At 73.9% G+C, this 57179-nt stretch carries 53 protein-coding genes (2 of these 53 cut by a window edge); 24 read left to right on the top strand and 29 right to left on the bottom strand.

Translation table 11 applies throughout. The features are described 5' to 3' along the window. The 6 genes from ACH4OA_RS29675 to ACH4OA_RS29650 form a co-directional block, all read right to left on the bottom strand. Positions 1–69, bottom strand: partial view of a zinc-dependent alcohol dehydrogenase family protein gene (locus ACH4OA_RS29675; protein ID WP_397941749.1) — the 5' end (the start) only. 921 nt of this gene lie to the left of the window's left edge; 69 of the gene's 990 nt are visible here — the first part of the coding sequence; the start codon lies at positions 67–69; its stop codon lies off the left edge, out of view. Next, positions 66–890 carry a carbohydrate ABC transporter permease gene (locus ACH4OA_RS29670; RefSeq protein ID WP_365882459.1) on the bottom strand — a complete coding sequence of 275 codons (825 nt, stop codon included), beginning with the start codon at positions 888–890 and terminating at the stop codon, positions 66–68. The genes ACH4OA_RS29675 and ACH4OA_RS29670 overlap by 4 nt, the downstream gene beginning before the upstream one ends. Continuing rightward, positions 887–1822, bottom strand: a complete 936-nt coding sequence (locus ACH4OA_RS29665) for a carbohydrate ABC transporter permease (RefSeq protein WP_397941751.1) — start codon at positions 1820–1822, stop codon at positions 887–889. The genes ACH4OA_RS29670 and ACH4OA_RS29665 overlap by 4 nt, the downstream gene beginning before the upstream one ends. Further along, entirely contained in the window at positions 1819–3189 is a 1371-nt protein-coding gene (locus tag ACH4OA_RS29660) for an ABC transporter substrate-binding protein (protein ID WP_397948251.1), read from the bottom strand. Before ACH4OA_RS29660 ends, ACH4OA_RS29665 begins: the two co-directional genes overlap by 4 nt. Before the next feature lie 127 nt (positions 3190–3316). Continuing rightward, complete coding sequence (locus ACH4OA_RS29655; protein ID WP_365882453.1) at positions 3317–4087, bottom strand: DeoR/GlpR family DNA-binding transcription regulator; 771 nt, start codon at positions 4085–4087, stop codon at positions 3317–3319. A 265-nt stretch (positions 4088–4352) separates the two neighbouring features. Next, positions 4353–5162 (bottom strand): NAD-dependent epimerase/dehydratase family protein, encoded by an 810-nt coding sequence (locus ACH4OA_RS29650; protein WP_397972208.1) that lies wholly within the window; start codon positions 5160–5162, stop codon positions 4353–4355. A gap of 256 nt (positions 5163–5418) precedes the next feature. On the opposite strand from ACH4OA_RS29650, the gene ACH4OA_RS29645 reads away from it, so the two are divergent. The 15 genes from ACH4OA_RS29645 (at position 5419) to ACH4OA_RS29575 (ending at position 22545) form a co-directional block, all read left to right on the top strand. Continuing rightward, positions 5419–6360, top strand: a complete 942-nt coding sequence (locus ACH4OA_RS29645; protein WP_397941758.1) for a 5-dehydro-4-deoxyglucarate dehydratase — start codon at positions 5419–5421, stop codon at positions 6358–6360. Continuing rightward, positions 6357–7520 (top strand): hypothetical protein, encoded by a 1164-nt coding sequence (locus ACH4OA_RS29640; RefSeq protein WP_397941760.1) that lies wholly within the window; start codon positions 6357–6359, stop codon positions 7518–7520. Before ACH4OA_RS29645 ends, ACH4OA_RS29640 begins: the two co-directional genes overlap by 4 nt. Before the next feature lie 587 nt (positions 7521–8107). Beyond that, a complete protein-coding gene (locus tag ACH4OA_RS29635; protein ID WP_397972205.1) occupies positions 8108–8764 on the top strand; it encodes a GntR family transcriptional regulator in 657 nt (218 codons plus the stop codon). Continuing rightward, positions 8761–9672, top strand: coding sequence for a dihydrodipicolinate synthase family protein (locus tag ACH4OA_RS29630; RefSeq protein WP_397941764.1), 912 nt, complete (start codon positions 8761–8763; stop codon positions 9670–9672). Before ACH4OA_RS29635 ends, ACH4OA_RS29630 begins: the two co-directional genes overlap by 4 nt. Then, on the top strand, positions 9669–11402 hold the full coding sequence (gene araD, locus ACH4OA_RS29625; protein WP_397972202.1) for an L-arabinonate dehydratase: 1734 nt from the start codon (positions 9669–9671) through the stop codon (positions 11400–11402). Before ACH4OA_RS29630 ends, araD begins: the two co-directional genes overlap by 4 nt. Before the next feature lie 80 nt (positions 11403–11482). After that, positions 11483–12418 carry a carbohydrate ABC transporter permease gene (locus tag ACH4OA_RS29620; protein WP_397972199.1) on the top strand — a complete coding sequence of 312 codons (936 nt, stop codon included), beginning with the start codon at positions 11483–11485 and terminating at the stop codon, positions 12416–12418. Continuing rightward, positions 12415–13299 (top strand): carbohydrate ABC transporter permease, encoded by an 885-nt coding sequence (locus ACH4OA_RS29615; protein ID WP_397972195.1) that lies wholly within the window; start codon positions 12415–12417, stop codon positions 13297–13299. Before ACH4OA_RS29620 ends, ACH4OA_RS29615 begins: the two co-directional genes overlap by 4 nt. A gap of 40 nt (positions 13300–13339) precedes the next feature. Continuing rightward, positions 13340–14479: a Gfo/Idh/MocA family protein gene (locus ACH4OA_RS29610; RefSeq protein ID WP_397941770.1), complete on the top strand. Its 1140-nt coding sequence runs from the start codon at positions 13340–13342 to the stop codon at positions 14477–14479. Beyond that, positions 14479–15324 carry a PmoA family protein gene (locus ACH4OA_RS29605; RefSeq protein WP_397941772.1) on the top strand — a complete coding sequence of 282 codons (846 nt, stop codon included), beginning with the start codon at positions 14479–14481 and terminating at the stop codon, positions 15322–15324. The genes ACH4OA_RS29610 and ACH4OA_RS29605 overlap by 1 nt, the downstream gene beginning before the upstream one ends. Continuing rightward, a complete protein-coding gene (locus ACH4OA_RS29600; protein WP_397972193.1) occupies positions 15321–16826 on the top strand; it encodes a family 43 glycosylhydrolase in 1506 nt (501 codons plus the stop codon). Before ACH4OA_RS29605 ends, ACH4OA_RS29600 begins: the two co-directional genes overlap by 4 nt. A 110-nt stretch (positions 16827–16936) precedes the next feature. Beyond that, on the top strand, positions 16937–18277 hold the full coding sequence (locus tag ACH4OA_RS29595) for an ABC transporter substrate-binding protein (RefSeq protein ID WP_397972190.1): 1341 nt from the start codon (positions 16937–16939) through the stop codon (positions 18275–18277). Between the two features lie 104 nt (positions 18278–18381). Continuing rightward, positions 18382–19152 carry a rhamnogalacturonan acetylesterase gene (locus tag ACH4OA_RS29590; protein WP_397972187.1) on the top strand — a complete coding sequence of 257 codons (771 nt, stop codon included), beginning with the start codon at positions 18382–18384 and terminating at the stop codon, positions 19150–19152. An 18-nt stretch (positions 19153–19170) separates the two neighbouring features. Then, positions 19171–20487, top strand: a complete 1317-nt coding sequence (locus tag ACH4OA_RS29585) for a polysaccharide lyase family 1 protein (protein ID WP_397972184.1) — start codon at positions 19171–19173, stop codon at positions 20485–20487. Positions 20488–20556: 69 nt separating this feature from the next. Beyond that, positions 20557–21666, top strand: a complete 1110-nt coding sequence (locus ACH4OA_RS29580) for a pectinesterase family protein (protein ID WP_397972181.1) — start codon at positions 20557–20559, stop codon at positions 21664–21666. Between the two features lie 81 nt (positions 21667–21747). Beyond that, positions 21748–22545: an HAD family acid phosphatase gene (locus ACH4OA_RS29575; protein ID WP_397972179.1), complete on the top strand. Its 798-nt coding sequence runs from the start codon at positions 21748–21750 to the stop codon at positions 22543–22545. 71 nt (positions 22546–22616) lie between these two features. On the opposite strand, the gene ACH4OA_RS29570 is transcribed toward ACH4OA_RS29575, so the two are convergent. From ACH4OA_RS29570 to ACH4OA_RS29550, 5 genes are all read right to left on the bottom strand, one after another. Continuing rightward, positions 22617–23498 carry a hypothetical protein gene (locus tag ACH4OA_RS29570; protein WP_397972177.1) on the bottom strand — a complete coding sequence of 294 codons (882 nt, stop codon included), beginning with the start codon at positions 23496–23498 and terminating at the stop codon, positions 22617–22619. After that, positions 23495–24064 (bottom strand): SigE family RNA polymerase sigma factor, encoded by a 570-nt coding sequence (locus ACH4OA_RS29565; RefSeq protein ID WP_365874199.1) that lies wholly within the window; start codon positions 24062–24064, stop codon positions 23495–23497. Before ACH4OA_RS29565 ends, ACH4OA_RS29570 begins: the two co-directional genes overlap by 4 nt. A gap of 200 nt (positions 24065–24264) precedes the next feature. Continuing rightward, positions 24265–25719 (bottom strand): peptidoglycan D,D-transpeptidase FtsI family protein, encoded by a 1455-nt coding sequence (locus ACH4OA_RS29560; protein ID WP_397972174.1) that lies wholly within the window; start codon positions 25717–25719, stop codon positions 24265–24267. Between the two features lie 65 nt (positions 25720–25784). Next, positions 25785–26276 (bottom strand): GNAT family N-acetyltransferase, encoded by a 492-nt coding sequence (locus ACH4OA_RS29555; RefSeq protein ID WP_397972171.1) that lies wholly within the window; start codon positions 26274–26276, stop codon positions 25785–25787. 144 nt (positions 26277–26420) lie between these two features. After that, positions 26421–27194, bottom strand: a complete 774-nt coding sequence (locus ACH4OA_RS29550) for an IclR family transcriptional regulator (protein WP_397948228.1) — start codon at positions 27192–27194, stop codon at positions 26421–26423. Positions 27195–27339: 145 nt separating this feature from the next. On the opposite strand from ACH4OA_RS29550, the gene ACH4OA_RS29545 reads away from it, so the two are divergent. From ACH4OA_RS29545 to ACH4OA_RS29535, 3 genes are all read left to right on the top strand, one after another. Next, on the top strand, positions 27340–28869 hold the full coding sequence (locus ACH4OA_RS29545; protein ID WP_397948227.1) for an aldehyde dehydrogenase (NADP(+)): 1530 nt from the start codon (positions 27340–27342) through the stop codon (positions 28867–28869). A gap of 203 nt (positions 28870–29072) precedes the next feature. Further along, positions 29073–29792, top strand: coding sequence for a DsbA family oxidoreductase (locus ACH4OA_RS29540; protein WP_397948225.1), 720 nt, complete (start codon positions 29073–29075; stop codon positions 29790–29792). Between the two features lie 95 nt (positions 29793–29887). Next, positions 29888–30949: an aminotransferase class V-fold PLP-dependent enzyme gene (locus ACH4OA_RS29535; RefSeq protein ID WP_365874211.1), complete on the top strand. Its 1062-nt coding sequence runs from the start codon at positions 29888–29890 to the stop codon at positions 30947–30949. Positions 30950–31043: 94 nt separating this feature from the next. Here ACH4OA_RS29535 and thpD read toward each other — a convergent pair whose 3' ends face one another. The 6 genes from thpD to ACH4OA_RS29505 all read right to left on the bottom strand — a co-directional run bounded on the left by thpD (position 31044) and on the right by ACH4OA_RS29505 (position 36173). Then, positions 31044–31937, bottom strand: coding sequence for an ectoine hydroxylase (thpD, locus tag ACH4OA_RS29530; protein ID WP_397972167.1), 894 nt, complete (start codon positions 31935–31937; stop codon positions 31044–31046). A gap of 4 nt (positions 31938–31941) precedes the next feature. Further along, positions 31942–32346: an ectoine synthase gene (locus ACH4OA_RS29525; protein WP_397972165.1), complete on the bottom strand. Its 405-nt coding sequence runs from the start codon at positions 32344–32346 to the stop codon at positions 31942–31944. Between the two features lie 30 nt (positions 32347–32376). Continuing rightward, a complete protein-coding gene (gene ectB / locus ACH4OA_RS29520; protein WP_365874217.1) occupies positions 32377–33648 on the bottom strand; it encodes a diaminobutyrate--2-oxoglutarate transaminase in 1272 nt (423 codons plus the stop codon). A gap of 12 nt (positions 33649–33660) precedes the next feature. After that, the gene (ectA, locus tag ACH4OA_RS29515) at positions 33661–34179 is read right to left on the bottom strand and encodes a diaminobutyrate acetyltransferase (protein WP_397941797.1); all 519 of its coding nucleotides are present in this window, start codon (positions 34177–34179) and stop codon (positions 33661–33663) included. A gap of 255 nt (positions 34180–34434) precedes the next feature. Continuing rightward, positions 34435–34965 (bottom strand): DinB family protein, encoded by a 531-nt coding sequence (locus ACH4OA_RS29510; protein WP_397972162.1) that lies wholly within the window; start codon positions 34963–34965, stop codon positions 34435–34437. Positions 34966–35072: 107 nt separating this feature from the next. Continuing rightward, positions 35073–36173, bottom strand: a complete 1101-nt coding sequence (locus tag ACH4OA_RS29505) for a pyridoxal-phosphate-dependent aminotransferase family protein (protein WP_397972160.1) — start codon at positions 36171–36173, stop codon at positions 35073–35075. A gap of 140 nt (positions 36174–36313) precedes the next feature. Between ACH4OA_RS29505 and ACH4OA_RS29500 the strand changes: the two genes are divergently transcribed. The 5 genes from ACH4OA_RS29500 (at position 36314) to ACH4OA_RS29480 (ending at position 40938) form a co-directional block, all read left to right on the top strand. Further along, complete coding sequence (locus ACH4OA_RS29500) at positions 36314–37162, top strand: transporter substrate-binding domain-containing protein (RefSeq protein ID WP_397948215.1); 849 nt, start codon at positions 36314–36316, stop codon at positions 37160–37162. Beyond that, the gene (locus tag ACH4OA_RS29495; protein ID WP_365883532.1) at positions 37159–37992 is read left to right on the top strand and encodes an amino acid ABC transporter permease; all 834 of its coding nucleotides are present in this window, start codon (positions 37159–37161) and stop codon (positions 37990–37992) included. Before ACH4OA_RS29500 ends, ACH4OA_RS29495 begins: the two co-directional genes overlap by 4 nt. Further along, the gene (locus ACH4OA_RS29490; RefSeq protein ID WP_397948213.1) at positions 37989–38783 is read left to right on the top strand and encodes an amino acid ABC transporter ATP-binding protein; all 795 of its coding nucleotides are present in this window, start codon (positions 37989–37991) and stop codon (positions 38781–38783) included. The genes ACH4OA_RS29495 and ACH4OA_RS29490 overlap by 4 nt, the downstream gene beginning before the upstream one ends. Positions 38784–38801: 18 nt before the next feature. Beyond that, positions 38802–39893 (top strand): amidohydrolase family protein, encoded by a 1092-nt coding sequence (locus ACH4OA_RS29485; protein WP_365883530.1) that lies wholly within the window; start codon positions 38802–38804, stop codon positions 39891–39893. 136 nt (positions 39894–40029) lie between these two features. Beyond that, entirely contained in the window at positions 40030–40938 is a 909-nt protein-coding gene (locus ACH4OA_RS29480; protein ID WP_397972157.1) for an SCO1860 family LAETG-anchored protein, read from the top strand. Between the two features lie 69 nt (positions 40939–41007). Here ACH4OA_RS29480 and cobC read toward each other — a convergent pair whose 3' ends face one another. The 6 genes from cobC to cobM are packed head-to-tail and all read right to left on the bottom strand — an operon-like array spanning position 41008 to position 47304. Next, the gene (cobC, locus tag ACH4OA_RS29475) at positions 41008–42084 is read right to left on the bottom strand and encodes an Rv2231c family pyridoxal phosphate-dependent protein CobC (RefSeq protein WP_397941810.1); all 1077 of its coding nucleotides are present in this window, start codon (positions 42082–42084) and stop codon (positions 41008–41010) included. Further along, positions 42074–42982, bottom strand: a complete 909-nt coding sequence (locus ACH4OA_RS29470; protein ID WP_365876804.1) for a sirohydrochlorin chelatase — start codon at positions 42980–42982, stop codon at positions 42074–42076. The genes cobC and ACH4OA_RS29470 overlap by 11 nt, the downstream gene beginning before the upstream one ends. Continuing rightward, on the bottom strand, positions 42979–43569 hold the full coding sequence (locus ACH4OA_RS29465) for a precorrin-8X methylmutase (protein ID WP_397972154.1): 591 nt from the start codon (positions 43567–43569) through the stop codon (positions 42979–42981). The genes ACH4OA_RS29470 and ACH4OA_RS29465 overlap by 4 nt, the downstream gene beginning before the upstream one ends. Further along, complete coding sequence (gene cobJ, locus ACH4OA_RS29460) at positions 43566–45257, bottom strand: precorrin-3B C(17)-methyltransferase (protein WP_397941813.1); 1692 nt, start codon at positions 45255–45257, stop codon at positions 43566–43568. Before cobJ ends, ACH4OA_RS29465 begins: the two co-directional genes overlap by 4 nt. Further along, positions 45254–46489, bottom strand: a complete 1236-nt coding sequence (cbiE, locus tag ACH4OA_RS29455; RefSeq protein ID WP_397941815.1) for a precorrin-6y C5,15-methyltransferase (decarboxylating) subunit CbiE — start codon at positions 46487–46489, stop codon at positions 45254–45256. Before cbiE ends, cobJ begins: the two co-directional genes overlap by 4 nt. Next, entirely contained in the window at positions 46486–47304 is an 819-nt protein-coding gene (gene cobM / locus ACH4OA_RS29450) for a precorrin-4 C(11)-methyltransferase (RefSeq protein WP_397941817.1), read from the bottom strand. Before cobM ends, cbiE begins: the two co-directional genes overlap by 4 nt. Before the next feature lie 83 nt (positions 47305–47387). Here cobM and ACH4OA_RS29445 point away from each other — a divergent pair, with 83 nt between their 5' ends. Next, positions 47388–48119 carry a ZIP family metal transporter gene (locus tag ACH4OA_RS29445; protein WP_397941818.1) on the top strand — a complete coding sequence of 244 codons (732 nt, stop codon included), beginning with the start codon at positions 47388–47390 and terminating at the stop codon, positions 48117–48119. 23 nt (positions 48120–48142) lie between these two features. Here the strand turns inward: ACH4OA_RS29445 and cobI are convergent, their stop codons facing one another. The 6 genes in view from cobI to ACH4OA_RS29415 are tightly spaced (each overlapping or abutting the next) and all read right to left on the bottom strand, a layout consistent with a single transcriptional unit that may run on beyond the window. Continuing rightward, positions 48143–48874, bottom strand: coding sequence for a precorrin-2 C(20)-methyltransferase (cobI, locus tag ACH4OA_RS29440; RefSeq protein WP_397972152.1), 732 nt, complete (start codon positions 48872–48874; stop codon positions 48143–48145). Then, the gene (locus tag ACH4OA_RS29435) at positions 48871–50220 is read right to left on the bottom strand and encodes a cobyrinate a,c-diamide synthase (protein ID WP_397972238.1); all 1350 of its coding nucleotides are present in this window, start codon (positions 50218–50220) and stop codon (positions 48871–48873) included. The genes cobI and ACH4OA_RS29435 overlap by 4 nt, the downstream gene beginning before the upstream one ends. Then, positions 50217–50825, bottom strand: coding sequence for a cob(I)yrinic acid a,c-diamide adenosyltransferase (cobO, locus tag ACH4OA_RS29430; protein WP_397941820.1), 609 nt, complete (start codon positions 50823–50825; stop codon positions 50217–50219). The genes ACH4OA_RS29435 and cobO overlap by 4 nt, the downstream gene beginning before the upstream one ends. Beyond that, the gene (locus ACH4OA_RS29425; protein ID WP_397941822.1) at positions 50825–52828 is read right to left on the bottom strand and encodes a putative cobaltochelatase; all 2004 of its coding nucleotides are present in this window, start codon (positions 52826–52828) and stop codon (positions 50825–50827) included. The genes cobO and ACH4OA_RS29425 overlap by 1 nt, the downstream gene beginning before the upstream one ends. Further along, entirely contained in the window at positions 52825–56475 is a 3651-nt protein-coding gene (gene cobN, locus ACH4OA_RS29420; protein WP_397972149.1) for a cobaltochelatase subunit CobN, read from the bottom strand. The genes ACH4OA_RS29425 and cobN overlap by 4 nt, the downstream gene beginning before the upstream one ends. Continuing rightward, on the bottom strand, positions 56472–57179 hold the end of the coding sequence (locus ACH4OA_RS29415; protein ID WP_397941825.1) for a cobyric acid synthase. The gene runs 837 nt beyond the window's last position; only the last 708 of its 1545 coding nucleotides appear in the window; its start codon lies off the right edge, out of view; it ends in the stop codon at positions 56472–56474. Before ACH4OA_RS29415 ends, cobN begins: the two co-directional genes overlap by 4 nt.

Raw genomic sequence — 57179 nt, 5'->3', positions numbered from 1 at the left:
TCCGGGCGTCGGGTCGGGGACCTCGGTGACGACGGCGCGGCCCACGGCCTCGATGACGGCGGCCTTCATTTCACGGCTCCCAACGACAGGCCCTGGACCAGTTTGTCCTGGGCGGCGAACCCCGCGGCGAGCACCGGCAGGGAGATGACGAGCGACGCGGCGCACACCTTCGCCAGGAACAGGCCCTGGCTGGTGATGAAGCCGGTCAGGAAGACGGGGGCGGTCTCGGCGACCACGCCCGTCAGCACCCGGGCGAAGAGCAGTTCGTTCCAGCTGAAGATGCAGCAGATCAGGGCGGTGGCGGCGATGCCGGGCAGGGCGATCGGGGCCACCACGCGGGCGAGGACCGTGGGCAGCCGGGCGCCGTCGATCCGCGCGGCCTCGATCACCGCGACCGGGATCTCGGCGAGGAAGGACTGCATCATCCACACCGCGATCGGCAGGTTCATCGAGGTGTGCAGCAGTACCAGCAGCCAGATGTCGTCCAGCGTCCCGGTGTGCTTCGCGAACAGGTAGACCGGCAGCAGACCGGCCACCACCGGCAGCATCTTCGTGGACAGGAAGAAGAACAGCACGTCGGTCCACTTGCGCACCCGGCGGATCGACAGCGCGTAGGCCGCGGGCAGGGCCAGCAGCAGGACGCAGAGCGTGGAGGCGGCCGAGGCCACCGTGGAGTTGACCAGCGCCGGCCAGGGACCGGGCCCGCCGTCGCCGCCGAAGAACGCGCGGTAGCCGTCCAGGGTGAGGGCGGCGCCGAAGGACGGCGGACTGGTCGCCGCGTCGGCCTCCGAGTGGAACGACGTCAGCGCCATCCACGCGATCGGCAGGAAGAACACGATCCCGGCCAGCCAGGCCAGCAGCGCCGGCCCGTGGCGTCGTACGGCCTTCATGCGGGGGACACCTCCTCGCGGAACAGGGACGACACCACGCGCAGCGCGAAGGTCGCGAGGGCGAGGGAGCCGATGACCACCAGGACGCCGGCGGCCGAGGCGAGCCCGTTCTCGTGGGCCTGGTAGAAGCTCTGGTAGACGGTGTAGGGCAGGTTGGCGGTGCCCAGCCCGCCGGAGGTGATCGTGAAGACCGCGTCGAAGTTCTGCACGATGTAGACCGAGCCCAGCAGGGCGCCCAGCTCCAGATAGCGGCGCAGGTGCGGGAGCGTCAGATGGCGGAAGACCTGCCAGTCGTTCGCGCCGTCCACCCGGGCGGCCTCGATCTGCTCGTGGTCGCGGCTCTGCAGGCCGGCGAGCAGGATCAGCATCATGAACGGCGTCCACTGCCAGACCAGGGAGGCCTCGACCGCGAGCAGCGGGGTGTGCGAGATCCAGTCGGGCTGGGGCCCGCCCACATAGTGGAGCAACCCGTTGAACAAGCCGTACTCAGGGTTGTAGAGCACATGTTTCCAGAGCAGGGCCGCGGCCACCGGGACGACCAGGAACGGCGCGATGAGCAGGGTGCGGACCAGGCCCCGGCCGCGGAACCTGCGGTCCAGCAGCAGCGCCAGGACCAGGCCGAGCACCAGGCTGACCAGGACCACCGTCACCGTCAGCAGCACGGTGGTCCACACCGAGTGGCGCAGCTCGGCGTCGGTCAGGACCCGGCGGTAGTTGTCGAGGCCGGCGAAGCGGCGGGCCTTCGGGTAAAGGGCGTTCCAGTCGAAGAAGGAGATCACCAGCGTGGCCACGAACGGCAGCTGGGTGACGACGATCATGAAGATAAGGGCGGGCAGCAGCGGGGCCCGGGTGGCCCAGGCGCGCAGCCGGGCGGAGGGCCGGCGGGCGGCGCGTACCGGCGTGGCGGCAACGGGTGCGGTGGTCGCGGTCATCGTCCCTCGTACTCCTCGGAGATGTGCTCGGCGAGCCGCTGGGACTTCTCCAGGGCCGCGTCCACGGACTGGCGTCCGGCGATGGCCGCGCTGATCTCCTGGGAGACCCTGGTGCCCAGATCGGTGAACTCGGGGATGCCGACGAACTGGATGCCGGGCGCGGGGCGCGGCTGGACGCCGGGGTCGTCCGGGCGGCTGTTCTCGATGGACCGCCTGGTCATCTCCTGGAACGCGGCGGCGGACGCGCGGTAGCCGGCGTCGGCGTAGGTGGAGGCGCGCTTGCCCGCCGGGACGTTCGACCAGCCGCTGGTCTCGCCGACCAGCCGCTCGTAGCCCTTGCCGGACGCCCAGGACACGAACTTCCACGCCTTGTCCGGGTTGCGGGAGGCATGCTGGATGCCCCAGGCCCAGGTGTAGAGCCAGCCGGAGGACTGCGTCTTCTCCACCGGCGCCGGGGCGTAGCCCAGCTTGCCCCGGACCGGGGAGTCGTCCGCCTCCAGCAGACCGGCCGCGGAGGTGGCGTCGTACCACATGGCGGTCTTGCCCTGTGTCATGTTGTTCAGGCACTCGGCGAAACCGGACTGGGCGGCTCCGGACTCGCCGTGCCGGCGGACCAGGCCGACGTAGAACTTCGTCGCCTTCTCGAAGGCGGGCGAGTCGAGCCGGGCCCTCCAGTCCTTGTCGAACCAGGTGCCGCCGAAGGTGTTCACGACGGTGGTCAGCGGCGCCGTCAGCTCGCCCCAGCCGGGCAGTCCGCGCAGGCAGATGCCGCGCATCCCGGGCCGGGCGCCGTCCGCCTCGGCGGCCAGCTCGGCGACCTGGTGCCAGGTGGGGCGGGCGGGCATGGTCAGGCCCTTGGCCGCGAACACGTCCTTGCGGTACATCAGGAAGGACGACTCGCCGTAGAAGGGCTGTCCGTACAGCTTGCCGTCGGCGCCGGTGAGGGCCTCGCGCATCGGCTTCAGGACGTCCTTCTCGTCGTACGACGGGTCCTTCGCGACGTACGCGTCCAGCGGGCGCAGCCAGCCGTTGCGGGCGTAGATCGGGATCTCGTAGTTGGACAGGGTGGCCACGTCGTACTGCCCGGCCTGGTTGGCGAAGTCCTGGCTGATCTTGTCGCGGACGTCGTTCTCGGGCAGCACCGTGAAGTTGACCTTGATGCCGGTGTCCTGGGTGAAGTGGGCGGCGGTCAGTTTCCGCAACTCGGTCATCTGCGGGTTGTTGACCATCAGGACGTTGATGGCGTCGCCGCCGGAACCGGTCCCGCCCGCGCCGGCCCAGCAGCCGGTGAGCAGCGGGGCGAGCAGCGTCCCTGCGGCGGCCGCGGCGAGCGTGGCTCGCGGCCTCCGTCGGCTCGGGGTGCGCATGGATCGCTCCTGGGGATAGCTGGAGAAGGAGGATGGAAGGGGATGTACAGGGAGATAAAGGGTGGTGTGCGGGCGGGGGAGGCCGGCCTCGGGGCGGGGAGGTCCCCGAGGACGGGCGGGCGGAGGCTCAGACCCGGATGACCTGCGGGCCCAGCAGGGAGTAGCGGTGGGCCTCGGCGGCCGGCAGGAGGGTGCTGGTCACGATCGTCTCCAGCGTGCCGACCTCCGCGAACCGGCAGAAGCCGACCGCGCCGAACTTGGTGTGCACGCCCGCGAAGACCGTGCGGCGGGCGGCCCGGACGGCCTGCGCCTTCACCTCGCCGACCGCCGGGTCGGGCGTGGTCAGACCGTACTCGCGGGAGATGCCGTTGGCCCCGATGTAGGCGAGGTCGAGCACGAAGCCGGCCAGCATCTTCGTCGTCCAGTGGTCGACGGTGGCCAGGGTGCCCCGGCGGACCCGGCCGCCGAGCAGCAGCACGGAGACGTTCTCCGCCTCCGCGAGGGCGCCCGCGACCGGCAGCGACGCGGTGACCACGGTCAGCGGCCGTCCCCCGGGCAGCGCCTCGGCGATGAGCCGCGGCGTGAAGCCCTCGTCGACGAAGACCGTCTCGGCGTCGCCGAGGAGACCGGCCGCGGCGGCGGCGATCCGGCGTTTCTCGGGCACGTGGCTGGTGGCGCGGAAGGCGAGCGTCGTCTCGAAGCCCGCGCGCTCCACCGGGTAGGCGCCGCCGTGGGTGCGGCGGACCAGACCGTGGTCCTCCAGCGCGCGCAGGTCGCGCCGGATGGTCTCCCTGGCCACGCCGAGCGCGGCGGCGAGGGCGGTGACGTCCACCGAGCCGGTGGCGCGCGCGGTCCGCACGATCTCCCGCCGGCGCTCCTCGGCGGTCCCTGTGCGCATGTCGTCACCCACTTCCCTGTGGCACTGCCCGTTCGGGCCCATGGGGGAAGTTCTACCGTCGGTGCGCGGCGCTGACCAGGTCTGTTGCGGGCCCGATCGGGCCCGCTTCGGCCCGTTCGGCACGGGCCGGGCCCGCGGCGGACCTGCGCGGCTGTCCGGGGCGGAGCGGGAACGGGCACACCGGATGCCCGGACACGGCCGCGGACGGGCCCGTTCGGTGCCCGCCCGCGCGTGGGGACGGCTGATTCCGGCCGCCGTGCGCGGCTCAGTAGGGCCAGATCGGCGGGTCGTTCACGAAGTGGCCGCCCAGGCAGGTGTGGGCCGGGTTGTCCGGGTCCGGCTCGCCCTGCTCGGCGAGGAGCTTCGCGGCGTACGGCTCGGAGTCGTCCCGGGGCGTGTAGCCGAGCGCCCGCGCGCTGCCGAGGTCCCACCACAGACGGGTGTTGGCGGAGGAGCCGTAGACGACCGTGTGGCCGACCCCCTCGGCGGTCAGGGCCGCGTGGAACAGGCGCGCGCCGTCGGCCGGGCTCATCCACACCGAGAGCATGCGGACGCTGGTGGGCTCCGGGAAGCAGGAGCCGATGCGCACGGAGACGGTCTCCAGACCGTGCTTGTCCCAGTAGAGCTGGGCCAGGTCCTCGCCGAAGGACTTGGACAGGCCGTAGAAGGTGTCCGGGCGGCGCGGGGTGTCGACCGGGATCAGCGGTTCGCCCGGGCGGGGGGCCGGCGTGAAGCCGACGGCGTGGTTGGAGGAGGCGAACACGATCCGCGGCACCCCGGCCTCGCGGGCGGCCTCGTAGAGGTGGTAGGTGCCCTGGATGTTCGAGCGGAGGATCTTCTCGAAGGGCGCCTCCAGCGAGATGCCCGCGAGGTGCAGGATCGCGTCCACGCCCCGCACCGCCTCGCGCAGCGCGTCCCGGTCGGCGAGGTCCGCGGTGATCGCGTCCGGCTCGCCCTCGACGGGACGGACGTCGAGCAGGCGCAGCGTGTAGCCGTACTCCGGCAGCAGGGACCGCATCAGGGTGCCGAGCCCGCCGGCGGCGCCGGTGAGCAGGACGGTGCGGGGAGCGGGCATCCTTCGATCTCCTTGGTGTCCTAGAGCCGGCGGGCGACGGCAGCCGGGAGGGCAACGCGCGCATGTGTGGACCCTGTTCACATCCATGGACACGCTAGGGAGGTGTGCCATGCCCCGTCAAGTGTGCCCCGGCGGCAGGAGATCCGCACCGGTGTTGCCTGTTCGGGCGCTTGACCCGCTCGGATGACGGACCGTAGCGTGCTGTCGTTCAGGAATATAGACGACGATCAGAAGCATGCACCGACAGGGAGCGCCTGTGACGCCAGCCCCTCTCGCCGCCCGGCTCCGCGAACCCACCGGGCCGCTCTTCTTCCCCGTCACGGCCTACGGCCCCGGCGGCTCACCCGACCTGGACGTCTACCGCGCCCATGTGCGCGCCGGTGTCGAGGCCGGTGCCGCCGCCGTCTTCGCCTGCTGCGGCACCGGCGAGTTCCACGCGCTGCTGCCGGAGGAGTTCGCGGACTGCGTCCGGGCCGCCGTCGAGGCGGCCGACGGGCGCGTCCCGGTAGTCGCGGGCGCCGGGTACGGCACCGCGCTCGCCGTCCGCTACGCCCGCCTCGCCGCCGACGCGGGCGCCGACGGCCTCCTCGCCATGCCGCCGTACCTGGTGCTCGCCGGTCAGGAGGGGCTGCTGCGGCACTACCGGGAGGTCGCCGCCGCCACCGACCTGCCGGTCGTCGTCTACCAGCGCGACAACGCCGTCTTCACCCCGCCGACCGTGGTCGCGCTGGCCCGCACCGACGGCGTCATCGGCCTCAAGGACGGCCTGGGCGACCTCGATCTGATGCAGCGCGTCATCAGCGCCGTCCGCACCGAGGTCCCCGGCGACTTCCTGTACTTCAACGGACTGCCCACCGCCGAACAGACCCAGCTCGCCTACCGCGCGCTCGGCGTCACCCTGTACTCCTCCGCCGTGTTCTGCTTCGCGCCGGAGATCGCCCTCGCCTTCCACCGCGCCCTGGAGAGCGGCGACCTGCCCACCGCGCACCGCCTCCTGGACGGCTTCTACCGCCCGTTCGTGGAACTGCGCGCCCAGGGCCGCGGATACGCGGTCTCGCTGGTCAAGGCGGGCGTCCGGCTGCGCGGCCTGGACGTCGGCGAGGTCCGGCCGCCGCTGCACGAGCCGGCCGGGGAGCACGTCAAGCAGCTCGCCCGGCTGATCGAGCGCGGGCAGGCGCTGCTGGAGGGGGCCGCGTGAAGACGTCCGCGTTCGTCTACCCCTGGGACGTCGTCGGCGACCCCGAGGCACCCGAGCGCCTCGCCGGGCTCGGCGTCGAGCAGGTCACCCTCGCCGCCGCCTACCACTCCACCCGGGCGCTGACCCCGCGCCATCCTCGCCACCGCGTCGTCACCGCCGAGTACGCGGCCGTCCTCTACCCGCCGGGCACCCGCTGGGCGGGCCGCGGCCTGCGGCCCTACCCCGCCGGCCGCTGGGCCCCCGGCGACGCCTACGGCACGGCGGCCGGCGCCCTCGCCGCGGCCGGCCTGGAGGTGCACACCTGGGTCGTCCTCGCGCACAACTCCCGCATGGGCGCCGAGCATCCCGACACCAGCGTCGTCAACGCCTACGGCGACCGCTATCCGTGGGCGCCCTGCATCGCCCAGCCCGCCACGCGCGCGTACCTGACCGACCTGGCCGCCGAGGCCGCCGTACGCCCCGGTGCCCGGGGCACCGAACTGGAGTCCCTCGGCTGGTACGGGCTCCAGCACCTGCACGCCCACGACAAGACGGCCGGCGTGGCCCTCGGGGAGGCCGGCCAGTACCTGATGTCCCTGTGCTTCTGCCCCTCCTGCCAGGCCGGCTACGGCGCACTCGGCCTGGACGCGGGCGCGCTGGCCGCGGCCGTGCGCGAGGCCCTGGAACCGCTGTGGCGGGGCGCGGCCGGAGACGAGGGCTGGCCGACGGTGGGCAAGCTGCTCGGCGAGGAGACAGCGGCCGTCACGCGCGCCTGGCGCGACACCACCGCCCGCACCCTCCAGGAGGAGGCCGTCGCCGCCGTGCGCGCCGCCGCGCCCCACGGCTTCCAGGTCCTGCTGCACGCCGACCCGGTCTCCTACCACTGCGGGGCCAACGCGGGCGTCGACCCGGCGCACATCCTGTCCGTGGCCGACGGCGTGGTGGTGCCCTGCACGGGTGGTACGGCCCTGCTGGCGCCGTTCGCCGCACGGGCCCGGGAGGGGACGGTGCTGGCCGCCAACCTCACCGTCGTCACCGGCATGGGCGGCAGCCCCGGCACCCTCGCGGCGGACGCGTCCCGCGCACGGGCCGACGGCGCGACCGAACTACGGCTCTACCACGCCGGCCTGGCCTCGGACGACGACCTGGCGGCAGTCCGCACAGCCCTGTCCACCCCCTGAACCGGCAGAACGCCCCCAACCAACCCCAGAGCCCCCGGCGACGGCGTGCCCGGGCGGGCCACCGGCCCGGCCCCGACGGCGAGCCCGCTCGCGGCGCCCGCGGCCAGCGGCACGCCCGCGCTCGCCGCAGCCCGGCCGAGCGGCGGTCCCCGCGTCCCGCGTCGCACGGGCGGCGATCGGCCCACAGGGCGGCCCCGCCGGCCCCGCCGGCCCCGCCGGACGGCGTCGGCCGCCGCGCCACCGGCTCCCACACCCCGGCCGGACCCGCCAGCGCGCCCGCCGCCAGCGCGATCCCGCCCGCCGCGAACCGACGTGCCCCCGCCCGCCGCCGGCGCGATCCCGGCCACCGTGACCCGCGATCCGGGCCACCGTGAATCGTCGCAAACCGCCGCCCTCCCGCCCGCCGCCGGCGCGATCCCGCCCACCACGGACCGTCGTCGCGCCCCGCCCGTCACCCGCCCGAACTCCCTTCACTCGCACGTTCTTTGTCGGAAGCATTGACGAAACCCGTGGCCCCTCCTACCTTCGACGCGTCGTACTTCGTACGTCATATATGAGACGCCATATGTGAGATCCGAGAGGGCCGCATGACCTCTGTGCCCACGCCGATCCCGTCCCGCACGCAGTACGTGCTGGACGCGATCAAACACCGCATCCTCACCGGGCAGCTGACGCCCGGTCAGGCCCTGGTCGAGACGGAGCTGGCCGCGCAGTTCGGGGTGTCCAAGACCCCGGTGCGCGAGGCGCTGAAGACCCTCGCCGGCACCGGCCTGGTCGTGATGAGCCAGTACAAGGGCGTCACGGTGCGCATGGTGGACGCGGACATGGCGCGCGAGGTGTACGACGTACGGCTGCTGCTGGAGCCGGAGGCCCTGCGCCGGTCCGTCCGGGGCGGCGCCTCCCTCGACGCCGCCCGCTCCGCGCTGACCCGCGCCGACGACGCCACCGACACCGCCGAACGCTCCCTCGCCAACCGGGAGTTCCACCGCGCCCTGTACCTGCCGTGCGGCAACCCGCTGCTCGCCCGGATGCTGGACGAGGTCCGCGACCAGGCCGCCCTGGTCTCCACCGTCGCCTGGGCCGCCGACCCGTCCTGGGAGCGGGAGGCCGCCGAGCACCGGGACATCCTGCGGCGCGCGCTGGACGGCGACGCCGACGGGGCCGCCGAGGCCCTGCACGCGCACATCGCGTCCTTCGTGCGCCGGGCGTTCCCCGAGCCCCTCGCGACGGACGGCGAGCGATGAGCAGCGTGACCTTCGAGACCCAGCGGGCGGCCCTGGCCGACGTGGTGGCCATCCCGGTGACCCCGTTCGCCGCGGACGGCTCCGTCGACACCGCCGCCCACCGGGCCCTGCTGCGCCGCCTGCTCGACGGCGGGATCACCACCCTCACCCCGAACGGCAACACCGGCGAGTTCTACGCCCTCACCCCCGAGGAGCGCCGGCTGGTCGCCGAGACCACCGCGGCGGAGGCCGGCGGCCGCGCCGCGATCCTGGCCGGCGTGGGCCACGACCTGCCCACCGCCATCGCCTCCGCCCGGCACGCCCGCGACCTGGGCGCCGGGATGGTCATGGTGCACCAGCCGGTGCACCCGTACGTCTCGGCGGCCGGCTGGGTCGACTACCACCGCGCGATCGCCGAGGCCGTCCCCGAGCTGGGCGTGGTGCCGTACATCCGCAACGCGCAGCTGCCCGGCGCCCGGCTCGGCGAACTCGCCGGCCACTGCCCGAACGTGATCGGCGTGAAGTACGCCGTCCCGGACGCCGCCCGGTTCGCGGCCTTCGCCCGGGACGCGGGCCTGGACCGCTTCGTCTGGGTGGCCGGACTCGCCGAGCCGTACGCGCCCTCCTACTTCTCCGCGGGCGCCACCGGCTTCACCTCCGGACTCGTCAACGTGGCCCCGGCCCTCTCCCGGACCATGCTGGCGGCGCTGCGCCGCGGCGACTACCCGGCCGCCATGAAGGTCTGGGAGCGGATCCGCCGCTTCGAGGAGCTGCGCGCCGCGCACGGCAACGCCGACAACGTCACCGTCGTCAAGGAGGCCCTGGCCGCGCTCGGCCTGTGCCGGCGGGACGTCCGGCCGCCCAGCAGGGCGCTGCCCGAGGACCAGCGCGCCGAGGTCGCCGCGATCGCCGCCGGATGGTCCATATGAGCGCGCCCCGCAAGCGGCCCGGGGAACTGCGCAGCCACCAGTGGTACGGCACCGACGGCCTGCGGTCCTTCAGCCACCGCGCCCGCACCCGCCAGCTCGGCTACCTGCCCGAGGAACACCTCGGCAAGCCGGTCATCGCCATCCTCAACACCTGGTCCGACATCAACCCCTGCCACGTCCACCTGCGCGAGCGCGCCCAGGCCGTCAAGCGCGGGGTGTGGCAGGCGGGCGGCTTCCCGCTGGAGTTCCCGGTCGCCACGCTCAGCGAGACCTTCCAGAAGCCGACCCCCATGCTCTACCGCAACCTGCTCGCCATGGAGACCGAGGAGCTGCTGCGCTCCTACCCGGTCGACGGGGCGGTGCTCATGGGCGGCTGCGACAAGTCCACGCCCGCGCTGCTGATGGGCGCCGCCTCCGCCGGCCTGCCCGCGGTCTTCGTGCCCGCCGGCCCCATGCTCCCGGGCCACTGGCGCGGTGAGGTCCTCGGCTCCGGCACCGACATGTGGAAGTACTGGGACGACAAGCGCGCCGGGCTCATCGGCGACTGCGAACTGACCGAGCTGGAGAGCGGCCTGGCCCGCTCGCCGGGCCACTGCATGACGATGGGCACCGCGTCCACGCTCACCGCGGCGGCCGAGGCCCTCGGGGTGACCGTGCCGGGCGCCTCCAGCATCCCGGCGGTGGACTCCGGGCACGACCGGATGGCGGCGCGGGCCGGCCTGACCGCGGTGGAACTGGTCCACCGGGACCGCACACTGGCCGACATCCTCACCCGGGAGGCGTTCGAGGACGCCGTCACCACCGTGCTGGGCCTCGGCGGCTCCACCAACGCGGTGATCCACCTGATCGCCATGGCCGGCCGGGCGGGCGTCCGCCTCACCCTGGACGACTTCGACCGCATCGCCCGCACGGTCCCGGTGCTCGCCAACGTCCGCCCGGGCGGACAGAAGTACCTGATGGAGGACTTCCACTTCGCCGGCGGGCTGCCCGGCTTCCTCTCCCGGATCACCGACCTGCTCCACCTGGACCGCCCGACCGTCGCCCACGACAGCCTGCGCGAACAGCTGGCGGGCGCCCTGGTCCACGACGACGACGTGATCCGGCCCCGGGACAACCCGGTCGCGGCCGAGGGCGGGGTCGCCGTGCTGCGCGGCAACCTCTGCCCGGACGGCGCGGTCATCAAGCACATCGCCGCCGAGCCGCGTCTGCTGCGGCACACCGGCCCGGCCGTCGTCTTCGACGACTACAAGACCATGCAGCGCACCATCAACGACCCCGCGCTCGGCATCACCGCCGACCACGTGCTGGTGCTGCGCAACGCCGGCCCCAAGGGCGGCCCGGGCATGCCCGAGTACGGCATGCTGCCGATCCCGGACCACCTGCTGAAGCAGGGTGTGCGGGACATGGTCCGCATCTCCGACGCCCGGATGAGCGGCACGAGCTACGGCGCGTGCGTGCTGCACGTGGCCCCGGAGTCGTACGTCGGCGGCCCCCTGGCGCTGGTGCGCAGCGGCGACCTCATCACCCTGGACGTCGCCGCCCGCAGCCTCCGCCTCCACGTGGACGACGAGGAGCTGGCGCGGCGCCGGGCGGCGTGGACCCCGCCGCCCGCGCGGTACGAGCGCGGCTACGGGGCGCTCTACAACGAGCAGATCACCCAGGCGGACACCGGCTGCGACTTCGAGTTCCTCGCGCGGCCGGGCACGGTGCGGGACCCGTACGCGGGCTGAGCCGCCCCGCATCCCGGCCGCCCCTGGCCGGGATCTCGAACACCGATCGGAAAGCGCTTCACCGAGAACGGAGAACAGTCATGGCCCAAGCCGCAGCCGTGGCGACACCGCCCGCGCCACCCCGGCGGCGCCGTGCCTCCGCGACCCCGCGCAGGCTGCCGTACCTGCTGATCGCCCCGGCGGCCCTGCTGATGCTGGGCTTCATCGCCTACCCGGTGCTCAGCGTCTTCTACTACAGCCTGCGCGACTACAACCCCACCAAGCCCTGGCGCAACGGCTTCGCGGGCCTGGAGAACTTCACCCACGCCTTCGCCCACGACCCGCAGTTCTGGGACTCGCTCACCTTCAGCGCCAAGTGGGTCGCGGTGGAGGTCGCCCTGCAACTGCTGCTGGGCCTCGCCCTGGCGCTCATCGTCAACCAGACGTTCGTGGGGCGGGCGGTGGGCCGCGCGCTCGTCTTCTCGCCCTGGGCCGTCTCCGGCGTGCTGACCTCCGCCATCTGGGTGCTGCTGTACAACTCCCAGACCGGCGTGAGCCGTTACCTCGCCGACGCGGGCCTCGGCTCCTACGGCACGAGCTGGCTGTCGGACACCTCCACGGTGTTCCCGGCCGCGGTGGTCGCCGACCTGTGGCGCGGAGTGCCGTTCTTCGCGATCCTCATCCTCGCCGACCTCCAGTCCGTCTCCCGGGACCTGTACGAGGCCGCCGAGGTGGACGGGGCGAGCCGGCTCCAGCAGTTCCGGCACATCACACTGCCCCACCTGAAGGACGCGATCGTCCTGTCCACGCTGCTGCGCGCGGTGTGGGAGTTCAACAACGTCGACCTGCTCTACACCCTGACCGGCGGCGGCCCGGCCGGCGAGACCACCACCCTGCCGCTGTACATCGCCAACACCTCCGTCGACGCCCACAACTTCGGCTACGCCTCCGCCCTGACCACGGTGGCGTTCGTGATCCTGCTCTTCTGCTCGGTCGTCTACCTGCGGCTGAGCAAGTTCGGAGGTGCGTCCAGGTGATCACCGAGATCGCTCCCGCCCCCGGGCGCGTGGCGGCCCAGCCCGCCCGGCCCGGCCGCAGGCACCGCGCCTGGGACGAGGTCCCGCGCTGGCAGATCTACGTCCCGCTGGCCGTCTACCTCCTGTTCACGCTGATCCCCTTCTACTGGATCCTGCTCTTCGCGCTCCGCCCGGCCGGCTCCACCTCCCTGGTGCCCTGGCCGGTCACCTTCGAGCACTTCGCGAAGGTGTGGACCGAACGCAGCTTCGGCACCTACTTCACCAACAGCGTCTACGTCGGCCTCGCCACGCTGGTGCTCACCACCGTCGTCTCCCTGGCCGGCGGCTACGCCCTCGCCCGGTTCGACTTCCGCCTCAAGCGCGGCTTCATGCTGGCCCTGCTCTGCTCCCAGTTCGTGCCGGGCGCACTGCTGCTGGTGCCGCTGTTCCAGATCTTCGCCGGGCTGCGGATGATCAACTCGCTGGGCAGTGTCGTCCTCGCCGAGACCGTCTTCCAGCTTCCGCTGTCGATGATCCTGATCAGCGGCTTCATCCGGAACGTGCCCTACTCCCTGGAGGAGGCCGCCTGGGTGGACGGCTGCAACCGGCTGACCGCCTTCCGGATCGTCGTCCTGCCGCTGCTGCGGCCCGGGCTGATCGCCGTCGGCTCCTTCGCCTTCGTGCACGCCTGGAACCACTTCCTGTTCGCCCTGATGTTCCTGTCCGACCAGGGCAAGCAGACCATCCCGGTCGGCCTGAACACCCTGATGAGCGCGGACAGCGTCGACCTGGGCGCCCTGGCGGCGGGCGGCATCATCGCGGCCGTGCCCGTGGTGATCGTGTTCGCCTTCATCCAGAAGTGGCTGATCACCGGGTTCAGCGCCGGGGCGGTGAAGGGATGAGACCGCGCCACCTCGCAGCGGCCGTCGCGGGGAGGACGGCATGACCGTGCCCGTCGTCCTCGCGGGCGCCCGCGGCCACGGCCGCTGGCACCTGGACAACATCCGCCGGCTCCAGGCCCGGGGCGTGGTCCGGCTGGCCGGGATCTGCGAGCTGACCCCGCTGACCGAGGCGGAGATCCCGGACGGCCTGGGCACGCCCGCGCAGTCCGCCGACCTCGGGGCGCTCCTGGACGGCACCGGCGCGCGGATCGCCGTCGTCTGCACACCGATCCCGACCCACACCGAGCTGGCCCTGACCGCCGCCGCGCGGGGCGCGCACCTGCTGCTGGAGAAGCCGCCCGCGCCCTCCTACGCCGCGTTCCGCCGCATGGCCGACGGGGTCGCGCGGGCCGGGGTGGCCTGCCAGATCGGCTTCCAGTCGCTCGGCTCGCACGCGCTGCCCGCGATCCGGCGGCTGATCGCCGAGGGCGCCGTCGGCGAGGTGACCGGGGTCGGCGCCGCCGGCGCCTGGGCCCGTGACGAGACGTACTACCGGCGGGCGCCCTGGGCCGGCCGGCGGCGCCTGGACGGCGCCGACGTCGTGGACGGTGTCCTCACCAACCCGCTCGCGCACGCCGTCGCCACCGCCCTGGCCCTGCTCGGCACCACCCGCGCCGAGGACGTCACCGGCATCGAGACCGAACTGCTGCGCGCCAACGCCATCGAGTCCGACGACACCTCCTGCGTCCGGGTACGCACCCCGCGCGGACCGGTCACGGTCGCCGCGACCCTGTGCGCCGAGCGGCCCGGCGAGCCGTACGCGCTGGTGCACGGCAGCACCGGCCGGATCACCTTCTGGTTCAAGCAGGACCGGGTGCTGCTCCAGCGGACCGGGCACGGCCCCGAGGAGACCGTGTACGGCCGCACGGACCTGCTGGAGAACCTGGTCGCGCACCTGGAGCACGGCACCGCGCTGCTGGTCCCGCCGGAGGACACCGGCGCCTTCATGCGGGTGGTCGAGGCCGTCCGCACCGCCCCGGACCCGGTGCCGCTGCCGGACACCGCCTGGCGGCTGCTGCCGGGCGAAGGGCGCCGGACGGTGCCGGGCGTCGACGGCCTGGTCGCGGCCAGCGCCGACACCCTCGCCCTCTACTCCGAACTGGGCGCCTCCTGGGCCCCGCCGAACGAGGTGAGCACCTGATGCCCTCCCACGACAGCCTGGTCCTGCGGGTCGCGGGCCGGCCGGTCGGCCGCTACGTCATCCGGCCCGAGCTGCCCGCCCGGCTCGCCCCGCGCCCCTGCCTGCACCCCGTCACCACCCTGGCCGGCACGGCGGTCACCGAGCTGGGCCCGGCCGACCACGCCCACCACCTCGGCGTCGGTGTCGCCGTCCCCGACGTCGAGGGGTACAACTTCTGGGGCGGGCGGACCTTCGTCCGCGACCGGGGGCCGACCGAGCTGGACAACCACGGCGCCCAGCGGCACACCGGCTTCCAGCTCTGCGACCCGGACGGCTTCGTGGAGGAGCTGCGCTGGGTCGCCGCCGGCACCGAGCTGCTGCGCGAACGCCGTACGGTCGCGGCCACCGGGCTCGGCGCCACCGCCTGGGCGCTGGACTTCACCTTCTCCCTCACCAACGTCACCCCGGCCCCGCTGTCGCTCGGCAGCCCCGCCACCAACGGCCGGCCCGGCGCGGCCTACGGCGGCTTCTTCTGGCGGGCCCGCAAGGAGGCGCGGGCCCCGGAGGTGTTCACCGCGGACCGGGACGGCGAGGCCGCGGTGCACGGCACCCGCGCCGACTGGCTCGCGCTGGCCGGCGCCCGCTGGACGCTGGTCTTCGCCGGCGCCACCGAGGACACCCGCCGCGACCCCTGGTTCGTGCGGGCCGCCGAGTACCCGGGCGTGGGCTCCAGCCTCGCGCACACCGAGCGGCTGTCCGTCGCGCCCGGCGAGACCGTCGTACGCCGGATCGTCACCGTCGTCGCCGACGGCCGGCCCGACCGCGCCGAAGCGGCCGCGCTGGTCCGCAAGGCGGTGGCCCAGTGACCTCCTCCTACCGCAACCCGGTGCTGAACGCCGACTGGTCCGACCCGGACGTCGTCCGCGTCGGCGACGACTTCTACCTGACCGCCTCCAGCTTCGGCCGCGTCCCCGGGCTGCCGCTGCTGCACTCCCGGGACCTGGTCGGCTGGACCCTCGTCGGCCACGCCCTGGACCGCCTGGAACCGGCGGAGGAGTTCGACCGGCCCCGGCCCGACCGCGGGGTCTGGGCGCCGTCCCTCCGGCACCACGACGACCGCTTCTGGATCTTCTGGGGCGATCCGGACCAGGGCATTTTCCAGGTCAACGCGCCCGGGATCAGGGGTCCGTGGACCCGCCCGCACCTGGTGAAGGCGGGCAAGGGCCTGATCGACCCGTGCCCGCTGTGGGACGAGGAGTCCGGCGAGGCCTACCTCGTGCACGCCTGGGCCAGATCCCGCTCCGGGGTCAAGAACCGCCTCACCGGCCACCGCATGCACCCGGACGGCACCTCGCTGCTCGACGAGGGCCGGGTGATCGTGGACGGCGACCGCATCCCCGGCTGGTTCACCCTGGAGGGACCCAAGCTGTACCGGCACGACGGCTGGTTCTGGATCCTCGCCCCGGCCGGCGGGGTGGAGACCGGCTGGCAGGGGGCGTTCCGCTCGCGCGGGTTCTTCGGCCCCTACGAGGAGCGGATCGTCCTGGAGCAGCGGGACACCGACGTCAACGGACCGCACCAGGGCGGCTGGGTGCGCACCGCGGCCGGCGAGGACTGGTTCGTTCACTTCCAGCAGCGCGGCGCCTACGGCAGGGTCGTCCATCTCCAGCCGATGCGCTGGGCGGACGACGGCTGGCCGGTCCTCGGCGACGACGGCGCCCCCGTCGCCGTGCACCGGCGGCCCACGCTGCCGCCGCAGCCGCCCGCCGCGCCCGCCACCGACGACGACTTCCCCGGCGGCCGGTACGGCCGGCAGTGGCAGTGGACCGCCAACCCGGCCGACGGCTGGGCCACCCAGCACTCCGGGGACGGGCTGCGGCTGGCCTGCGTCCGCTCCGCCGACGCCCACGACCCGCGGAAACTGCCCCACGTCCTGACCCAGCGGCTGCCGGGGGTGCCGGGCACCGTCGAGGTCGGGTTGCGGCTGGACGCCACCGAGCCGGGCGCGCGGGCCGGACTGGCGGTGCTCGGGGACGCCTTCTCCTGGATCGGGCTGGAGCGCGGGGCCGACGGGACGGTCCGCCTCGTGCACCGCTTCGCGGAGGAGGTCGCCGAGCGGGAACGCGACGCCGGGGTGCCGTGCGTGGCGCCCGGGGGCCGGGCCCTGCTGCGGATCGAGGCCGGACCCGGGGCGCGGTGCCGGTTCTCCTACGACGTCGGGGACGGCCCGCGTCCGTCCGGGCCGGTCTTCGCGGCCGTGCCCTGGCGCTGGGTCGGCGCCCTGCTCGGCCTGTTCGCCGTCGCACCCGAGGGGACCGGGCCGGCGGGCTCGGCCACCTTCACCCGGTTCCGCTTCACCCCTTCGTGAGCACCGTGCCCGCCTGGCCGGGCACGCCCTTCCCCGGTCCGCGGCGACGGACCGGACACCGAGCCCCACCACCCCCTGCCCCGTTGGACCCAGCAGAAGAGAGCCGACCGATGACAAGCAGCATCCGCAACCGCAGAAGCAGGCGCGCCGCCCTGGCCGTCGCCCTGGGCTCCGTCCTCGCGCTGACCGCCACCGCCTGCGGCGACGACGGCAGCGGCGGCGCGGGCGGCAAGGGGAACGAGGGCTCCGGCAAGGGCACCGTCACGTTCTGGGACAACAACGGCGGTGTCCGCACCGACGTCTGGAAGCAGATCATCGCCGACTTCGAGGCCAAGTACCCCGACATCAAGGTGAAGTACGTCGGTGTGCCCGCCGCGAGCGTCCAGTCCAAGTACGACACCGCCATCCAGGGCGGCGGCCTGCCGGACGTCGGCGGCCTCGGCACGGCGATGCTGGCCGAGGTCGCCGCGCAGGGCGCGCTGGAGCCGCTGGACGGCCGGCTCTCCGGCAGCCCGCTGAAGGGCAGGCTGAACGCCACGTTCCTGGAGAGCGTCAAGGCGGCCGGCGGCGACGGCAGGACGTACACCGTGCCGACGTCCGCGAACAACGGCACCCTGTGGTACCGGACCGACCTGTTCCGCGCGGCCGGGCTGGAGCCGCCGACCACCTGGACGAAGTTCTACCGGGCCGCCGACCGGCTCACCCACAAGGACAAGAACGCCTTCGGCTACACCCTGCGCGGCGGTGAGGGCTCCATCGCCCAGGCCCTGGACGCGATGTACGGGCAGAGCGGGATCACGTCCTTCTGGAAGGGCGACAAGACCACCGTCAACGACCCGAGGAACGTGGCCGCGCTGGAGAAGTACGCCGGCCTGTACAAGAAGGACACGCCGTCCGCCGACGTGAACAACGACTTCACCAAGATGGTCGCCCAGTGGGATTCCGGCACCATCGGGATGCTCAGCCACAACCTGGGCTCCTACGCCGACCACGAGAAGGCGCTGAAGGGCAGGTTCCGCGGCATCCCCAACCCGACCCTGGACGACGGGACCCGGGTGCAGGTGTCCAACCCGGTCGACGGGCTCGCCCTGTTCAAGTCCGGCAAGAACAAGGCCGCCGCCTGGAAGTTCATCGAGTTCGCCGCCTCGCACGCGGCCAACAGCAAGTGGAACGAGGTCGCGGGGCAGGTGCCGGCCAACACGGAGGCGGCCGGGGACGCGTGGGTGCGGGCGTCGGAGCCGACGAAGCTGGCCGCCGAGGCGCTCAACGGGTCCCGCACGAAGATCGTGCAGCTGCCGTACTACCTGCCCGACTGGAACACCCTTTCCAAGGCCGACAACGAACCGAACCTGCAGAAGGTGCTGCTCGGGAAGCTGAGCGCGAAGGAGTTCCTGGACACGCTCGCCGACCAGCTGAACACGGCGCAGGCGGACTGGAAGGAGCACCGCTGAGCGGCCGGACGGCCCCCGCGGGCGGGGGACCGCCGGCCGGCCCCGGCCGGACGCGCGGTCTTCCGCCCCCTCTGGAAACGCACCCCAGTCGAAAGGCACAGGCCGTGTCCCTCACGCGCAGACAAGTCACCTCCGCGGGTCTCGCCGCCGTACCGCTCGTCGGCCGTTCCCGCCGGGAGACCCGCACCCTGCACCTCGCCGGCGACTCCACGGCCGCGCAGAAGTACGCCGACGCCGCGCCCGAGACCGGGTGGGGCATGGCGCTGCCCTTCTTCCTCCGCGAGGAGCTGAAGGTCGCCAACCACGCGGTGAACGGGCGCAGTGCGAAGAGCTTCGTGGACGAAGGGCGGCTCGACGCGCTGCTCGCCGGGGTCCGGCGCGGGGATGTGCTGCTCGTCCAGTTCGCGCACAACGACGAGAAGGCCACCGATCCCGCCCGGTACACCGAGCCGTGGACGACGTACCAGCGCTACCTGCGGCTGTACCTCGCCGGCGCCCGCGAGCGCGGTGCCCGGCCCGTGCTCGCCACCCCGGTGGAGCGCCGCCGGTTCGCCGCCGACGGCACCGCCCTGCCCACCCACGGCGAGTACCCGGCGGCCATGCGCGCCCTCGCCGAGGAGGAAGGGGTCGCGCTGCTCGACATCGAGGCGCTCTCGCTCGCGCTGTGGCAGCGGCTCGGCGCCGAGGAGACGAAGACCTACTTCAACTGGACCGCCACCGAGCAGGACAACACCCACTTCAACCCGCCGGGCGCCGTCGCCGTGGCGCGGCTCGTGGCGCGGGAGCTGCTGCGCACCCGGGTGCTGGCCCGGCACGACGTCGTCCGGCTGCACGAGGAGGTCCCCGCCTCCTGGATCACCTGGCCACCCGCATAGCTTGAGGAGAGCCCCACCATGCGTATCCCTGGATGTCATGGACGTGTCATAGTGACGGCCGTCGGCTGCACGGCCCTCGTCCTCGCCGTCACCGGCACCGCGTCCGCGCACTCCGACCACCGCACCGCCCCCGGCCGGCAGGTGCTGCCCGCCGGCGACGGCTGGGCGGCCTACGGCACCGGGACGACCGGCGGCGCCGCCGCCGACCCCGCGCACGTCTACACCGTCACCACCTGGGAGCAGTTCAAGGCCGCCCTCGCGGACGGCGGCAGCGCGCCGAAGATCGTCCGGGTGCGGGGCACCCTCGACGCCGACGGGCCCGGCTGCGACGCGTTCGCCGTGCCCGGCTACGACTTCGCCGCCTATCTGAAGACCTACGACCCCGCCGTGTGGGGCCGGACCACGACCCTCGACGCCGAGCCCGACGACAGCCCCGAGGGCCTGCGCCGCGCCTCCGCCGCCCGCCAGGACGCCTCCATCAAGGCCACCATCCCGGCCAACACCACGATCGTCGGCATCGGGCGCGACGCCGGCTTCAAGGGCGCCAGCCTCCAGATCAAGGGCGTCGACAACGTCATCGTGCGCAACCTGGCCTTCGAGAGCCCGCTCGACTGCTTCCCGCAGTGGGACCCGACCGACACCGCCGACGGCAACTGGAACTCCGAGTACGACAGCGCCGTGGTGTACGGGTCGTCCCACGTGTGGATCGACCACGACACGTTCACCGACGGCGACCACCCGGACAGCACCCTGCCGTCGTACTACGGCCGGATCTACCAGCAGCACGACGGCGAGCTGGACGTCGTCAAGGGCGCCGACTACGTCACCGCCTCCTGGAACGTCTTCGAGGACCACGACAAGACGATCCTCATAGGCAACAGCGACAGCGCCGCCACGGCCGCCGTCGACCGCGGGCACCTGAAGGTCACCTTCCACCACAACCTGTTCCGGAACCTGGTCGAACGGGCCCCGCGCGTCCGCTTCGGGCAGGTGGACTCCTACAACAACCACTTCGTCGCCGGTGCCGGCTACTCCTACAGCTACGGCATCGGCCTGGAGTCCCAGCTCGTCGCCGAGCACAACGCGTTCACCCTGCCCGCCGGGACCGGCGCCGGCACGGTCCTGAAAAAGTGGAAGGACGCGCCGGTCACCGCCGCCGACAACTACGTCAACGGCCGGCCGGTAGACCTCGTCGCCGTCCACAACGCCGAAGTCCCCGGCGAGATCCTGCGGTCCGGGGCCGGCTGGACACCGGCCCTGCGCACCCGGGTGGACCGGCCGGAGGCCGTCCCCGGCCTCGTCGCCCGCCACGCGGGCGCCGGACACCTGCGCTGACCGCCCGCGGCCGGGGCGCGCACCGCCCCGGCCGCACCCGCCCGAGCCGCCCCGACAAGGAGCCGTCCCATGCCCCTGACCCGACGAGGTCTCCTCGCCGCGAGCGCCGGGTCCGCCGCCGCGCTCGCCCTGGCGCCCGCCCCCGCGCACGCCGGCCCGCGCCCCTTCGGCCGCCACGGCTCCCCGGCCCGCCGCCGCACCCCGGACACCCTCTACGTCGACCCGCACGGGCGCGGCGACTTCACCAGCGTGCAGGCCGCGGTGACCGCCGCGACCGGCAGCGGCCGGACCCTCGTGCTCGCGCCCGGCACCTACCGCGAGACGGTCGCCGTCGACGCCGGCCGCCCGGAGATGACCTGGATCGGCGCCACCGGGGACCCCCGGGACGTCGTGATCGTCTACGACAACGCGGCCGGCACCCCCACGCCCGGCGGCGGCACCCACGGCACCAGCGGCTCGGCCACGGTCACCGTCCAGGCCGACGGGTTCACCGCCCGCCACCTCACCTTCGCCAACGACTGGCTGCGCGCCGCCCACCCGGGCACCACCGGCACCCAGGCCGTCGCCCTCAAGGCGCAGGGCGACCGCGGCGCCTTCCTGCACTGCCGCTTCCTCGGCCACCAGGACACCCTGTACGCCGACACCCTGGCCCTCGGTGTCTTCGCCCGCCAGTACTACGCCCACTGCCATGTCGAAGGAGACGTCGACTTCGTCTTCGGCCGGGCCACCGCCGTCTACGAGCACTGCCGCTTCCACACCCTGAACCGGACGGACCTGGCCGCGGCGCCCTACGGCTTCGTCTTCGCGCCCTCCACGGCCGCCGCCAACCCGCGCGGCTTCCTCGTCACGCACGGCCGCGTCAGCAGCGAGGCGCCGGACGGCTTCTACAAACTGGCCCGCCCCTGGGTCCCCAGCTCCGACCCCACCGCCCGCCCGATGCTCACCGTCCGCGACACCCGGCTCGGCCCCGGCATCGACGCCGTCGCCCCCTACGCCGACATGGCGGCGGCCCACCCCTGGCAGGAGCAGCGCTTCGCCGAGTACCGCAACACCGGGCCGGGCGCCGCCGTCACCGTGCCGGAGAACCGGCCCCGGCTGACCGCCGCCCAGGCCGCGTCGGCGACCCGGACCGCCTATCTCGGCAACTGGCGCCCCTGGCAGGGCATATCGATCGGATAACAGGGCTCGCGATAGCCGTGTGATGCGCGTAGACAGTCCGTGACCTGGTACGTCACTCCATTCACCAGATCCGGAGGATCCATGCGCAAGTCCCTCAAGGCGGCCGCGGCCGGCGCCGCCTGTGCCGTCGCCGGTGCCGCGCTGTACGGCGCGGGCGTGGCCGGCGCCGGCCAGTCGGCGGCGAACTCCACCCACGAGCCGTACAACATCGGCCAGTTGGTGAAGGACATCGACACCTACTACGGCACCACCGCCGACGCCGACGGCGTCTACCTGGCGTCCCCGGACAGCCCGTACGCCAAGGACCTCGCGCGCATCGACGCCGAGGCCGAGCGCTACCTCGACAAGGCCGCCCGCACGGCGCACCACCGGGGCGCCCGGCCGGCCGTCGTCTTCGACATCGACGACACCCTGCTGCTCAGCCTCGACTACGAGAAGCGCCACAACTACACGTACGACTCCGCCACCTGGAACGACTACGTGAACAAGGCCGACCGCCCGGCCGTCTTCGGCAGCCCCGAGCTGGTGCGCTACGCCGAGTCCAAGGGCGTGGAGGTCTTCTACAACTCCGGTCTCACCGAGGCCCAGCGCGCCGGCGCGGTGGCGAACCTGAAGAAGGCGGGCGCCGACGTGAACCTCGACGCCGGCCACATGTTCCTCAAGGACAAGGCCGCCCCGCCGGCCTATCTGAAGCACTGCGCCGTGCCGGGCACCTGGAACTGCACGACCGTCCAGTACAAGTCGGGCACGCGCCGGCACATCGAGCACGACCTCGGCTACGAGATCATCGCCAACTTCGGCGACCAGTACTCGGACCTGGACGGCGGCTACGCCGACCGCGCCTACAAGCTGCCGAACCCGACCTACTTCGTCTCCTGACGGCCGGCCGGACGGGCATCGTCCCCGCCGGCCGCCGGCCGGGCCGGCGGGGACCCGGGCGCCGCCGTCTCTCAGCCGTCGTGCGGGGCGAAGTCACCGGCCACCGCGTAGCCATGCCCGCCGGCCACGCCGGTCATGGCATAGCGGTCGGCGCCCGCGTCGCGTCCGCCGCGGGCGTGGTCGTACTGCCCCGCGAACACCCACCGGCCCGCCGGCACCGTGCGCCCCTCGCGCAGCGTCCAGGTGTAGACGACGAACCCGTCGCGCTCGGCGACGCGCTGGGTGAAGTCCCCTTCCGGCAGCGAGCGCCACGCGCCGGTCGACGTCACCGAGCCGGTCTGGGCGATCCGCAGCTCGACGGTGAGGGAGGTCAGCCGCTCGGTGGTCCGCAGGGTCAGATCGCTCTGCGCCCAGAAGGCGTTGCTGTGCGGGTTCACCGAGCCGTCCGACCACAGCGGTCCGTCCTGTTCGGCACGGGCCGCCGGCGGCTTCGCCGGGGCGGTGGCGTCCGGCGTGGGGGAGGAGGAGGCGTCCGGTGCGCGGGTGGGCGGGACGTGCGGCGCCCGGGACGGCCGGCCGGTGCCCTCGCCGGGCGCCGGGTCCGCCGGGTCCGCCGAGCGGTCCGGAGGCCGGGTGGCGGGAGGCGCCGGCGAGCCGGCCGTGGCCGTGGGCGTGGGCGAGACCGCCACGGTCTGCCGGGCCGGCGGGTCGTCGCGCACCGCGGAGGCCACGGCGTAGCCGCCGGCCGCGAGCACGCCCGCCACCGCGGCCGTCGCGCAGACCACCCGGAGCCAGCCGGGCACCGGCGGGCGCACGGCCCGGTGGCCGGGGCCGGGCGGGGCGGCCATGCCGCGCTCCACCCGGGCCAGGATGCGCGCGCGGTCCGGCCGGTGGGCCTCGGCCGCCTCGTGCAGCCGGGCGCGCAGCTCCTCGTGCACGTCCTGCCGCCTCATCGGTTCCTTCCTCCGCTCTCGCCCGCTCGGACCGCCATCGCCGCGCGCACCCGTGGCGGGTCGCCCTGCGGGCCGAGCAGCCGCTGGAGTTCGGCCATGCCCTTGGACGTCTGGCTCTTCACCGTACCCACCGAGATCCCGAGCGCGAGGGCGGTGTCCTTCTCCGACAGGTCGCACGCGTGCCGGAGCACCACGCACGCCCGTTTGCGGAACGGCAGCCGGCGCAGCGCCTCCTGGACGTCCACGACACCGGCGACGTCCGGGTTCTCGGTCCGCTCCTCGCCGCGCGGCCAGAACAGCGCGACCCGCCGCCGCTCGCGCACCGCGCTGCGGATCCGGGTGCGGGCCAGGTTGGCGACCACGCCCCGCGCGTACGCCACCGGGTGGTCGGCCGCGCGCACCCGGTCCCAGCGGTGCCACAGCGCGAGCAGGGCGTCCGCCGCGAGGTCGTCGGCGGCGTCCGCCTCGCCGGTGAGGAGGCGGGCGAGGCGGGCGAGTTCGGCGTAGTGCTGTTCGAAGAAGGCGTGGAACTCCACGGAGGCTGCGTCGTCGACGACTGTGCCCACGGGTGACCTCTTCTCGGTACGCGCCAGGAGTGTCATGCAAATGACATGCGAGGGATTGTACGGGTGGCCGGACATCGTATGACCCGCCGAACTCGCCTCCGCGCACCGGAAGACCACGCGCCGCGGGGGAACGGGAGGGGATACGAGCGGAGGCGGGAGGGCACCATGGGGTGCCCTCCCGCCTCCGCTCGCGGGGCGTGCTACTTCAGGGCCGCCTGCATCATCGCCTTGGCCACGGGCGCGGCCAGGCCGTTGCCGCTCACTTCCGAGCGCGCCGCGTCGGACTGCTCCACCATCACCGCGACGGCCACTTCCCTGCCGTTGCCGTCGGACTTGCCGTAGGAGGTGAACCAGGCGTACGGCGACTTGTCGTTGTTCTCGCCGTGCTGCGCGGTGCCGGTCTTGCCGCCGACGGTCACGCCGTCGATCAGCGCGTTGGTGCCGGTGCCGTCCTTCACCACGGTCTCCATCGCCGACCGCAGTTGCTCCGCGGTGCGGGAGCCGATGATCTCCTTGGTGTCCGTGTCGTCGTCGTAGTCCTTCAGCACATCACCGCCGCCGTCGGTGATCCGCGCGACCATGTGCGGCGATACCAGCTTGCCGCCGTTGGCGATGGCCGCGGACACCATGGCCATCTGCAGGGGCGTGGCCGTGACGTTGAACTGGCCGATGCCGGACAGGGCCGTCTGCGACTTGTCCATGCCGGAGGGGTAGACGCTCGGGTAGGCGCGCACCGGCACGTCCTGCTCCTCGTCGTTGAAGCCGAACTTCTCGGCCATGGCCCTGACCTTGTCCTGCCCGAGCTGGACGGCCAGATGACCGAAGACGTTGTTGCAGGAGTAGCGCAGGGCGACCCGGAGCGAGGCGTTCCGGCACGGCGCCGACTTGCTCTCGTTCGGCAGCTCGCGCACCGTGCCCGGCATGATGTACGGCTGGGGGCTGTCGGTGGGCTCGTCCACGTTCTCGTACAGCCCGTCCTCCAGCGCGGCGGCCGCGACCACCAGTTTGAACGTGGAGCCCGGCGGCAGCGGCTGGCGCAGCGCGCGGTTGGTGAGCGGCTTGTCCTTGTCCGCGTTGAGCCGCTGCCACGCCGTCCCGGCCGTGCCGGCGTCGGTGAGCGTGGACGGGTCGTACGACGGGGTGGAGACCACCGCGAGGATCTTGCCGGTCTTCGGGTCGAGCGCGACGGCCGCGCCCTTGGTGCCGCCCAGCGCGCGGTAGCCCGCCTTCTGCACGGCCGGGTCGATCGTCGTGACCACGTCGCCCGGGTCGGCGCGCCGGCCGGTGACGGTGTCCATCACGGTCTTCAGCTGGTTGTCCGTGCCGTTGAGCAGATCGGTGTAGATGCCCTCCAGCTGGGTGGGCGCGTACGCCTGCGAGGCGTAGCCCGTCACCGCCGCGTACAGCCTGCCGTCGGTGTACGTCCGCTTGTAGGCGAGGTCGCTTCCTTTCGTCCGTGTCGAGCCGGTGATCGCCTCCCCGGCCACGATGATGTTCCCCAGGGGCCGTGAGTAGGTCGCGATCACGTTCCGCCGGTTGTGGTTGTCGTCCGCGAGGGCCTGGCCGTCGTAGTACTGCAGCCATGTCGCCCTGACCAGCAGGGCGAGCACGAGCAGCAGCGCGAAGACGGACGCCCGCCTGATCGTCTTGTTCATCCCGCCCGGAAGACGAGCGCAACGGGGTCGATCGTTCCCTCACGGCCGTTTTTCTCATCCGGCGTTCAGCCGGCCGGCCCGCCCGCCCGGTCCGCCAGGACCAGCACGACCTCCTCGATCTCCCGCCCCCGCGCGTTCGCGAACCCCCGCGCCCGCGCCGTCTCACGGAACCCGCACTTCCGCAGCACCCGCAGCGAGCCGGCGTTGTCGGCCGCGGCGCGCGCGTACAGCGGCCGGTCGCGCACCTCGGCGAGCAGGGCCCGCAGCGCGGCCGTCGCCACGCCCCGGCCCCAGTACGCGCGGTCGATCCAGTACGTCACCTCGCGCTCGCCGGGCACTCCGTACACCGCAGCGGTACCCACCACGGCGCCGTCGGCCAGCACCGCGCGCAGGACGTGGGAGGTGCCGCGCAGCCGTTTCCAGTAGGCCGCGAAAGCCTCCCGGTCGTCCAGGCCGTCCGGGCAGAAGGCGGCCATCCGCACGGCCTCCGGGTCCGTCATCTGGCGGCGGACCACCGGCAGATCACCGTCCTGGACGGCCCGCAGCACGATCTCCATGACCCCGAGCCTACGACCCGGACGCGCAGCCTACGACCCGGGCGCGGCGCCGACGACCCGGGCGCGGCGCCGACGACCCGGGCGCGGCGCCGACGACCCGGGCGCCGGGCGGACGGCCCGGCCCTCGGGTCCGCGGGCCGGATCTCAGAGCCTGCGGGTCGCCAGCGTCAGCCGGTCCCGCGCGTCGAACAGCGCGTCCTTGATCAGTTGCTCGTGGGCGGGCGTCAGCCGGGCCACCGGGACCGAGCAGCTGATGGCGTCCCGGGCGGGCGTGCGGTACGGGATGGCCACGCCGAAGCAGCGCAGGCCCAGCGTGTTCTCCTCGCGGTCGACCGCGAAGCCCCGCTCCCGGACCTGGTGCAGCTCCTCGATGAGCCGCTCCCGGTCGGTGAGGGTGTGCTCGGTGAGCGCGGGCAGCGTCTCCGGCAGCATCTTGCGCACCTGCTCGTCGGTGTAGGTGGCGAGGATCGCCTTGCCGAGCGAGGTGGAGTGGGCCGGCAGCCGACGGCCGACCCGGGTGAAGGGGCGCAGGTAGTGCTGGGACTGCCGGGTCGCCAGATAGACCACGTTGGGGCCGTCGAGCCGGGCCAGGTGGATGGTCTCCGTGGTGTCGTCCGAGAGCCGGTCCAGGGTCGGGCGGGCGGCGGCCACCACCTCGTCGCCGTCGATGTAGGAGGTGCCCACGAGCAGCGCCCGCACCCCGATGCCGTACCGCGTGCCGGTGGCGTCCGTCTCCACCCAGCCCAGCTCCACCAGCGTGCGCAGCAGCATGTAGAGGCTGGACTTGGGATAGCCCACGGCCTCCTGGACGGCCGCGAGCGAGTGCATACCGGGCCGGCCGGCGAAGTATTCGAGCAGCTCAACGGTCCGTACCGCGGACTTGACCTGCGCCCCGCCCCCTGTGTCGCCTGCCGTCATCGCCCTTGACCCCTTCGTTCGACGAGGACCGAGATATATAGTCTCCGAAGCGTTCATCATCAGAGACAGTGTTCAGTATATCGAACGCGCTCGGGGTGACGCGCATCGTTTCGAAGAGTGCGGCCTTATTTGGGAGGGACCCGCGGTGGCAGCAGCACCAGTCTGGAGTGTCGACCCGCGCACCGGGAAGCAGCGCGAACAGGTTGCGGTGGAGGCCACCGCCGAGGAGATCGACGCGGCCGTCCGGGCGGCCCACGCGGCGCGGGAGGCCCTCGCCGACCGCACGGTCCGCGCCGCCTTCCTGCGCTCGGCCGCCGCCGGCCTGGAAGCGGCCCGGGACGGTCTGGTCGAGACCGCCGACGCCGAGACCGCGCTCGGCCCGGTCCGGCTGAACGGCGAACTCGCCCGCACGGCCTACCAGTTGCGGGCCTTCGCGGACATCGTCGACGAAGGTGCCTTCCTGGACGTCGTCATCGACCACCCCGACGACACGGCCACCCCGCCCGTGCCGGACCTGCGCCGCTACAAGGTGCCGCTCGGCGTCGTCGCCGTCTACTCCGCCTCCAACTTCCCCTTCGCCTTCTCCGTCGCCGGCGGCGACACCGCGAGCGCGCTGGCCGCGGGCTGCCCGGTCGTCGTCAAGGCCCACCCCGACCACCCGTCCCTGTCCGAGCGGGTCGCCGGGGTGCTGCGCGCGGCCGCCGCCGGGCACGGCATCCCGGAGGGCGTCGTCGGCCTGGTGCACGGGTTCGCGGCGGGCGTCGAGCTGATCGGGCACCCGCTGGTCGCCGCGGCCGGCTTCACCGGGTCGGTGCGGGGCGGCCGGGCGCTCTTCGACGCCGCCGCCGCCCGTCCGGTGCCGATCCCGTTCCACGGCGAACTGGGCTCGCTGAACCCGGTCCTGGTGACCGAGGCCGCCGTCGCCGAGCGGGCCGAGGAGATCGGCTCCGGGCTCGCCGGCTCGATGACCCTCGGCGTCGGCCAGTTCTGCGTCAAGCCCGGTCTGGTGCTGGTGCCGTCCGGCGACGGGGGCGACCGGCTGGTGAAGTCCCTGGCCGACGCGGTCGGCGGCACCGGCGCCGGCGTGCTGCTCGACCACCGGATGCGGGACAACTTCCTCGCCGGCGCGGCCGAGCGCGCCGGGCTGCCCGGGGTCGACACGCCGGTCGCCCCGGGCGCGGGCGACGAGCACACGGTCAGCGCCGGTGTCCTCACCGTGCCGGCGGCGAAGCTGGCCGAGCGGGGCGCGCACGACCTGCTGCTGGAGGAGTGCTTCGGACCGGTGACCGTGGTGGCCCGCTACACCGACGAGCAGGAGGCCAAGGCCGTCCTGTCCCGGCTGCCGGGCAACCTCACGGCGACGGTCCAGGTCTCCTCGGACGAGGCCGCCGGCCGGGGCCGGGGCCCCGAGCTGCTCGCGGAGCTGACCCCGCTGGCCGGGCGCGTCCTGGTGAACGGCTGGCCGACGGGTGTCGCCGTGGCACCGGCCCAGCACCACGGCGGCCCGTACCCGGCGACCACCTCCACCTCCACCTCCGTGGGCGGCACCGCCATCGAGCGGTGGCTGCGGCCGGTGGCCTACCAGAACGCGCCGGAGGCCCTGCTGCCGGCCGAGCTGAAGGACGACAACCCCCTCGGCCTGCCCCGGCGGTTCAACGGGCGGCTGGAGCGGTAGTACCCCGGCCGCCGGGCGGGAACCGGCCCCGGCCGCGGTGCTGACCGCAACCGTCCGGCCGGTCCCCGGCCGGACGGCCGGGGCGCGCGGTCCCGGCGCCGTGCGGCTCGGCGCCGGGCGGGAATGAAACGGGCTGCTTGAACGTTCACGCACTCGGCCGGGGAGAGCCCCCGCAGCCGTACCACCCGGAGAGAGCCGAAGACATGCGCGTCGAGATCTGGAGCGACATCGCCTGCCCCTGGTGCTATGTGGGCAAGGCCCGCTTCGAGAAGGCGCTCGCTGCCTTCCCGCACCGCGACGAGGTCGAGGTGGTGCACCGCTCCTTCGAACTGGACCCGGGCCGCGCCAAGGGCGACGTCCAGCCCGTGCTCACCATGCTGACCGCGAAGTACGGCATGAGCGAGGCGCAGGCCCAGGCCGGCGAGGACAACCTGGGCGCCCAGGCCGCCGCCGAGGGCCTGGACTACCGCACCCGGGGCCGCGACCACGGCAACACCTTCGACCTGCACCGCCTGCTGCACCTCGCCAAGGAGCACGGCGCGCAGGACCGGCTGCTCCAGGTCCTGTACCGGGCCAACTTCGCCGAGGAGCGCTCCCTGTTCACCGAGGGCGACGACCGCCTGGTGGAGCTGGCCGTGGAAGCCGGACTGGACGCCGGGGCGGTCCGCGCGGTGCTCGCCGACCCGGACGCCTACGCCGAGGAGGTCCGCGCCGACGAGCAGGAGGCCGCCCGGCTCGGCGCCACCGGTGTGCCGTTCTTCGTCCTCGACCGGACCTACGGCGTCTCCGGCGCCCAGCCCGCCGAGGTCTTCACCCAGGCGCTGACCCAGGCCTGGGGCGAGCGCTCCCCGCTGCGGCCGGTCGGCCGGGCGGACGCCGAGGCGTGCGGCCCGGACGGCTGCGCGGTCCCGTCGCACGGCTGACACCGTCGGCCGGCGCGGTCCCATAAGCGTTCCTTGGAGGAACCGGGCAGAAAATCACGATGGACGCAGGCACCGCCGGGCCGCACAGTGGTCCCATGGAGACCACGGAGACCTTCGACCGCCTCGTCCGCGCCGAGTTCCGCCCGCGGAGCACCTACCTCAACACCGCGAGCAACGGCCTGCTGCCCGCCCGCAGCGTCGCCGCCCTCCAGGAAGCGGCGCTGCTGCGGGCCGAGGGCCGGCCGCTGACCCCGCTGTACGAGGACGTGGAGGCGAGCCGGGCCGCGTTCGCCCGGCTCGCCGGGGTCCCGGCCACCCGGGTCGCCGCCGGCGCCTCGGTCGCCGCGCACACCGGTGTGATCGCCGCCGCGCTGCCCGCGGGAGCCGAAGTGCTCACCGCCGAGGACGACTTCACCTCCGTGCTGAACCCGTTCCACGTCCGCGGCGACCTCAAGGTCCGCACGGTCCCGCTGGAGCGGATCGCCGAGTCCGTGCGGCCGGGCACCGCGCTCGTCGCGGTCAGCGCCGCCCAGTCCGCCGACGGCCGGCTCGCCGACCTGGCCGCCCTGCGCGAGGCCGCCCGCACCCACGGCGCCCGCACCTACGTCGACTTCTCCCAGTCCGCCGGCTGGCTGCCGGCCGACGCGGACGCCTTCGACTTCACCGCGAGCGTCGCCTTCAAGTGGCTGCTGGGCCCGCACGGCGCGGCCTTCCTCACCGTCCCCGAGGACTTCGGCGGACTCACGCCCGTCCTCGCGGGCTGGGTCGCGGCCGAACGGCCCTGGGACAGCTGCTACGGCCCGGTGGCCGAACTCGCCCGCTCCGCCCGCCGGTTCGACCTCACCCACGCCCTGTTCACCTTCGCGGGCCTGCGCCGCTCGCTGGAACTCATCGAGGAACTCGGCGTCCCGGCGATCCACGCGCACGACACCGCCCTCGCCGACCGGTTCCGCGCGGGCCTCGCGGACCTCGGCCACGAGCCGGTGCCCGCGCCCGGCTCGGCGATCGTCTCGGTGCCCGGACTCGGCTCCCGCCAGCCCCGGCTGAGCGAGGCGGGCATCGAGGTCTCCGACCGCTCGGGCCATCTGCGCGCGGCCTTCCACCTCTACAACACGCCCGCGGACGTGGACCGGCTGCTGGACGCGCTGTCCGGCTGACCGCCCCGGCGTCCGATGCCGGCTCCCGGTTCCGGCGCCGCGGTACGCGCCGGGGGCCCGCGCACACCCGCGCGGGCCCCCGGGACGGCGTGGTTCAGCGGACCGGTGTGAAGTCCCGGGCCCCGATGAACTCCGGGCGCCGCACCGGCGCCGCGAACGGCTCCACCGCCGTGTTCTCCACGCTGTTGAACACGATGAAGACGTTGCTGCGTGGGAACGGCGTGATGTTGTCACCGGAGCCGTGCATGCAGTTGCAGTCGAACCAGGTCGCCGAGCCGGCCCTGCCGGTGAACAGCCGGATGCCGTGCTCGTCCGCCAGCCTGGTCAGCGCCTCGTTAGAGGGCGTGCCCGCGTCCTGCATCCGGAGGGACTTCTTGTAGTTGTCCTTCGGCGTGGCCCCGGCGCAGCCCAGGAACGTCCGGTGCGAACCCGGCATGATCATCAGGCCGCCGTTGGTGTCGTGGTTCTCGGTGAGCGCGATCGAGACGGACACCGTCCGCATGTGCGGCAGGCCGTCCTCGGCGTGCCAGGTCTCGAAGTCCGAGTGCCAGTAGAAGCCGCTCGCGCCGAAGCCCGGCTTGACGTTGATCCGGGACTGGTGGACGTACACGTCCGAACCGAGGATCTGCCGCGCCCGGCCGACCACGCGCTCGTCGCGCACCAGACCGGCGAACACCTCGCTGATCCGGTGCACCTCGAAGACGGAGCGGATCTCCTTGGACTGCGGCTCCACGACGGAGCGCTCGTCGGCGCGCACCGCCGGGTCGGAGACCAGCCGGTCCAGCTCCCGCCGGTACACCTCGACCTCGGCCGGGGTGATGAGCTGGTCGACGGCGAGGAAGCCGTCCCGCTCGTACGCCTGGAGGCCGGCGGCCGGGATCGGGCCGGGGGTGTCCGGGGCGCCCCAGAGGACCGGGTCCTGCCGGGGGAGGGTCACCTCGGTGGTGCCGCGGGTCGGGTAGAGGTCCCTCACGGTGGCGGTGGTCATGTCCTTACGCCTCCTCGGGCTCGGTGAGCAGCGGGTACACCCCGTTCTCGTCGTGGTCCTCCCGGCCGGTGACCGGCGGGTTGAACACGCAGAGGCAGTGGAAGTCCTCCTTGACGCGCAGCGTGTGCCGCTCGTGCCCGTCGAGGAGGTACATGGTGCCGGGCGTGATGGTGTACGTGTTCCCGGTCTCCCGGTCGGTGAGTTCGGCCTCGCCCCGGGTGCAGACGACGGCCTCGACGTGGTTCGCGTACCACATCGACGTCTCGGTCCCGGCGTACAGGATGGTCTCGTGCAGCGAGAAGCCGACCCGCTCCCCGGCGAGGACGATCCGCTTGCTCTCCCAGGTGCCGGACGCCGCCTTCACATGGCGATCGGTGCCTTCGATGTCCTTGAACGATCGCACGATCACGGTGGGTTCCTCCTCTGTGCCAGGCGCTTGCTAGGCGGTCTCGCGGACGGCGCGGGCGAGGATGCCGAGGCCCTCGTCCAGTTCCTCGGGGGTGATGGTGAGCGCGGGCAGCAGCTTGACGACCTCGCTCTGCGGGCCGGAGGTCTCGATGAGCAGGCCGAGTTCGAAGGCGCGCCGGGCGACCTTCGCGGCCCGCTCCTTGTCGTGGAACTCCAGGCCCCAGACGAGCCCGCGGCCGCGGTACTCCTTCACGTCGGCGAGGTTCTCCTCGGTGAGCGAGATCAGCTCCCGCTCGACCTGCTCGCCGCGGGTGCGGGTCTGCTTCTCCATCGCGGAGCCGTCGCTCCAGTACGTCTCCAGCGCGGCGGTGGCGGTGACGAAGGCGGGGTTGTTGCCGCGGAAGGTGCCGTTGTGCTCGCCCGGCTCCCAGATGTCCAGCTCGGGCCGGAACAGGCACAGGGACATCGGCAGACCGTAGCCGCTGATCGACTTGGAGACGGTGACGATGTCCGGCGTGATCCCCGCCTCCTCGAAGGAGAAGAACGCGCCGGTGCGGCCGCAGCCCATCTGGATGTCGTCGACGATCAGCAGCATGTCCTGCCGCTCGCACAGCTCCTTCAGCGCGCGCAGCCACTCGGGCCGGGCGACGTTGATGCCGCCCTCGCCCTGCACGGTCTCCACGATCACCGCGGCCGGCTTGTTCAGCCCGGACCCCTGGTCCTCCAGCAGCCGCTCGAACCACAGGAAGTCCGGCACCCGGCCGTCGAAGTAGTTGTCGAACGGCATCGGCGTGCCGTGCACCAGCGGCACCCCGGCGCCGGCCCGCTTGAAGGCGTTGCCGGTGACGGCCAGCGAGCCCAGCGACATGCCGTGGAAGGCGTTGGTGAACGACACGATGGCCTCGCGGCCCTTCACCTTGCGCGCCAGCTTCAGCGCCGACTCCACCGCGTTGGTACCCGTCGGCCCCGGGAACATCACCTTGTACGGCAGGTCGCGCGGCCGCAGCACCAGGTCCTGGAAGGTCCGCAGGAACGACCGCTTGGCCGTGGTCGACATGTCGAGACCGTGGGTGACGCCGTCCCGCTCCAGGTAGTCGATCAGCGCCCGTTTCAGCACCGGGTTGTTGTGGCCGTAGTTGAGTGATCCGGCACCGGCGAAGAAGTCGAGGTAGGCGTGGCCGTCCTCGTCGTACATCCGGCTGCCCCGGGCCCGGTCGAAGACGACGGGCCAGCCGCGGCAGTAGCTGCGCACCTCCGACTCCAGGGTCTCGAAGACGCTCAGGTCGGGCTGGGTGATGGTCACGTGCGGGGCTCCTCAGCGGGGGGTGGAGGCGGTCAGCGGGCCGATGCGGTACAGGACTTCGGGGTCGTGCGTGCCGCCCGGGAACAGGCCGGCGGGGAACAGCACCTCGCGGGTGACCCGTGCGCCGTGCCGTTCGGCGAACGAGGTGAACAGCCGCTCGGAGGCGGTGTTGCCGGGTGTGATGGTGGTCTCCAGCTCGGTGATGCCGCGTTCGGCGGTGAGCCGGGCGGCGAGGCCGTCCAGCAGCTTTCCGGCGATGCCGAGACCTCGGTGGGCGGCGTCGACGGCCACCTGCCAGACGAGCAGGGTGCGGGGACGGCCGGGCCGCAGATAGCCGGTGACGAAACCGACCGGCTCCCCGTCCACGCCCCGGGCCACCACCGAGGTGCCGGCGAAGTCCCGGCACCACAGCAGATAGCTGTAGGAGGAGTTCAGGTCGAGGGTTTCCGAGTCTTTGGCGATCCGCCAGAGAGCGGCTCCGTCGGTGGTCGCCGGATGGTCGATGAGCAGGTCTGCGGGTGCGGCAGTCATGCGGCACGAATTTAGCGAGGCGAATTCGAAAATGCACGGGAGCGACGGTGCAGTGTCCTGGGCCTATCGGGGAAATGTCCGCAATGCCCGGCGGCAAAAGGGTATAAATCACCTTCGTTGTGGAGTGTGTCACAGCCCGAAAAGCCGGATGTATCCGTCCGCAAACTCTTCTGTTTAGCCCTGCAAAAAGCGGGCAGAAGAAGACGGGAAGCTATCGTCCGTGAAATTGGCGGACTTTGTGAAAGTAAATTGAATTCAGTAGCCGATGGTCCCGTCGATACGTTCACGCAACAGATCGGCATGCCCGTTGTGCCGGGCGTACTCCTCGATCAGGTGAACGAACACCCACCGCAAGCTGAACTCGGCCCCCGCCAACGGCCCGCCCGCGAGCCGCACGGTGTCCTCCAGCGACCGCCCGGCACACAGCCGCCGGCCGCGCGCGACCTCCCGCCGCCACACCGCGAGCGCCTCGGGCAGCCCCCGGCCCGCGGCCAGGGCGTACCCCGACTCCTCCTCGAACACCGGCGGCACGTCCAGCCCGGCCACGATGCGCTGGAACCAGTTCCGCTCCACCTCGGCGAGGTGCTGCACCAGCCCCAGCAGCGTCAGCGACGACGGCTCGGCCGCCGCCCGCCGCACCTGCGCGTCGTCCAGGCCGCGGCACTTCAGCTCCAGCGTGGCCCGGTGGAAGTCCAGCCAGCTCTCCAGCATGGGGCGCTCGGGGCCGGTCGTCAGCGGGACGCGGCGGCCGTCGGGTAAGGTCCGCGGACTCTGTCCGGTCGTCATGGCGGCAGCATGCCAGGCGGACACGGCGACGGCCCGCGCCCCGGGCGCGGGCCGTCGCCATCCGGCCGGCCGCTGCCGGGCCGTCGCTGCCCGGCCCGTCGGTCCCGTTACTGCCAGGCGTTCTTCACGGCCCGGTGGGCGGCGGGGAGGTCCACCTCGTGGCCCTGTTCCGCGAGGGCCGTGCCCAGTGCCGCGAGGCAGTCCCGCACCGCGCCCTCGGTCGCGTCGGGGCCGTAGTGGTTGACCCGGACCATCTCCTGGGCCAGCGCCCCGCCGCCGGCCGCCAGCGGCAGCGCCGGATCGCTCGCCAGGGCCCGCGCCACCAGCTCCGACGCCACCACACCGGACGGCACCCGCAGCGTCGTGGCGACCGGCGCCGCGTCCCGCTCCTCGTGCACGTACGGCTCCAGGCCCCCGCCCAGCGCCACCGCGCCGGCCCGCGCGGCCAGCGCCGCGCGCCGGTGCCGGGCCATCACCGCTTCCAGTCCGTCCGCCTCGATCCGCTCCAGGCACGCCTGGAGCGCCAGCATCTCCAGCTGGGCCGGCGCGTGCGGCAGCACCGTGCGGCCGGCGTCGGTCCAGCGCTCCTTCCAGTCCAGCAGGGAGAGGTAGGAGCGGCGCGGAGCGTTCGGGTTGGCCGCCATCCGGGCCCACGCCCGCTCGCTCACCGAGATCGCCGACACCCCCGCCGGACCGCCCATCGCCTTCTGCGCCCCGATCACGCACAGGTCCACGCCCCACGCGTCCGGCAGCACCGGCTCCGCGCCCACGGAGGCCACCGCGTCCAGGTAGAACAGGGCGCCCTGCTCCCGCACCGCCTCGCCGATCTCCGCGACCGGGTTGGTGTTGCCGGTCGCCGCCTCGGCGTGCACCAGCGACACGAAGTCGATCTCCGGGTGCTCGGCGAACGCCTCCCGGACCTGCCCGGCGGTCACCGCCGTGTGGAAGGGGACCGCGAGGTCGTACACGGTGGCGCCGGCGTCGCGCAGCCAGTGGCCGAAGGTCTGGCCGTACGGGCCCGTGATCACGTTCAGGGCCACCGTGCCCGGGCCGGCCGCGGCGCGGATCGCGCCCTCCAGCGGCAGCAGCGCCTCGCCCTGGGTGATCAGGACGTCCTGCCGGGTGTCCAGCAGCCGGGCCACCGCGTCCTCGATGGCGGCGAAGCGCTCGGCACTCAGCGGGGGCAGGTCGAGGAAGGGGTGGGTCACGGTGTGCTCTCTCTTTGTGTGCCGGAGGTCGATTCCCCCGATCTTAGGTCCAGCGCCCCCGTTACCATGGGTTTGATTTGAGAGACCCAAACTTTTCCTTATAATCGGAACCCTTCGTTCCCTACCGGGAGATTCCCCCCATGACAACGCTCCTCGGACGCCGGGCCCGCGCTCTGGCAGCCATCACCGTGACGGCCGGGCTCGCGCTCGTGGCCGGCTGCTCCTCGGACGACAGCGGGGGGAGCGGCAAGACCACCGTCAAGGGGGTCCACCTGGCCAAGGCCGGCCGGCTGACCACCTGCACCCACCTGCCGTACCCGCCCTTCCAGTCGGAGATCGACGGCAAGGTGCAGGGCTTCGACGTCTCCCTGATCGACCTCGTCGCGCGGGACCTCGGCGTCGAGCAGCAGATCTTGGACACGCCGTTCGAGAACTTCAAGACCGGCGCCTTCCTGAACTCCGGGCAGTGCGACCTGGCCGCCGCCGGCATGACCATCACCGACGAGCGCAAGAAGAACGTCGACTTCTCCGACCCGTACTTCGAGGCCACCCAGGCCGTCCTGGTCGACAAGGGCAGCGGCATCGGCTCGCTCGCCGACGTCAAGTCCAAGGGCAGGAAACTGGGCGCCCAGGCGCAGACCACCGGCGAGGACTACGTCCGGGGCAAGGGCTTCGACCCGATCTCCTTCGAGTCCTCCGACGCCGTCCTCAACGGCCTGCGCACCGGCCAGGTCCAGGCCGTCGTCATCGACTACCCGGTGGTCCAGGGCTGGCTGAAGGACAAGGCGTTCGCGGAGAAGTTCAAGGTCGTCGACAGCCTCAAGACCGGCGAGCAGTACGGCTTCACCGTGAAGAAGGGCAACAAGGCGCTGCTCGACGCCGTCAACAAGGCCCTCAAGCAGGCCAAGGCGGACGGCACCTACAAGAAGATCTACGAGAAGTGGATCGGCCCGTACGACGCCTCCGTCGCCTCCCCCGCCGCCTCATGACCGATACGGACACCACCCTCCAGCCCAAGAAGAAGGGACTGACCCGGCGGCAGAAGCGCGGCCTGTCCCGGGGCGCGCAGTACGCCGTCTTCGTCGCGGCCGTGATCGCGTTCGCGGTCTCGGCCGACTGGGGCCGGCTGGCCAACCAGTTCGCCCAGGCCGACATCGCGCGGCAGATGTTCCCGGACGTCATCACGCTGGCGCTGAAGAACACCGTGCTGTACACGCTGTCCGGGTTCGTCGTCGGACTCGCCCTGGGCATGCTCCTCGCGCTGATGCGGCTGTCCTCCGTGGGCCCCTACCGCTGGCTGGCCGGCGTCTACATCGAGATCTTCCGCGGGCTGCCCGCCCTGCTGATCTTCATCTTCGTCGGGGTGGCCGTCCCCCTCGCCTTCCCGGGCACGGAGATCCCCGGCGGCACCTACGGCAAGGTCGCCATCGCGCTCGGCCTGGTCTCGGCCGCGTACATGGCGGAGACCATCCGCGCCGGCATCCAGGCCGTGCCCAAGGGGCAGCTGGAGGCGGCCCGTTCGCTCGGCTTCTCGCCGGCCAAGGCCATGGTCTCCATCATCGTCCCGCAGGCGTTCCGGATCATCCTGCCGCCGCTCACCAACGAACTCGTCCTGCTGTTCAAGGACTCCTCGCTGGTGCTGTTCCTCGGCGTCACACTGGAGGAGCGGGAGCTGTCCAAGTTCGGCCGCGACCTCGCCAGTACGACCGCCAACTCCACGCCGATCCTGGTCGCGGGCCTGTGCTACCTGCTGGTCACCATCCCGCTCAGCTTCGTCGTGCGCCGTATGGAAGCCAAGGCCCAGGAGGCGATCCGGTGAGCCGCCCGGAGATCGAGGTCCGCGGACTGCACAAGTCCTTCGGCGACAACGAGGTGCTGCGCGGCATCGACCTGGAGATCGGCCAGGGCGAGGTCGTCTGCGTCATCGGCCCCTCCGGTTCCGGCAAGTCGACGCTGCTGCGCTGTGTGAACCTGCTGGAGGAGCCCACCCGGGGCCGGGTCTTCGTCGGCGGCACCGAGGTGACCGACCCGGACGTCGACATCGACGCCGTACGCCGTCGTATCGGCATGGTCTTCCAGCAGTTCAACCTCTTCCCGCACCTGAGCGTCACCGAGAACCTCACCCTGCCCCAGCGCCGGGTCCTCGGGCGGGACAAGGCGACGGCCGCGCGGACCGCCGCGGAGAACCTGGCCCGGGTCGGCCTGTCCGAGAAGGCGGACGCCTACCCGGCCTCCCTCTCCGGCGGCCAGCAGCAGCGCGTCGCCATCGCCCGCGCGCTCGCCATGGGCCCCGAGGTGATGCTGTTCGACGAGCCGACCTCCGCCCTCGACCCGGAGCTGGTCGGCGACGTCCTCGCGGTCATGCGCATGCTCGCCCGGGAGGGCATGACGATGATGGTCGTCACCCATGAGATGACCTTCGCCCGCGAGGTCGCCGACCGGGTCGTCTTCATGGACGGCGGAGTGATCGTCGAGGAGGGCGGCCCCGAGCGGGTCATCGGCGCTCCGCAGCACGAGCGCACCCGGCACTTCCTGTCCCGGCTGCTCGACCCGGCGATGGCCGAGGTGGAGGAGGAGACCTCCGGCCGGGTGGGGAAGTCCGAACCGTAGGCCGTTAGGGTGCGGTGCATGAGCGATGGCGCGGTGCTGCACGTGAAGGGCCGGGTCCTGGCCGGGCCGGACGACGTCCGGGACGAGCTGTGGGTGGTCGGGGGCCGGATCTCCTACGACCGGCCCGCCGGCGCCCGCGAGGTGCGCACCGTCACCGGCTGGGCGCTGCCCGGCCTGGTCGACGCCCACTGCCACGTGGGGCTCGACGCGCACGGCCCGGTCGACGCCGGGACCGCGGAGAAGCAGGCGCTCACCGACCGGGACGCGGGCGCCCTGCTGATCCGGGACGCAGGTTCGCCCTCCGACACCCGCTGGACCGACGCCCGCGAGGACCTGCCGAAGATCATCCGGGCGGGCCGGCACATCGCCCGCACCCGGCGCTACATCCGCAACTACGCCTGGGAGATCGAACCGGACGACCTCGTCGCCTACGTCGCGCGGGAGGCCCGGCGCGGCGACGGCTGGGTCAAGCTGGTCGGCGACTGGATCGACCGCGACCTCGGCGACCTCGCCCCCTGCTGGCCCCGCGAGGCGGTGCAGGCGGCCATCGCCGAGGCGCACCGGCTCGGCGCCCGCGTCACCGCGCACTGCTTCGCCGAGAGTTCGCTGCGCGACCTGGTCGAGGCGGGCATCGACTGCGTCGAGCACGCGACGGGCCTGGGCGAGGACCTGGTCCCGCTGTTCGCCGAGCGGGGCGTCGCGATCGTGCCGACCCTCGTCAACACCGCCACCTTCCCGAAGCTGGCGGAGAGCGGCGAGCGGAAGTTCCCGCGCTGGTCCGCCCGGATGCGCCGGCTGCACGAGCGGCGCTACGACACCGTGCGCGGCGCCTACGACGCCGGCGTCCCGGTCTACGTCGGCACGGACGCCGGCGGCTCGCTCGCCCACGGGCTGGTCGCGCGGGAGGTCGCCGAGCTGGTCACCGCCGGCATCCCGCCCGTCGCGGCGCTGTCGGCGACAAGCTGGGGCGCCCGCGCCTGGCTCGGCCGGCCCGGCCTGGACGAGGGCGCGCCCGCCGACCTGGTGGTGTACGACACCGACCCGCGGGCGGACGTACGGGTGCTGGCGGCGCCGCGGCGGGTGGTCCTGAACGGGCGGGTCGTCGCGTAGCCGGACCCCCGATTCGAATCACCGTGCGGGGTATTCACGTTCGGGTGAAGTAGCCCCGGAACGCTGACCGTTCACCCACACCGGGGACAAGGTTGACGGGTCCCAAGCACGTTCCCTTCTGGGGGGTCCCACCACCTTGAACCGCAACGACTTCCGCATGCCCGGACGCCGGCTGGCCGCGCTCGCCACGGTCACCGCCCTCACCACGGCGCCCGCCGTCCTGGGCGCGGGCACCGCGCAGGCGGCCACCGGCCACGGCAGCGCCTCCGCCGTCGTGCTGCGCACCGCACTCGACGTGTCCCTGCTGAACAAGACCGTGAACGTCCCGCTCGCGGTCTCCCTCGACGAGGTCCACGCCCCGCGGAGCGCCGACCGCACCGCGCTGTCCGCCCGGCTCGACGGCGTCGACGGCGGCAAGCCGTTCACGGTGCTCGCCGCGGACGTGGCCGAGTCGAAGGCCACGGCCACCGCCCGGCGCGCCGAGGGCTCCGTCCGCATCGCCCACGCCAGGCTGCACGTCCCCGGCCTGCCGCTGCTGTCCCTGATCGAGGCCGACGCGATCACCGCGAAGGCCACCTGCGCGGTCGGCGAGGCACCCACCGCCGCGGCGAACGTCCTCGGCACCGTCACCGTCCTGGGCCGGCGCGTCACCCTCACCGCCGGCGGCCCGGCCGAGGTGAAGGTGCCCGGCGTCGGCGAGGTCCGCCTCGACCTGTCCCAGCGGACCACCACGACCCGTACGGCCGCCGCGACCGCCCTCGAACTCAAGGTTTCCGTCAACCCCTTGAAGCTCAACGTCGCCGACGTCGAGGGCACGCTCACCCTGGCCCGGGCCGGCTGCGAGTCCCCGGCGGTCCCGCCCACGGGCACGCCCGTGCCGAGCCACGACCCGGCCGCCGACGTCCGCCCCCAGGGCGGCCCGGCCGAGGCCGACCTCGCGGAGACCGGCGGCAACCCGGCCACGCCGTACCTCGCCGGCGGCGCCGTGGCCCTGCTGCTGGCGGGCGGGGGAGCGCTGGCGCTGGCCCGCCGCCGCAGGAACTGACCCCCGGGCCCCTCCGGCACCGGGCCCCTCCGGCACCGGTTCCAGCCGGGCCGGAGGCGGCCGGTTCCGTCAGGTGCCCGGCGGCGCGGGGACCTCCAGGGCGGCCGACAGGGCCCGCAGGAAGGCGTCCACCGTCACCCGGTCCCGGACGGCCACCCGCAGCCAGTCCGCGCCGAGCCCCGGGAACGTGTCCCCGCGGCGCACCGCGTAACCCAGTTCCCGCAGACGGCGCCGCACGCCGGCGGCGCCGTCCACGCGGACCAGCACGAACGGTCCCTCCGCCGGCTGGACCACCCGCACTCCCCGGGAGGCGAGCGCGGTCAGGCCGGCCACCAGGTGTGCCCGGTCGCCGGCGATGCGGTGGGCCGCGTGCCCGGCCTCGGCCAGCGCCCGCGGTGCCACGCAGGCCCGCGCCGCCGCCAGCGCCGGTGTCGACACCGGCCACAGCGGCTGGGCCCGCTCCAGTGCGGCGATGGTCTCCGGCGCGGCCAGCACATAGCCGATGCGCAGACCGGCCAGCCCCCAGGTCTTGGTGAGGCTGCGCAGCACCACCAGCCCCGGCACGTCGGTGCGCCCGGCCAGCGCCTCCCGCTCGCCCGGCACCGCGTCCATGAACGCCTCGTCCACCACCAGGGTCCGCCCGGCACGGGCGAGCGCGGCGACCGTTCGCGCCGGGTGCAGGACGGACGTCGGGTTGGTCGGGTTGCCGATCACCACCAGGTCGGCGTCTGGCGGCACGGCCGCCGGATCGAGCCGGAAACCGTCCCGCTCCCGCAGCAGCACCCGCTCCACGGCATGCCCGGCGTCCCGCAGCGCGGCCTCCGGCTCCGTGAACTGCGGGTGGACGACGACGGGCCGGCGCACCTCGAGCGCCCGGGCCAGCAGCACGAACGCCTCCGCGGCGCCCGCCGTCAGCAGCACCCGCTCCACCGGCAGCCCGTGCCGCGCGGCCACCGCCGCCCGCGCGGCCCGCCCGTCCGGGTAGGCCGCGAGGGACGCCAGCGAGCCGGCGATCTCCTCCCGCAGCCACGGCGGGGGCGTGTCCGCGCGGACGTTCACGGCGAGGTCCACCAGCGCGGCCCCGCCGTCGCGCACCTCGGCGTCCCCGTGGTGGCGCAGGTCGTGCCCGGGGTCCTCAGTGCGCATGGCTGTGCGAGTGCCCCCCGTGGTGGTGGCCGTGGTGGTGGCCGTCGTCGTCCGGGTGGAAGTGCGGCTGCTGCGGCAGCCCGACCTTGTCCTCGAACCCGGGCAGCGCGATCCGGTACACGCACGAGTCGCAGTTCATGCGCAGATCGCCCGCGACGGCCTCCTCGTACCGCTCCAGCACCAGGTCCAGCAGCTCCGGCTCGGGCCCGATGACGTCGGCCGACCGCACGTCGGCGGCGGGGTGCGCGGCGGCCCACTCCTCGGTCTGCCGCCGCACCCGGTCCGGCAGGATGCCGGTGAACAGGAAGTACGGCAGGACGACGATCCGCCGGGCGCCCAGCGCGGCGCACCGGTCCAGACCGCTCGGCACGTCCGGCGCCGCCAGCGACACGAACGCCGTCTCCACCCCGGCGTACCCGCGGCCCTCCCACAGCAGCCGCGCCGCCTTGAACACCTCGGCGTTCGCGTCCGGGTCGGTGGAGCCGCGCCCGACCAGCAGCACGGTCACCTCCGAGCGGTCCACGCCGTCCAGCACCTCCTCCAGCCGCCGCTCCAGCACGCGCAGCAGCGCCGGGTGCGGGCCCAGCGGGCGGCCGTAGGTGTAGGAGATGCCCGGGTGCCGTTCCTTCTCGCGGGCCAGCGCCGCCGGGATGTCGCCCTTGGCGTGCCCGGCGGACACCAGCATCAGCGGCACCGCGGCGAACCGGCGCACGCCCTGTCCGACCAGTTCGGCGACGGCCTCGCCGAGCGGCGGCGGGGACAGTTCGATGAAGCCGCCCGCGACGGGCAGCCCGGGGCGGCGGCGCCCCAGTTCCCGCACGAAGTCGCGGAACGCCTCGGCGCCGGCGTCGTCGCGGGTGCCGTGTCCGGCGATAAGCAGGGCGGGCGGGGTGGTCACGAGGTCTCCTCGGGGTGTGAAACGGGGTGGTACAGCAGGGCGTTGAGCGCGGCGGACGCGACCGCCGACCCGCCCTTCTCGGACACGTTGCTGACGGCCGGCAGTCCGCTCGCGCGCAGTGCGGCCTTGGACTCCACCGCGCCGACGAAGCCGACGGGCAGCCCGATGACGAGCGCGGGGTCGGCGTCCAGGGTCAGCAGTTCCTCCAGCGCGGTCGGCGCGTTGCCGATCACCCAGAGGGCACCGGGGCCGACCTGCTCGTACGCGAGCCGGATCGCGTGCGCGGACCGGGTCAGACCCGGCCCGGCCACGGCGTCCCGGAGCCGGCAGACGGTCTCCCGCCGGGTGATGCCGGCCGCGACCATCTGCACGTCCACGACGACGGGCGCCCCGGTGTGCAGCGCGGCGTGCGCCCGCACCAGGTCGTCCTCGGCCATGACGAGGTCGCTCGCGTACTCCAGGTCGGCGGCGGAGTGGACGACCCGCTCCACCACCGCCCGGGTCAGCGGCGGGAAGTGCGAGGTGTCCAGGCGGGCGCGCAGCCGCCGGTAGGACTCCTGCTCGATGGGGTGCACGACACGGCTCACTCGGCCTCCTCCTGCCAGCGGTAGCCGCGCGGGGTCACCATGCGCCCGGCGATGATCCGGGTGGCGGTGTTGCCGACGGTGACGACCGTCATCATGTCGACGGTCGCCGGATCGAGCGCGGCCAGCGTGGTGACCCGGCTCGACTCGTCCGGCCGGGACGCGTTGCGGACGACACCGACCGGCGTGGCCGGCTCCCGGTGTTCGGCGAGGAGCGCCAGCGCCTTCGGCAGCTGCCAGTCGCGGCCCCGGGAGCGCGGGTTGTAGAAGGTGACGACGAGGTCCGCCTCGGCCGCCGCGCGCACCCGGCGCTCGATGACCTCCCACGGCGTGTGCAGGTCGGACAGGCTGATGGACACGTGGTCGTGGCCCAGCGGGGCGCCCAGCACCGCGCCGGCGGCCAGCGCGGCCGTCACGCCGGGCACCCCGACCACGTCGATGTCGTCGGACGCCTCCGCGAGCGCGGGGGAGGCCATGGCGTACACGCCGGCGTCCCCGCTGCCGATCAGCGCCACCGCGTGCCCCGCGCGGGCCTCGGCGACCGCGGTGCGCGCCCGCTCCTCCTCCGCGCCGAGCCCCGACTCCAGCACCCGGGTGCCGGGCCGCAGCAGATCCCGGATCTGGTCCACGTACTGGTCAAGACCGACCAGCACCGAGGCCCGCCGCAGCTCGGCCGCGGCGCGCGGGGTGAGCAGGTCCCGGGCGCCCGGCCCGAGCCCGACCACCGCGAGCCGTCCGCGGCCCGGCCGCCGTACCACGGCACAGGTCGCCATCGCGGGCCGTCCGTCGGCGCGCCGCGACTTCCGCTTGGGCACGAGGAGTTCACCGCCCCGCAGCAGCGCGGCGGCCTCCGCCACCGACGGGGTGCCGACGGCCGTGAGCGGCGCGTCGGACGGGTGGGGCACCTCCACGCCCGCCAGTTCCCCGGCGGAGTAGGTCACCAGGGGCACCCCGAACCGCTCGGCGGCGGCCACGATGCCCGGCTCGTCCGCCTTGGCGTCCACGGTGGCCAGCTCGCCGACCGACCGCGCCGACAGCCCCGCCTCCCGCAGCGCCTCCTCGACCAGGCCGACGACCTCGCCGGCCGGCGCGCCCCGGGACGCCCCGACCCCGACCACCAGCGACGGCGGACGCAGCAGCACCTCCCGCTCGCCCGGCACGGCGTCCCGGTCGGTGACCCGGATCGTGTACGGGCCCTCGGGCGCGAGCGGCAGCGGCGGCAGCGGCCACGCCACCTCCGCCGCCAGCGCGACCGGTTCACCGTCCAGCAGCGCCCGGGACACCGCGGCGACCGCACCCTCGTACGGCAGCCCGAGCGTGTCCAGGCCGGGCAGTCCGGCCGCGTCCGTCGCGGTCGTCACCACCGGCTCCGCGCCCAGCACCCCGCCCACCGCGCGGGCCAGGTCGTTGGCGCCGCCGCCGTGCCCGCCGAGCAGCGACACCGCGAACCGGCCGCCCTCGTCCACGCAGACCACGCCCGGGTCGGCCGCCTTGTCACCGAGCAGCGGCGCGAGCAGCCGCACCACCGCGCCCGTCGCCAGGAAGCACACCAGCTGCTCGCACTCGGCGAACGCGGCCCGCACGGCCTCCCCGACGGCACCCTCGTACACCCGCGTGCGGTCCGGCCAGGCCGCGGCCAGCCGGTCCCGCGCCGCCGCCCCCGCCGCGGTGGCGGAAATGAGGCCGATCACTGGACAACTCCTTCACTGAACGCCGGGGCGCGCACGCCCCACAGCAGAAACACCGGATTGGTGGCCGCCAGCCGGGTCACGTCCCCGGGCAGCGGCGCAAGACGCGAGGACTGCAACAGCACGCCGTCGCAGGCGAACCCGGCGTCCGTCAGCGCCGCGCGCGCCGCCGGCACCCGGTCCAGCGCGGCCATGGCGACGACGACCGTCCGCCGCGCCCGGCGCGCGCACGCGGCGACGACGGCGGGCAGCTCCCGGCCTCCGCCGCCGACGAACACCGCGTCCGGATCACCGGCCAGCTCCGCCAGCGCCTGCGGCGCCGCGCCGTGCACCACCTCCACGCCGACGCCGTGCGCGTCCGCGTTGGCCCGGACGCGGGCCACCGCGTCCGGGGACTTCTCCACGGCGACGACGGCCGCGCCGAGCCGCGCGCACTCCACCGCCACCGAACCCGACCCGGCGCCCACGTCCCACACCAGGTCGCCCAGGCGCGGCCCCAGCCGGGCCAGCGCCAGCGCCCGCACCTCGAACTTGGTGATCATCGAGTCCCGGTGCGCGAACGCGTCCTCCTCCAGCGCCCAGCGCGCCGGCGCCCCGGGCACCCCGGCGACCGTGCGCACCGCGCCGAGCGCCCGCGCCTCGTCCAGGCACAGCACCACGCTCACCGCCGTACCCCAGTCCCGGACCGCCGCCTCGGCGGCCGTCACCCGCTCCACGCGCTCGCGCTCCGGGTCGCCGAGGGCGCTCGCCACCACCAGCACCCGGTCCCCGGGCAGCGCCGCGCCCAGTTCGGCGGGCCCGGCCCCCGGACCGGTCAGCACGGCCACCTTCGGCCGGGCCCGGCACACGTTCACCGCCGTCCGCAGCTCCCGGCCGTGCGCGCTGACCACGACCGCGTCGTCCCAGGGCAGCCCGATCCGGGCGAACGCGGCCGCCACCGAGGACACGCCGGGCCGCACGTCCAGCAGCCCGGCACCGAACCGCTCGGCCAGCGCCCGCACGATCCCGAAGAACCCCGGATCGCCGGAGGCCAGCACGGTGACCGGCAGGTCCTTGCCGACGTACTCCGCGATGGTGTCCAGCGCGGGCGCCAGCGGCCCGAGCACGACCCGCGAGGCGCCCTCGGGCAGCCGTACGGCGTCCAGGTGCCGCCGGCCGCCGGCCACCAGCGCGGCCCCCGCCACGGCGTCCGCGGGAACCGGCGCCCCGGTCCCCGTGCCCACGACCGTGATCAACTCTTCGTCCTCCGCTCGCGCAGCTCCCGCCGCGCCTCGGGGTCGGCCTTCCGGTAGCCGTGGAAGTGACCCGGGTGGTACAGGTGCGAGCGGGTGCCGTGGGCCTGAAGCGCCGGACCGACCAGGAACAGCGTGTGCTTCCACAGCTTGTGCTCCTTGACCGTCTCCTCCAGCGTCCCGACCGTGCACTTCACGATCAGCTCCTCCGGCCAGGTCGCCTGGTACGCGACCACCACCGGCGTGCTCGTCGGATAGCCGCCCTCCAGCAGCTCCCGCACGAGCTGCCCGCTGCGCGCCGCCGACAGGAAGACCGCCATGGTGGTGCCGTGGCGGGCGAACTCGCGGACCTCCTCGCCGGGCGGCATCGGCGTCTTGCCGCCGCCCAGCCGGGTCAGCACCACCGACTGCGCGACCTCCGGGATCGTCAGCTCGCGCTGCGCCAGCGCGGCCACGGCCGAGAACGCGGACACGCCCGGGACGACCTCGGTCGCGATGCCGATCTGCGCGCAGCGGTCCAGCTGCTCCTGCGTGCCGCCCCACAGGGCCGGGTCACCGGAGTGGATGCGGGCGACCTTCAGCCCCTCCTCGAACGCACGTCGGTACACGGCGACCACGTCCTCCAGCGACAGGGCCGCCGAGTCCAGGATCTCGGCGCCCTGCCGCGCGTGGCCGAGGACCTCGGCCTGGACCAGGCTCGCGGCCCAGATCACGACGTCGGCCTCCGCGATGGCCCGTGCGGCCCGGAACGTCAGCAGGTCGGCGGCGCCGGGGCCGGCACCGACGAAGGTCACCTTGCCGGTGGTGGCATCGGCCATGGGAAATCGGTCCTCTCCTACGAGTACTGCGGTTGTTGCCGGCGGACGTGCGGGAACCCGGGTGCATCCGATAGCAAGGGGCTATGGCGGTCTTCGTCGCGCTCGGCGCGTTCCTGATGACGCTGGCCGGCGGCTGGACGGCGCAGCGCGTGACCGACCGCCGTCATCTGGTCCTCGGCCTGGCCGGCGGGCTGATGCTGGGCGTGGTCGGCCTGGACCTGCTGCCGGAGGCGCTGCACACCACCGGCCGCGAGCTGTTCGGCGTCCCGGCCGCGCTGCTGCTGTTCGTGGCCGGGTTCCTCCTCGCCCATCTGGTGGAACGCACCCTGGCCGCGCGCCAGGCCGCCCACGGCGGCGCCGAGGACAGCCGGCACCGGACGCCCGAGGTGGGTCTCGCGGCGGCCGGCGCGATGGTGGGCCACAGCGCCATGGACGGCGTGGCGATCGGCGCGGCCTTCCAGGTGGGCGGCGGCATGGGCACGGCCGTCGCGCTCGCCGTGATCGCCCACGACTTCGCCGACGGCTTCAACACCTTCACCGTCACCAGCCTGTACGGCAACGCCCGCCGCCGGGCCGTCGGCATGCTCGTCGCGGACGCCTGCGCACCCGTGCTGGGCGCGCTGTCCACGGTCTTCGTGCACATCCCCGCACCCGTGCTCGGCGGCTATCTCGGTCTCTTCGCCGGCGTCCTGCTCTATCTCGCCGCCGCCGAGATCCTGCCCGAGGCCCACCACGAGCACCCGGCCCGCTCCACCCTGCTGTGCACGGTGGCCGGTGCCCTGTTCATCTGGCTGGTGGTCGGCGTCTCCGGCTGAGCCGGCCGGCCACGGGCGCGGTGTCACAGCTTCCCGCCCCGGCCGCCGTCCCGCCGCGGCGGCGCGATCAGCGTCGACAGGTACGGCAGCGGCGTCCCGTCCAGCTCGGCGGCCGGCCGCACCGACTCCTCCGGCAGCCCCAGCGCCGAACCCCACACGGCGCCCTGGAGCCGGCCGGTCTCGGCCAGCGCCTCGGCGACCTCGGCGGCCTGCCGCCCGAACTTGTACGCCACCACCGTGCCCGGCCCGGCCAGCGCCTCCTTCAGCACGGCGGACCCGGCCGTCACCGGCACCAGGGTCAGCGGCTCGGTGCCCTCGGTCAGCACGGCCCCGGACCGCGCCGCGAGGTCCTGCATCGCGGTGATCCCGGGCACGGTCTCCACGACGACACCGGGCACCAGCTCCACGATGGTCTGCGCCAGATAGGTGAACGTCGAGTACACGTTCGGATCGCCGATGGTGGCGAACGCGACGCTCCCGTGCCGGGCGAGCAGCTCGGCGACCCGGGCGCCGGCCGCGTCCCAGGCCGCCTCCCGGCGGGCCCGGTCGGTCCGCTCGTTCAGCGCGAACACCACCCGGACGATTCTCTCCCCGGGCACGTAGTGCGCCACGGTCGCCTCGGCCCGGCCGCGCTCCCCGGTGTCCAGCACGGGTACGACGACGACATCGGCGGCCCGCAGCGCGTTGACCCCCTTGACGGTCACCAGCTCCGGATCACCGGGACCGACCCCGACTCCGACCAGCCTGCTGCTCATGACGTCCGGCACCTCTCGACGAACCGACGGGCGACACCGGGCGCGGCCGCCCAGTGCGTGTGCAGATAACTCGCGTGCACGCCCTGCTGTACGAAACCCTCGACCCGCCGGGCCGGGGCCGTCACACCCCAGGCGGGAGCGGCACCGGCGCCCGGCTCGACCACCGTGCGGTGGAACTCGTGCCCGCGCGTGCGGGTGCCGGCCGCCGCCAGCGCGCTGTCGCCGACGGCCACCGCGTCCCGGTAGCCGAGCGTCAGCCGCCCCGTCATCCGCGCGGTGGCGTCCAGCACCCCGCACATCGGCCGGCCGTCCAGCTCCCGGCACAGGTACAGCAGCCCGGCGCACTCGGCGGCGACCGGCGCACCGGAGCGGGCCAGCCCGGCGACGGCCTCGCGCAGCGGCTCGTTGGCGGACAGCTCGGCGCCGTACACCTCGGGGAACCCCCCGCCGATGACCAGCCCGGCGGTGCCCTCGGGCAGGCGCTCGTCGCGCAGCGGGTCGAAGACGACCACGTCGGCACCGGCGGCGGTGAGCAGTTCGCCGTGCTCGGCGTAGGAGAAGGTGAAGGCGGGACCGCCGGCGACCGCGACGACCGGGCGCCGCCGCGCCGCGGTGCCGGGCGGTTCCCAGGCGGTGTCCGGCAGCGGACCCGCACTGGCCGCCAGCCGCGCCAGAGCGTCCAGGTCGCAGCCCTTCTCGACCTGCGCGGCCATCGCGGCGACCGCGTCCAGGGCCTCGGCCCGCCGCTCGGCGACCGGCACCAGTCCCAGGTGCCGGGACGGCGTGTCCACCTGGACCGCCCGCCGCAGCGCGCCCAGCACCGGCACCCCGGAGGAATCCAGCGCCTCCCGCAGCAGCTCCTCGTGCCGGTCGGACCCGACCTTGTTCAGGATCACCCCGCCGAGCCGCACCTCCGGGTCCCAGGAGGCGAACCCGTGCACCAGCGCCGCCACCGACCGCGACTGCGCGGAGGCGTCGACCACCAGCACCACCGGCGCCCGCAGCAGCTTGGCGACGTGCGCGGTGGACGCCAGCTCGCCGTGGCCGGCGGCCCCGTCGTAGAGCCCCATCACGCCCTCGACCACGGCCAGGTCGCAGCCCCGCGCCCCGTGCAGGAACAGCGGCGCGATGAGCTCCGGACCGCACAGGTAGGCGTCCAGGTTGCGCCCCGGCCGCCCGGTCGCGAGCGCGTGGTACCCGGGGTCGATGTAGTCCGGCCCGACCTTGTGCGGGGACACGGCGAGCCCCCGCGCGGCGAACGCGGCCATCAGCCCCGTGGCGACGGTGGTCTTGCCGCTGCCCGAGGAGGGCGCGGCGACGACCAGCCGGGGCACCGGCGACGTCACCACTCGATGCCCTTCTGGCCCTTCTGGCCCACGTCCATGGGGTGCTTGACCTTGGACATGTCGGTGACGAGATCGGCGAAGTCCACCAGTGACTGCGGCGCGTTGCGCCCGGTGATCACCACGTGCTGGGTGCCGGGCCGGTGCCGCAGCACCTCGACCACCTCGTCGGTGTCGATCCAGCCCCAGTGCAGCGGGTAGGCGAACTCGTCCAGCACGTACAGCCGGTACGTCTCGGCGGCCAGGTCCCGCTTGACCTGCTCCCAGCCCTCGCGGGCCTTCTCCTCGTTGCTCGCGTTGTCCCCCTGGAGGTCCCGCTGCACCCAGGACCAGCCCTCGCCCATCTTGTGCCAGGCGACGGTCCCGCCCTGCCCGGAGGCACCGAGCACCCGCAGCGCGTTCTCCTCGCCGACCTTCCACTTCGCCGACTTGACGAACTGGAACACCCCGATGGGCCACCCCTGGTTCCAGGCGCGCAGCGCGAGCCCGAACGCGGCGGTGGACTTGCCCTTGCCCACGCCCGTGTGCACCATCACCAGCGGACGGTTCCGCCGCTGGCGGGTCGTCAGTCCGTCCTGCGGTACGACACTCGGCTGTCCCTGCGGCATTACGCGGCCCTCCTGCCCTGTACGTCCTTCACCAGTCCGGCGATCGCGTCCGCCCGCAGCCCGTCCAGCGTCACCGCGGTGGCGCCCAGCTCACCCGCGAGCTGCCCGGCGAGCCCCAGCCGCACCGGCCCCGACTCGCAGTCCACGACCACCGAGGCGACCTGCTCGGCCGCGAACAGCCGCGCCGCGCGCCCGGCGAGCGCCACCGGTTCGGGGCCGCCCGTGGCCCGTCCGTCGGTCACGACGACCACCAGCGGCCGCCGCGCCGGATCGCGCAGCCGCTCCACGCGCAGCACCTCGTGCGCCTTCAGCAGCCCGGCGGCGAGCGGCGTACGGCCCCCGGTCGGCAGTGACTCCAGCCGCGCGGCGGCGGCCTCCACCGACGACGTCGGCGGCAGCGCCACCTCGGCCGCCGACCCCCGGAACGTCACCAGGCCCACCTTGTCCCGCCGCTGGTAGGCGTCCAGCAGCAGCGACAGCACCGCGCCCTTAACGGCGCTCATCCGCTGCCGCGCGGCCATCGACCCGGAGGCGTCCACCACGAACAGCACGAGGTTGCCCTCCCGGCCCTCCCGGGCCGCCTGCCGCAGATCGTCCCGGCGGATCACCAGCCCCGGCCCGGACCGCCCGCGCGCCCGCTGGTGCGGCGCGGCGGCCTGCACCGTCGCCGCCAGGTGCAGCCTGGTCAGCGCACCCCGGGGCCGCCGGGCCCCGGTGGTCCGCCCGTGTTCGGTGCGCGCCCGCGACCGCCGCCCGGCAACGCCCTCGCCGATCCCGGGCACGCTCAGCGCCCGGGTCCGGAACGGCTCGGCGGCCCGGACGGGCGACTGCTCGGTCCCGCCGGACGCCTGCGGCTGCCCGTCCTCGCCGGCCTCGGGCCGCGCGGCGGCGCCCCCGTCGCCCTGCGGACCGCCGTCGGGCGCCGGCTGCCCGCCGTCACCGGGTCCGTCGGGCCCGGAACCGGGGTCGGGGTCGGGGTCGTCGTCGCCCTCGCCGGCGTACTGCTCCAGCGTCTCGTCCAGCTTGTCCTCGTCCAGGCCCGGCGCGTCGAACGGGTTGCGGCGCCGCCGGTGCGGCAGCGCCAGCAGCGCCGCCTGCCGCACGTCCTCCGCGAGCACCTCGGTGCGCCCGGCCCACGCGGCCAGCGCGGTGGCGGTCCGCGCCATCACGATGTCGGCGCGCATGCCGTCCACCTCGAACGCGGCGCAGGTCGCCGCGATCTGCCGCAGCGCGGCGTCGCCGAGCCGCACCTGCGGCAGCAGCTTCCGCGCCGCCGCGATCCGCTGCCGTACGGCGGCCTCCTCGGCGGCCCAGCGCGCGGCGAACGCGTCCGGATCGTCGTCGTACGCCAGCCGGCGCCGGACGACCTCCACGCGCTGGTCGGGCTCCCGGGAGGCGGCGACCTCCACGGTCAGCCCGAACCGGTCCAGCAACTGCGGCCGCAGCTCGCCCTCTTCGGGGTTCATGGTCCCGACGAGCAGGAAACGGGCCGCGTGCCGCACCGACACGCCCTCGCGTTCGACGTACGAGGCGCCCATCGCCGCCGCGTCCAGCAGCAGGTCCACCAGGTGGTCGTGGAGGAGGTTGACCTCGTCGACGTACAGGATGCCGCGGTGCGCCTGCGCCAGGAGGCCCGGCTCGAACGCCTTCACGCCCTCCGCGAGCGCCCGCTCGATGTCCAGGGCGCCGACCAGCCGGTCCTCGGAGGCGCCGACGGGCAGCTCGACCATCCGCGCGGGACGTCCGGTGCCGCCGCCGGCGGGGTGCGGGCCGTCCGGGCACTCCGGGTCGACAGCGGCCGGGTCGCAGGAGAACCGGCAGCCCGGTACCACGGCGACCTCGGGCAGCAGCGCCGTCAGCGCCCGCACCGCCGTCGACTTGGCGGTGCCCTTCTCGCCGCGCACCAGCACACCGCCGACCGCCGGTGACACGGCGTTCAGCAGCAGCGCGAGCCGCAGATCGTCCTGGCCCACTACGGCCGTGAACGGAAACGGGGTGGTCACTGGTCGCCCTCCAAGTCGCCTTCCAGCTCCAGGTAGGTGGCGCGCAGCCGCTCCAGCGTCTCCGCGTCCGGCTCCGCCCACAGCCCGCGGTCCGCCGCCTCCAGCAGCCGCTCGGTGATGCCGCGCAGCGCCCACGGGTTGGACTGCCGCATGAAGTCCCGGTTCTCCGGGTCGAAGACGTACTCCGCGCTCAGCTTCTCGTACATCCAGTCGTCCACGACCCCGGCCGTCGCGTCGTACCCGAACAGGTAGTCCACGGTCGCCGCCATCTCGAAGGCGCCCTTGTAGCCGTGCCGGCGCATGGCCGCCATCCAGCGCGGGTTGACCACCCGGGCCCGGAACACGCGGTGCGTCTCCTCGCCCAGCGTGCGGGTCCTGATCTGGTCGGGCACGGCCGAGTCGCCCACGTACGCCTCGGGGCTGGCGCCCGTCAGGTGCCGCACCATGGCGACCATGCCGCCGTGGTACTGGAAGTAGTCGTCGGCGTCGACGAGGTCGTGCTCACGGGTGTCGACGTTCTTCGCCGCCACCGCGATCCGCCGGAACGCCGTCTCCATGTCCCCGCGCGCCGCCCGCCCGTCGAGCCCGCGCCCGTACGCGTAGCCGCCCCACACCGCGTACACCTCGGCGAGGTCGGCGTCGGAGCGCCAGTTGCGGGCGTCGATCAGCGGCAGCAGGCCCGCGCCGTACGCGCCCGGCTTGGAGCCGAAGATCCGGGCCGTGGCGCGGCGCCGGTCACCGTGACCGGCGGTGTCCTCCTCCACGTGCGCCCGCACGTAGTTGGCGTCGGCCGGCTCGTCCAGCTCCGCCACCGTCCGTACCGCGTCGTCGATCAGCCCGACCACGTGCGGGAACGCGTCCCGGAAGAACCCGGAGATGCGGACCGTGACGTCGATGCGCGGGCGCCCCAGCTCCGCCGGCTCGATCACCTCGAAGCCGGTCACCCGGCGCGAGGCGTCGTCCCACACCGGGCGGCAGCCCAGCAGCGCCAGGATCTCCGCGATGTCGTCGCCCTGGGTGCGCATCGCGGAGGTGCCCCACACCGTCAGGCCGACCGACTTCGGGTACGCCCCGGTGTCGCTCAGGTACCGCTGCACCAGCGAGTCCGCCAGCGCCTGCCCGACCTCCCAGCTCAGCCGGGACGGGATCGCCTTGGGGTCGACCGAGTAGAAGTTGCGGCCGGTCGGCAGGACGTTGACCAGGCCGCGCGTCGGCGACCCGGACGGGCCCGCCGGGACGTACCCGCCGTCCAGGGCCCGCAGGATGTGCCCGATCTCGTCGGATGTGCGGGCCAGCCGCGGTACGACCTCGTCGCACGCGAACTCCAGCACGGCGACCGCGGCGGGCACGTCGTCGCCGAGCACGCCCCGCAGGACGGCCGGCACGACCGCGCGGTCCCAGGCCCGCGCCTCCATGCCCTCCGCGATCCGCCGGCACAGCTGCTCCAGCAGGTCGATCGCGTCGGCGCCGGTCCGGGCCGGACCGGCCACCAGGTCCGTGAGCTCGGCCGGCACCTTCACCGGGGCGCCCGGCTCGGCCAGCAACTCCTTCTCGTCCAGCCCGAACCGGGCCGCGAGCGAGGCCCGCAGTCCGGGCACCGCGCCCGCCCGGCCGCCCCACACCTGGGAGGCGCGCAGCACGGCCAGCACCAGGTTCACCCGCGGCTCGCCGACCGGCCCGCCGCCGAGGATGTGCAGGCCGTCCCGGATCTGCACGTCCTTGATCTCGCACAGATAGCCGTCGATGTGCATGACGAACTCGTCGAAGGCGTCCTCGTCCGGCTGCTCGTCCACGTGCAGGTCGTGGTGGAGCTCGGCGGCCTTCACCAGCGTCCAGATCTGGGCGCGGACGGCCGGCGCCTTCGCCGGGTCCAGGTCGGAGACGAGCGCGTACTCGTCCAGGAGCTGTTCCAGCTTGGCCAGGTCGCCGTAGGTGTCCGCGCGCGCCATCGGCGGCACCAGATGGTCGACCACGGTGGCGTGCCCGCGCCGCTTGGCCTGGGTGCCCTCGCCGGGGTCGTTGACGATGAACGGGTAGATCAGCGGCAGTTCGCCGAGGACCGCGTCCGGGGCGCACCCGCGCGACAGCCCGAGGCCCTTGCCGGGCAGCCACTCCATCGTGCCGTGCTTGCCCATGTGCACGATCGCGTCCGCGCCGAAGCTGTTCTCCAGCCAGCGGTAGGCGGCCAGGTAGTGGTGCGAGGGCGGCATGTCCGGGTCGTGGTAGATCGCGATCGGGTTCTCGCCGAAACCGCGCGGCGGCTGGATCATCACCACGACGTTGCCGAACCGCAGGGACGCCAGCACGATGTCGTCGCCGTCCACGTACAGGCTGCCCGGCGGCTCGCCCCACGCCTCGGTCATCGCCTCGCGCAGGGCCGGGTCCAGCGTCGCGAACCACTCCCGGTAGTCGGCCAGCGGCACCCGCGCGGGCGCCGCCGCCAACTGCTCCTCGGTCAGCCACTCGACGTCGTGCCCGCCGGCCGCGATGAGCCGGTGGATCAGCTCGTCGCCGTTGTCGGGGTAGCCCTCCGCCCCGTACCCGGCGTCCCGCAGCGCGTCCAGCACCCGGACCGCCGACGCGGGCGTGTCCAGACCGACCGCGTTGCCGACCCGGGAATGCTTCGTCGGGTACGCCGTGAACACCAGCGCGATCTTCTTCTCGGCGTTCGGCTTGTGCCGCAGCCGCGCGTGCCGCACGGCGATCCCGGCCACCCGGGCGGCCCGCTCGGGGTCGGCGGTGTACACCGGGACCTCGTCGGGGCCCTGCTCCTTGAAGGAGAACGGCACGGTGATCAGCCGGCCGTCGAACTCCGGGATCGCCACCTGCATCGCCGCGTCCATGGGGGACAGGGCCGCGTCGGACTCCTCCCACGCCGCCCGCGAGGTGGTGAGGCACAGCCCCTGTAGCACGGGGACGTCCAGGTCGGCGAGCGCCCCGATGTCCCAGGACTCCTCGTCACCGCCGGCCGACGCCTGCGAGGCGTGCGTGCCGCCGGCCGCGAGCACGGTGGCCACCAGCGCGTCGGCCCGCCCCAGCAGCTCGTACAGCGCGGGGTCCGCGCCGCGCAGCGAACCGCAGTACACCGGCAGGGCGTTGGCGCCGTGCGCCTCGACCGCCGCGCACAGGGTGTCCACGAAGGCGGTGTTGCCGCTCAGTTCGTGCGCCCGGTAGAACAGCACGCCCACGGTCGGCCGGCCGTCTCGCACCTCGTACGCGCCGTGCACGCCGAACTCCGGCATGCGGCGCGGCTCCTCGAAGCCCTCGCCGGTCAGCAGCACGGTGTCCGACAGGAACCGGGACAGCTCCAGCAGGTTCTCGGGGCCGCCCTCGACCAGGTACTTCAGCGCCTCGGCGACCACACCGGCCGGCACGGAGGACTCGGCCATCAGCTCGGCGTCCGGCACGGCCTCGCCGCCCAGCAGCACGGTCGGCAGACCGGACGCCTTCAGCGCGGCCAGCCCGTCCTCCCAGGCCCGCTTGCCGCCCAGCAGCCGTACGACGGCGAGGTCCGCGCCCGCGATCAGGCCCGGCAGCTCCTCGGCGACGTCGACCCGGGTCGGGTTGCCGATACGGTAACCGGCGCCGGAGGCCCGGGCCGCCAGCAGATCCGTGTCGGCGGTCGACAACAACAACACTGTGCTCATGCGGGCGCTCCCGGTGGAATGAAAGGCAGTCCTTGCGGCGCGCCCGACTCGATGAGCCGCCACAGCGCGTCCGTGTCCGCGTGCTGTTCGATCAGGTCGCCGAGCCGATCGAGCTGCTCCTCGCGCAGCGCGGCGAAGGAGGTGTCCGGCGCGGGCACGAAGCGGCGGCCCGCGGCGGCGGCCACCTCGCGCAGGAACGCCCGCCGGAAACCGTCCGACTCCAGCGAGCCGTGCCAGTGGGTGCCCCAGGTCTGGCCGACCCGGCAGCCGTCCAGGAAGGGTTCGCCGCCGGTGACCGTGGCCACGCCGTGGTGGATCTCGTAGCCGTCGACCCGCTCGCCGAGGGCCGTCCCGCTCGGCCGGGTGAGGGTCTTCTCGCGGGCGAAGCGCACCCGGACGGGCAGCACGCCGAGACCGGGCACGGCGCCGGCCCGCGACTCCACCTCGTCCTCGATGTGCTCGCCGAGGATCTGGAAGCCGCCGCACACCCCGAGGACCGGGCGCCCCTCGGCCGCCCGGCGGACCAGGGCGTCGGCCAGGCCGCGTTCGCGCAGCCACGCCAGGGCCCGCACGGTGCCGCGGGTGCCCGGGACCACCACCAGGTCGGCGTCCGCCAGCTCCTCCGGGCGGTCCACGAACCGCACCACGACACCCGGTTCGGCGGCCAGCGCGTCCACGTCGGTGAAGTTGGACATCAGCGGGAT

Source organism: Streptomyces sp. NPDC017095 (assembly GCF_044332325.1).
Taxonomy (GTDB): domain Bacteria; phylum Actinomycetota; class Actinomycetes; order Streptomycetales; family Streptomycetaceae; genus Streptomyces.
The sequence above is the reverse complement of the archived record's forward strand: the minus strand, read 5'-3'. Positions and strand labels throughout refer to the sequence as shown.

Coding starts and splice junctions, on each gene's coding strand:
- ACH4OA_RS29445 (WP_397941818.1), top strand. CDS start 47,388: ATGGCGGTCTTCGTCGCGCTCGGCGCGTTCCTGATGACGCTGGCCGGC.
- cobI (WP_397972152.1), bottom strand. CDS start 48,874: ATGAGCAGCAGGCTGGTCGGAGTCGGGGTCGGTCCCGGTGATCCGGAG.
- ACH4OA_RS29580 (WP_397972181.1), top strand. CDS start 20,557: ATGCCCCTGACCCGACGAGGTCTCCTCGCCGCGAGCGCCGGGTCCGCC.
- ACH4OA_RS29595 (WP_397972190.1), top strand. CDS start 16,937: ATGACAAGCAGCATCCGCAACCGCAGAAGCAGGCGCGCCGCCCTGGCC.
- ACH4OA_RS29635 (WP_397972205.1), top strand. CDS start 8,108: ATGACCTCTGTGCCCACGCCGATCCCGTCCCGCACGCAGTACGTGCTG.
- ACH4OA_RS29485 (WP_365883530.1), top strand. CDS start 38,802: ATGAGCGATGGCGCGGTGCTGCACGTGAAGGGCCGGGTCCTGGCCGGG.
- cobN (WP_397972149.1), bottom strand. CDS start 56,475: ATGAGCACAGTGTTGTTGTTGTCGACCGCCGACACGGATCTGCTGGCG.
- thpD (WP_397972167.1), bottom strand. CDS start 31,937: ATGACCACCGCCACCGTGAGGGACCTCTACCCGACCCGCGGCACCACC.
- ACH4OA_RS29585 (WP_397972184.1), top strand. CDS start 19,171: ATGCGTATCCCTGGATGTCATGGACGTGTCATAGTGACGGCCGTCGGC.
- ACH4OA_RS29660 (WP_397948251.1), bottom strand. CDS start 3,189: ATGCGCACCCCGAGCCGACGGAGGCCGCGAGCCACGCTCGCCGCGGCC.
- ACH4OA_RS29610 (WP_397941770.1), top strand. CDS start 13,340: ATGACCGTGCCCGTCGTCCTCGCGGGCGCCCGCGGCCACGGCCGCTGG.
- araD (WP_397972202.1), top strand. CDS start 9,669: ATGAGCGCGCCCCGCAAGCGGCCCGGGGAACTGCGCAGCCACCAGTGG.
- ACH4OA_RS29655 (WP_365882453.1), bottom strand. CDS start 4,087: ATGCGCACAGGGACCGCCGAGGAGCGCCGGCGGGAGATCGTGCGGACC.
- ACH4OA_RS29605 (WP_397941772.1), top strand. CDS start 14,479: ATGCCCTCCCACGACAGCCTGGTCCTGCGGGTCGCGGGCCGGCCGGTC.
- cobC (WP_397941810.1), bottom strand. CDS start 42,084: ATGCGCACTGAGGACCCCGGGCACGACCTGCGCCACCACGGGGACGCC.
- ACH4OA_RS29575 (WP_397972179.1), top strand. CDS start 21,748: ATGCGCAAGTCCCTCAAGGCGGCCGCGGCCGGCGCCGCCTGTGCCGTC.
- ACH4OA_RS29535 (WP_365874211.1), top strand. CDS start 29,888: ATGGAGACCACGGAGACCTTCGACCGCCTCGTCCGCGCCGAGTTCCGC.
- ACH4OA_RS29630 (WP_397941764.1), top strand. CDS start 8,761: ATGAGCAGCGTGACCTTCGAGACCCAGCGGGCGGCCCTGGCCGACGTG.
- ACH4OA_RS29550 (WP_397948228.1), bottom strand. CDS start 27,194: ATGACGGCAGGCGACACAGGGGGCGGGGCGCAGGTCAAGTCCGCGGTA.
- cobM (WP_397941817.1), bottom strand. CDS start 47,304: ATGGCCGATGCCACCACCGGCAAGGTGACCTTCGTCGGTGCCGGCCCC.
- ectA (WP_397941797.1), bottom strand. CDS start 34,179: ATGACTGCCGCACCCGCAGACCTGCTCATCGACCATCCGGCGACCACC.
- ACH4OA_RS29510 (WP_397972162.1), bottom strand. CDS start 34,965: ATGACGACCGGACAGAGTCCGCGGACCTTACCCGACGGCCGCCGCGTC.
- ACH4OA_RS29650 (WP_397972208.1), bottom strand. CDS start 5,162: ATGCCCGCTCCCCGCACCGTCCTGCTCACCGGCGCCGCCGGCGGGCTC.
- cobO (WP_397941820.1), bottom strand. CDS start 50,825: ATGCCGCAGGGACAGCCGAGTGTCGTACCGCAGGACGGACTGACGACC.
- ACH4OA_RS29560 (WP_397972174.1), bottom strand. CDS start 25,719: ATGAACAAGACGATCAGGCGGGCGTCCGTCTTCGCGCTGCTGCTCGTG.
- ACH4OA_RS29665 (WP_397941751.1), bottom strand. CDS start 1,822: ATGACCGCGACCACCGCACCCGTTGCCGCCACGCCGGTACGCGCCGCC.
- ACH4OA_RS29670 (WP_365882459.1), bottom strand. CDS start 890: ATGAAGGCCGTACGACGCCACGGGCCGGCGCTGCTGGCCTGGCTGGCC.
- ACH4OA_RS29620 (WP_397972199.1), top strand. CDS start 11,483: ATGGCCCAAGCCGCAGCCGTGGCGACACCGCCCGCGCCACCCCGGCGG.
- ACH4OA_RS29555 (WP_397972171.1), bottom strand. CDS start 26,276: ATGGAGATCGTGCTGCGGGCCGTCCAGGACGGTGATCTGCCGGTGGTC.
- ACH4OA_RS29570 (WP_397972177.1), bottom strand. CDS start 23,498: ATGAGGCGGCAGGACGTGCACGAGGAGCTGCGCGCCCGGCTGCACGAG.
- ACH4OA_RS29540 (WP_397948225.1), top strand. CDS start 29,073: ATGCGCGTCGAGATCTGGAGCGACATCGCCTGCCCCTGGTGCTATGTG.
- ACH4OA_RS29495 (WP_365883532.1), top strand. CDS start 37,159: ATGACCGATACGGACACCACCCTCCAGCCCAAGAAGAAGGGACTGACC.
- ACH4OA_RS29500 (WP_397948215.1), top strand. CDS start 36,314: ATGACAACGCTCCTCGGACGCCGGGCCCGCGCTCTGGCAGCCATCACC.